Origin of the sequence: Ancylobacter amanitiformis (genome assembly GCF_030814815.1) — a bacterium.
Classification (GTDB): Bacteria; Pseudomonadota; Alphaproteobacteria; order Rhizobiales; family Xanthobacteraceae; genus Ancylobacter; species Ancylobacter amanitiformis.
Genome location: NZ_JAUSVR010000017.1, coordinates 1 through 55,772 on the forward strand (window position 1 = coordinate 1; position 55,772 = coordinate 55,772).

A 55,772-nucleotide genomic window follows, 5' to 3' on the forward strand; every position below is an offset into this window, starting at 1 on the left:
CTCAGGTGTTGGTGCCTCAGGTGTTGGTGCCTCAGGTGTTGGTGCCTCAGGTGTTGGTGCCTCAGGTGTTGGTGCCTCAGGTGTTGGTGCCTCAGTCATGGCGTGCTGGTCTCCGCGGCGGCGCTCGCTCGGCTGTGGCCAAGCGTGCCGGGTCGGTTGGCGCGATCGGTGGCGCGGTGTATCACATGCCCCGCGTCGCCCGCACCGTGTGCGGGCGATTCGTTGTATTTGTCCCGCAGGACGCTTGCGTCCCGAAGGTTCGGAAGGGGACCCGATGACGACCGCCGTCGATCTCGACAAGCTCGACCTTGCCGCGCTGCTGTGCTCGCGGGTGTGCCATGACGTGATCAGCCCGGTCGGGGCCATCGTCAACGGACTCGAAGTTCTGGAGGACGAGGACGACGCCAGCATGAAGGCGTTCGCGCTCGACCTCATCGCCAAAAGCGCGCGACAGGCGTCCGCCCGCCTGCAGTTCGCCCGCCTCGCCTTCGGCGCCGCCGGTTCCGCTGGCGCGCAGATCGACACGGGCGACGCCGAGAGCGTGGCGCGCGGCTTCATCCAGGATGACCGCACCAGCCTCGAATGGCAGGTGCCGCGCACCCTGTCGCCGAAGAACAAGGTCAAGCTGCTGCTGAACCTCATCATGGTGGCGGCCTCGACCATTCCGCGCGGCGGGCGCATTTCCGTCGTGGCGACGGGCGAGGGCGAGGAGGGCGGCTTCCGCCTCACCACACAGGGCAGCCATTCGCGCATTCCCCCCCATCTCGTCGACCTGCTCGCCGGCCATGCCTCCGAGGGCGGCTCGGTCGACGCCCACGCCATCCAGCCGCACTATACCGGCCTGCTGGCGCGCGCGACCGGCTATGGCATCTGTCTCGCCGTCGAGGGTGATGGCGTGGCGATCGTCGTCGAGCGGGATGGATCGGCTTTCGCAGCGTTACCTTCAGACGACATTAACGTGATCCGGTGAAACTCGCCCTGTGTCCCGAACGGGGCGCAGGTGCAGTTTCGAATCGCCGGTCATTCATGTTGTCTGCTGATATGTCTTCCGCCGCTCGCGGCGCTGTTCCGGCCGCCCCCCTCGCCTTGCCGGGGGCTCCGGGCGAAGAAGCGGCCGGACCGGTCGCGCTGCTGGCGTTTCAGCTTCACGGCATGCGTTTTACCCTGCCGGCGGAGCGCGTGCTGGAAGCGATGACGCTGTCCGGGGAGCGCTGGCGGCGCATGGTGGAGATGGCCAGGCTCGGCACGCTCGGGCAGAGCGGCCTGCCGCTCATCCGCCTTTCGGCACGGCTCGGCCTGGAGCCGCCGCGCACCGAGCGCGGCGCGCTGGTGCTGTTCGGCACCGCCGACAAGGTGCGGGCAACCCTGCTGATCGACGACCTTCCCGAGCGCACCCATGGACGCGTGACCGTGCTGCCCGACGCCTGGCGTGCGGCATTTGGCCCGTGCGAGGACATGATCGGCGGCGTGGCGCGACTTGCCGATGGCGCGCAGGCGGCGGTGATCGACCTTGCCATCGGCGTGGCGGAACGGCGGGCGCCGCCTGCCCGCGCTGACCGGCAGGATAGCGCCCATCTGCTGGTGCGGACGGGCCGCGCGGAACTGGAGGCGGTGCGCGTGGCCTCGCTCAGCGGCATCCGGGCGATTGCACAATCGCAGCCCGAGGCCGGCCCGCGCATGCTGCTTCTGCTCGGCGGCGCCGGCGAGGCGCTGGCGGTGGACGAAGTGGTGGGCCTGGCGCCCGAGGGGCGCATCGAGCGGCTGGGCGAGGCACGCATGCTGGTGACGCCGAGCGGGCGCTACCGGCTGCTGGAGCCCGACGCCACGGCGCCGGTGGCGATGGAAGGCGCGCGCATCCTGCTCACCGCCCCGGCCGGGGAGGCCCGCACGCGGCTGCGCGATCTCGTGCGGTCCATGGGCCACCGGGTGTCTCTGGCCGACGATCCCCGCGCGGCACGGCTGGTGGGCGGTCGGTTCGACATTCTGCTGTTCGATCTCGATGCGTATGACGCGGGCGCGGACCGGGGCATGCCAACCCGTGCGCGCCGCATCGGCGTGAGTTCCGCCGCGCTCGCCACGCTTCCTCCCGGCTTCGAGGCGGTGGTGCCGGCGCAGGATCCGGTGGCGCTGGTGGCGGCTCTCCTGCAGACGCCCGCGCGCGCCGCCTGAGGCGCGCGGATCACAGCTGCGGCATAGGCATTTGCCCGGCCTCAACGGCAAGAGGCGCGGCTGCTAGTCTGGCCCGCAGGCGAGGGATTCCCGCGGAGACGAAGGCCGGCGTGAGACGGGCATGAAACGGGCATGAGACGGGCATGAGACGGGCATGAGACGGGAATGGGCCATAGGGTTCGGCATGCGCGGACGGGACCGCATCGGTCTGGCCGCTGGCCTGCGGCTGCTGCTGGCCTTGTTCGCGCTCAGTGGCGTGCTGGCCGGCCCGGCGGCGGCGAGCATGGTGATCATCGGCGGCAGCGTGGCGCCAGCGGGCATGCCTTGCCATGAGACGGCGGGGGACGTGGCCGGCGCCGCCTCGACGTATTCTGCCTCCAGTCCCTCCGCCTACATGCCTTCCGTGCAACTGCCCGATCCGGCGCGCCGGCACCTGTGCTGCGTGATCGGCCAGATCGTCGCGCCGCCGCACGCCGCGCCGTCCTTTTCCCACCCCGAGGCGCGCCGCGTGCCGCCCGTGCTGCGGCCCGGCCAGCGCCTCGCGGGTCACGAGCCGCTGACGCCGGTACCGCCGCCCCGCGCCGTCTGATCGTCGATAGCTGCGCGCGGTGGGTCCCGCCGCGCCTTTTCACGATCTCACGGAGAAAACTCATGTCGAACCTGACCCGGGTGGCGCTCGTCGCGGCCACGCTCTCATGTGCCAGTTCATTTGCGGGTACCTTCGCGTTTGCCCAGAGCGCGGCGCCGAACTCGTCCATGCCTATGCAGAACATGCCTATGCAGAACATGCCGATGCCGCATGGCGCCACGCCGATGGACCACAGCGCCCATATGGCCTCACCCTCCGATGCCGCCTCGACCAAAGCCTTCGAGGAGGCCAATGCGCGCATGCACGAGGGCATGGCCATCCCCTTCACCGGCAACACCGATGTCGACTTCGCCAGCGGCATGATCCCCCATCACCAGGGCGCCATCGACATGGCGAAGATTGAACTGCGCTACGGCAAGGACCCCGAATTGCGGAAGCTGGCGGAGGCGATCATCGCCGCGCAGGAGAGCGAGATCGCCTTCCTGAAGGCATGGCTGGGCAAGAACGCGAAATAGTGGGGCGGGGGCGGTGCCGGTACCCGCCGGCATCGCTGCGCCCCGCGTGCCGGGCATGCCGGGCAGGGCTCGGCCGGCAAACAAAAACCCCGCCTTGCGGCGGGGTTGAAGTTCGGGAGGGCCCCGGTGTGCGGGGAGGGGCAGGGACGGCTCAGGCCGGGATGCGCTGCTCCTGGTCGCCGGTCTCGCGCAGCACATAGCCGCGGCCCCAGACGGTCTCGATGAAATTGTGGCCCTGGCTGGCATTCGCAAGCTTCTTGCGCAGCTTGCAGATGAACACGTCGATGATCTTCAACTCGGGCTCGTCCATGCCGCCATAGAGATGGTTGAGGAACATCTCCTTGGTGAGCGTGGTGCCCTTGCGCAGGGAGAGCAGCTCCAGCATCTGGTATTCCTTTCCGGTGAGGTGCACGCGGTTTCCCGCCACCTCGACCGTCTTGGTGTCCAGATTGACCACCAGATCGCCCGTCGTGATGACGGACTGGGCGTGCCCCTTGGAGCGGCGCACGATGGCGTGAATGCGGGCGACCAGCTCATCCTTGTGGAACGGCTTGGTCAGATAGTCGTCGGCGCCGAAGCCCAGGCCCTTCACCTTGTCCTCGATGCCGGCGAGGCCGGAGAGGATGAGGATGGGGGTCTTCACCTTCGCGACGCGCAGGCCCTTCAGCACATCATAGCCCGACATGTCGGGCAGGTTCAGATCGAGCAGGATGATGTCGTAATCATAGAGCTTGCCGAGATCCACGCCTTCTTCGCCGAGATCCGTCGTGTAGACGTTGAAACTCTCGGACTTGAGCATCAGCTCGATGCTCTGCGCGGTCGCGCGGTCATCCTCGATAAGCAAGACGCGCATGCCAATCCCCTTCCCTCGCCACGGCCCCGGGGGTTTCAGCGCTCGACTCGGAACAACTCCCGGCCCGAGCGTGACCCCTCCCGCGCCCGGCCCGGCACACCGATTCGTTTACTTGGTCCTTAGAGGTAGCAAGAGCGGATTCCGGAGCGCAAGCGAAGACGCGAAAATTCTTCGAGTCTCCACAAGCATCTGGCCGGAAATCAGAATTTGCCAGATCGTCAGTTCAAGTCGAATCTTAAGGTGTGCCCGTAAGTGAGTCCGGCGACTCTGCTTTTCGGCAGATGCCGCCGGTCCGCACCGGACGATGGACCGATCATTAACGAGGCCGGTAAACAAAACGTTTCGATCGCCTTGACGATTCACCGAATCGGTCGGCAAGTACCGTCAAAAGCCGCCGGAGTAAGGATCCGGCAACATCTGTTGGCGATCATGGGCGTGCCGCCGCGTAAAGGGCGGCTCGACCGGACGCGCGTCGGTGCCAGCCCTGGTGCCCCCTGTCGTGCGTCGGCCCGACAGAGTGGAGTAACGCCGGCCATGAAGTCGCTCGATACGCTCGTCCGCCTCAAGCGGTTCCAGGTGGACGAAAAGCGCCGTCATTTTACGCAGATCCAGACCATGATCGCGGATTTCGATCGGATGGCGCGTGACCTCGACCGCGAGATCGAAGCCGAGGAGCAGCGCTCCGGCATCACCGACACCCAGCATTTCGCCTATTCGACCTATGCGCGCGCCGCCGCCACCCGCCGCGACAATCTGCGTCGCTCGGCGGACGAACTGAAGCAGCAGCTCGACGAGGCCAGCGTCCAGCTGGAAGGGGCGCTGGACGACCTCAAGAAAGTCGAGGCGCTCAACGAGCGCGAGCGCGGCGTGGAAGCGCCGGTCGAGATCCCCGTGCGGGCCGGGCGCGCCGCGCGCCTTGCCGTCGGTGCCTGAGGATCCCGCGGCGCGTGACGATCACTCCGCGATCGGCGGGGCATGGCGGCCGGCGCCGCGGGCGATGAGCCCCGTCAGGCGCGGGTCGTCCGCAACCTCGATGGCGCGGGCATAGGGGCGGAAGCCGGCGCGCATGTAGAAGGCGACCGCGGCCTGATGATCCAGCGTGCATGTGTGCACATGCACCCGCGCCGGGCGGCTCGCCCAGGCCAGCGCCAGCGCGCGGTTCATCATGAAGCGCCCGGCGCCGCTGCCGACCAGTTCCGGCGCCACGCCGAAGAATGCCAGCTCGACCTCGCCGGGCACGCGGAAGTCCAGCTCCAGCAGCCCGATATCTTCCCCGCCACGCCGCAGCGCATGGATCGAGACATCCGGGCTGGCGAGCACCGCGGCCAGTTCCGCATCGTCCATCGCCAGCCGCGAGAACCACAGCCATTCCTCGCCGACGCGGCGGAACAGGGCGCGATACCAGCCCGGATCCGGCGCGGTGACATGGTGCAGCGTCAGCCCGCCGTCGCCGCGCTCCTCCAGGGGGCGGGGCGGGGCGGTCATGTCAAGGAAGGTCACCACGGCGGCGATCTTGCCGGGCGGCAGGCTCGTATAGCCGTTGAGGTTGAGGTGCGGGGCGGTAGTGGCGATGTCGTTCATGGCGGCTGGCCTACATGCTTCGCGGCACCGAGAAAAGCGCAAAGGCAGTGTCGGGCGGGCGTGAGCGCGAGCGCGGGCGCGGGTGTTTCGGGGGTTCACAGCCGCGAATTTTCAGATATCTTGCGGAGAATTGAATTTAATACATATAAAGAGAGTGAATTCATGACCGTCGCCGTCACGATCGACCAGGTGGGAAAGAGCTTCGGCACCGGCCCCGCCGCCCTCGATAACGTGTCGCTGGAGGTTCGCCCGAGCGAACTGGTGGCGTTGCTCGGTCCTTCCGGCTCCGGCAAGACGACGCTGCTGCGCATTGTCGCCGGCCTTGAGCAGCCCAGCCACGGCCGCGTGCTGTTTGACGGGCATGACGCGCTCTCGGTACCGGTGCGTCGGCGGGGCATCGGCTTCGTGTTCCAGAATTACGCGCTGTTCCGTCACATGACGGTGGCGGAGAACGTCGCGTTCGGCCTGCGCTCGCGCCCGCGCGCCGAGCTTCCCACCGAGACGGAAATCCGGTCGCGCGTCGCCGATCTCCTGGCTCTGGTGCAACTGGAGACTTATGGCGGGCGCTTCCCGGCGCAGCTTTCCGGTGGTCAGCGCCAGCGCGTGGCGCTTGCCCGCGCGCTGGCCATCGAGCCGAAGGTTCTGCTGCTCGACGAGCCGTTCGGCGCGCTCGATGCGCTGGTGCGCAAGGAACTGCGCAAATGGCTGCGCGAACTGCACGACCGCACCGGCCACACCACGCTGTTCGTCACCCATGACCAGGAGGAGGCGCTCGAACTCGCCGACCGCGTGGTGGTGATGGGCAAAGGCCGGATCGAGCAGGTGGGCACGCCCGACGATGTCTATGACCGGCCCGCCAGCGCCACGGTGTTCGGCTTCATGGGCGAATCCAGCCGGATCGAGGTCGAGGTGAAGGACGGCGTCGCCCATGCCGGCACGACCGCCATCGCCGCCGCCACCCAGCCGGTTCCCGACGGGCCGGGGCTGCTCTATGTGCGCCCGCACGACGTCTCGCTCGGCCTGCCGGGAACGCCGGGCCTCAAGGGCGAGGTGCGCGCCTTCCGGCGCCATGGCGCGATCCGCCGGGTGGAGATCGGTGTCGGCTCGGCGCTGTTCGAGGCCGATATCGCCCCGACCGTTCGCGTGCCGATCGGCGAGCCGGTGGCGGTGCGGCTGGACCGCGCCCGGCTGTTCGCCAGCGGCGGGCCCGGCGTCGACTGCCGCGCCCCCTCCGCGCAGCAGACCGGCGAATACGCGATCTGATTCCCCGCCCGATCGCGCTCCATCCGGCCGGCGCGTCAGCGCGCGGTGAGGAGAAAGGCGCTCTCGCGGACGGGATGGACACCCTTCAACCCCTGCGTCAGCGCGCGCGTCTCGATGCCGGCCACGTGATAGGCCGCGCCATAGAGGCGGCGCACCTCGTGCTCGTTCACCGCGAAGGGCGGGCCGATGGCGAGAGAGGGATCGTAATCGAGCGTGATGAGCAGTTGCGGCGCGTGGCGGCTGGCGGCCGCCAGATGCGCGGCATAGCGCGTGCGCACCGCCTCGGGCAGGGCGACCAGCGCGGCGCGGTCATAGACGGCATCCACATGGCCCAGCGTGGCGTGGTCCAGATCGAAGATGTCGCCGACGAAAACGGTGAGCCGCTCCGCCTCGAAGCGCTTCAGCGTGCCTTCATGGGTGATGCGCGGGGGGAGGGCCAACTCGGCGAAGAGCTGTTCCACCGCCAGCCGGCTGAGTTCGGCACCGACCACCTCATGTCCCTGCGCGAGCAGCCAGTGCAGATCGCGGCTCTTGCCGCAGAGCGGCACGAACACGCGCGCCCCCGCTGCGAGGCCGAGCGCGGAGACATGACGCAGCAGGAGCGGATTGGTCTCGGCCTGGTGAAAGGCAATCTCGTTCCTTTCCCATTTGCGGTGCCAGAACTCAGGTTCCATCGCGCGGCCCTCCTGCGAGCCAACATGGCGGTGCGGCCGGGTCGTCCCGGCCTTGCTTCTGCATAGGCCGATGGCGCGGCGGGTTCAAATGGCCGGTCTGCGTGGGGCGCGATCCGCGCTCAGCGCCCGGTGCGCCGGATGAAGGCGCCGAAGGCGCGCGGCCCGTCCGCCACCGCGATGTCGTCGACAACCTTCAGCGTCGCGGTGTCGATCACGCTCAGCGTATTGGCTTCCCAGTTGGCGACATAGACGAAGGCCCCGTCCTCGCTCGCCGCGATGCCTTCGGGATAGTCGCCGACCGGAAGGGTGGCGAGGGTCGCCAGCGTCGCCACATCGAACACGCTGACCGTGGAATCATACTGGTCGGTGACGAAGGCGCGGCCGCCGGCCAGCGCCACCGCATAGGGGCGCTGGCCCACCTTCACCGTGGCGATCACCTTGCGGGCGGCGATGTCGATCACGCTCACATCATTCGAGGCCACATTGGCGGAGTAGGCGCGCCGGCCCGCCGCATCGATGGTCACGCCGAACGGGCGCGCGCCGACAGGGATCGAGGCGAGGCGGGTGAGGGTCAATGTGTCGATGACGCTCACCGCATCGGAAACGCGGTCGGCGGAGAGCAGCAGCGCGCCGTCGGGCGTGACCGCGAGGCCCGAGGGGGAGTTGCCCACCTTCACCTCCCCGGTGACGGCGCCGCTCGCCGCGTCCACGGCGACGATGCGGTGCTGGTACCAGTCCGCGACATAGGCGGGGCTGCCGGACGGGTGCACCGCGACGCCGAGCGGCCCGCCGCCGACCTCGACGCGGTGGGTAATGGTGCGGCTGGCGGCATCCACGATGGTGAGCGCCTTGCCATCCGGCGAGGTGACGAAGGCGCGGGCGCCATCCGGCGACACGGCGATGCCCGCCGGCTTGCCGGGAATGGGCAGTGTGGCGACGACCTTCCGGCTCGCGAGATCGACAATGGAGAGCATTTCCGCTGGCTGCGAGGTGATGAAGGCCTCGTCCGCCCGGGCGGGGAGGGTACCAGAAAGGGCAAGCGTCGCCATGAGCACGACCAGAAGCCCTCTTCCCGAGGGCGTGGGCCGGGTGAGGGGGCCGGCGCCATCCATGGCCCTGCGGCGGATCGGCGGACGGCGTTCCCCCTCACCCCAACCCTCTCCCCGCCGGGGAGAGGGAGCGAGGGCCGGCATGCGCACCGCTCAGTTTCCGCCTTCGATCTGCTTCTTCAGGCCGTCGAGCCCGGCCTTGTAGAGCCCGGTCACGGCCGCGATGGCGGCGTCGTCGTTCAGTTCCGGCGGCGGATCGTTATTGGGGAAGCCTCGGTAGAACGCGCCCCGCCATTCGACCTCGGACTTGGTGCCGTCGCCGGTCGGCGTCACGATCAGCCAGGAGGAGTAATTGGTGACGGGCAGAACCTTCACGTCCACCTTGTCGATGCGGTACATGAGCGTCATCTTTTCCGGGTCGAGCTTGGCGACTTCCTCGTCCACGGTCGCGCCGTTCTTCAGCGTGAGCGTGCGCTTGGCGCCGGGCGCATTGCCGCCCGTGCCCTCGGTCTTGGCGACCACGGGAATCCACCCGCCGTCCTGGAAATTGGAGACGACCGCCCACACCTTTTCCGGCGTGGCGTTGATCTCGATTTTCTCGGAGACCTTCTGCCGCGTCGGGCCATGCGCGGAGGCGGCGCCGACGGCGGCAATCATCGAGGTGGCGGCCAGCGCCGCGGCAAACAGCTGAAGTTTCATCGTTTCCATCCCGGACAGGGTTCGTTGCGGACTTTTCTCGTCCGTTGGGAACTAATCTAGGGACAGAATCGACGTTCGTGAACTCTCCACGCGGCGAAAAATAGCGACCGTGAATTCTTAGAGAATCTTAAGAGAATTCTTTCAGTATTTTCAGGAATGCCGTGCCGAACGCCTCCAGCTTGGCGGCGCCGACACCCTTGATGCCGGCCAGTTCGGTGCGGTTGCGCGGGTGCTCCACCGCCATTTCCTCCAGCGTCTTGTCGGCAAACACCACATAGGCCGGCACGCCGCGATCGGCGGCGAGTTCGCGGCGCAGCGCCTTGAGCTTGCCGAGCAGCGCGCTCTCCGCCGGGGCAAGTTCGGCCCCGCGCTCGGAGCGGGCGAAGCGGTTGCGCTCGCGCTTGGCGGGCGCGCGCAGGGTGAAGGCCTTGGTGCCGGCGAGCACGGCGAGGCCGGCCTCGGTGAGGGTGAGGGCGCCATAGCGCTGCGGGTCGGCGTGGAGCGCGTTGGTGGCCACCAGCTGGCGCAGCAGCGCGCGCCACTCGGTCGCCGGCTTGTCCGCCCCCGTGCCGAAATCGGCCAGCCGGTCATGGCCCCGCGCCGTCACCGGATCGGTGCGCTGGCCGGTGACGATGCCCGCGACATAGGCCGCACCATAGCGCTCGCCCGTCGCGCGGACGATGCGCAGCACGAGCTGGGCGTCGCGGCTGGCATCCACCACCTTCGGGGGATCGCGGCACACGTCGCAGGCGCCGCAGGGCTTGGCCCGCTCGCCGAAATAGCCGAGCAGCACCGCGCGCCGGCAGGTCACGGCCTCGCAGAAGCCGACCATGGCGTCGAGCCGGCGGGCCTCCACCATCTTGCGCTCGGGCGCGGAGGGTTCCTCATCGAGGAAGCGGCGGCGGGTGGCGATGTCGCCGGCCGAATAGAGCAGCAGCGCCTCGGCCGGCTGGCCATCGCGCCCGGCACGGCCGATCTCCTGGTAATAGGCCTCCAGCGTGCCGGGGGAATCGGCGTGCAGCACATAGCGCACATCGGACTTGTCGATGCCCATGCCGAAGGCGACGGTGGCGACCATCACCACCCCGTCCTCGGCGAGGAAGACTTCCTGGTTGGCCCCGCGCACCTCGGGCGTCAGGCCGGCATGATAGGGCAGGGCGCGGATGCCGGCGGCGGAAAGGCGCTCGGCGGTCTCGTCCACCTTCTTGCGCGAGATGCGGTAGACGATGCCCGACAGCCCCTCGCGGGCCCGCACGAAGCTCTCGATCTGCCGGGCCGGATCCTTCTTGTCCTCGACGCCGATGAAGATGTTCGGCCGGTCGAAGCCGGAAACGAAGACACGCGCCTGTCCGCCGAACAGCCGCTCCACGATGTCGTCGCGCGTCGCCTTGTCGGCGGTGGCGGTGAGCGCGACCAGCGGCACGTCCGGGAAGATTTCGCGCAGCCGGCCGAGGCCGAGATATTCGTTGCGGAAGGAATGGCCCCATTGCGAGATGCAATGCGCCTCGTCCACCGCCACCAGGCCGAGCGTGAGGCGGGAGAGCGCGGCGAGCATGCGCTCGGTCATCAGCCGCTCAGGCGCGAGATAGAGAAGGCTTATCTCGCCCGCCGCGACACGGCGCCAGATGGCGACATTGTCGTCACGGGATTTGCCGGAGTGAATGGCCTCGGCGGCGACGCCCTGAAGCTTGAGCGCGTTGACCTGATCGTCCATCAGCGCGATCAGCGGCGAGATGACGATGGAGAGCCCGCCAAAGACCAGGGCGGGCAGCTGGTAGCACAGCGACTTGCCCGCGCCGGTGGGCATCACCGCCAGCGTCGGCACGCCGGCCAGCACCGCGTCCACCACATCCTGCTGGCCCGGCCGGAATCGATCGAAGCCGAACACCTCCGCCAGCCGGGTGCGCTTCATCGCCTCGATTTCCGGCGGCAGCAAACCTGGGGGATGCAGACCTGGGGTGTGCAAACCTGGGGTGTGCTGGCCCGGCGTGGGGGGAACGGAAATGTTCATCGCGTGGATGCGTGCCCCTTGGTGGCGTTCGGACCCTTGAAGGTTGGCGTGCAGACGGAAATGGTGGGGCCGCTCGCCGACCGGATTCGCGAGCCCGCCAGAGAATCACTCGCCATGGCCCTCGAACTGACCCTTGGTTTAACCCTCGTCGCGCTGCTGTTCGAGGCCGCTTTAGGCTATCCGCCGCTTTTGCTCAAGGCGATCGGCCATCCCGTCATGTGGGCGGGCCGGCTGATCGGCGGGCTCGACGCCACGATCAACCGTGACAGCGACAGCCCCCGCACGCGCCGGCTTGCCGGCGTGGCGGCGCTGGCGATCCTCCTGCTGGTGGCGCTGGCGGCGGGTGCCGGCGTGCAGAACCTGTTGCTGCGACTGCCGTTCGGCCTACTGCTCGTGGCTTTGGTGGCCTCCTCGCTCTTCGCCCAGCGCAGCCTTTATGATCACGTGGCGCGCGTGGCGGACGGGCTCGACGCCAGCCTGGAAGCGGGGCGCGCGGCGGTGTCGCATATTGTCGGGCGCGACCCGGAGCGGCTGGACGAGGCGGGTGTGGCGCGTGCCGCCATCGAGAGCCTGGCGGAGAATTTCTCCGACGGCATCGTCGCGCCTGCCCTGTGGATGGTGGTCGGCGGGCTGCCGGGCGGGGTCGCCTACAAGATGGTGAACACCGCCGACAGCATGATCGGCCATCGCGACAGCCGCCACCTTCACTTCGGCTGGGCGGCGGCGCGGTTCGATGATCTGGTCAACCTGCCGGCCTCGCGCCTCGCGGGGGTGCTGATGGTGGCCGGGGCGGTATTCGTACGCGGCGCCTCGCCCCTCCGTGCGTGGCGGGCCATGCTGCGCGACGCCGCCAAGCACCGTTCGCCCAATGCCGGCTGGCCGGAGGCGGCGCTGGCCGGCGCGCTCGGCATCGGCATTGCCGGCCCGCGCTATTATGGCGGCAAGCTTTCCACCGATGGGGTGATGGGCGAGGGCGGCCGGCGCGACTGCACCGCCGACGATATCCGCCGCTCGCTCGCGCTCTATCGCGCGGCCGATGGCGTGATGCTCGCCCTGCTGGCGGCCGGCGCGCTGGCGATGGCGCTGTGAGAGAGCGGGGAATCCCCCTCTCCCCCACGGGGAGAGGGCTGGGGTGAGGGGATCACCAACACTCGGCCATCGCGTCGCCCCTCACCGACCCGCGTCGCGGGCCCCCTCTCCCCGATGGCGAGAGGGAAGGAAAGATGCCCGCTGCGCGCCTCTTCTGGCTTTATCCGCTCCGGGATCGCGCGCAAACCGGAGAGCGATCTCGGCTCATCTCGGCGCTCGGCTGCGATGACGGTCGCGGAGGGCGATCAACGCGCCAATTCCAGCAGCCGGTCGAGGTCGACATGCCGCTCCAGATGCGCAGCCAGCGCGTCGAGCGTCTCCTCCACGCCGGTTTCATAGGCGAGCGGGCTCGGCGCCGCGCCAAGTCGCGCCAGCCAATGGGCACGCTGGCGATCGTCGGCGAACAGGCCATGCGCATAGGTGCCGATCACCCGCCCGTCGGCGGAGACGGCGCCCTCCGGCATCGGGCCGTCCGGCCCGTCGATCTGCGCGAAGGGGCGGGTCCGGCCCGGCCCCTGCGTCACGCCCATATGCATTTCATACCCCGCGAAGGGGATGTCAGCGGCGGTGCCGGTGATGGCGACCAGCCGCTTGTCGCCGGAGAGCACCGTTTCCACATCGAGCAGGCCAAGGCCGGCCACGCTGCCGGGCTGGCCCTCGATGCCATCCGGGTCGGCGATGGTGCGGCCCAGCATCTGGTAGCCGCCGCACAGCCCGAGAACCTGACCGCCGCGCCGCACATGGGCGAGGAGGTCGATATCCCAGCCGTGGCGGCGGAAATCTTCCAGATCGGCGATGGTGGATTTCGAGCCGGGCAGGATGACGAGGTCGGCATCGCCCGGCAGCGCGCCGCCGGGGCGGATGCGCATCACCTCCACCGCCGGCTCGGCCTCCAGCGGGTCGAGATCGTCGAAATTGGCGATGCGCGGCAGGATCGGCACGGCGATTCGCAGCGTCGCATCCGGCTTGGGCCGGGCGGGGGCGTCGAGGGCGAGAGCGTCCTCGGCCGGCAGGCGCCGGGCGTCGGGAAAGAAGGGAATGAGGCCGAGCGGCTCCCAGCCGGTTCGCCGCGCGATCTCCGCCATGCCGGGGGCAAACAATGCGGGGTCGCCGCGGAAACGGTTGACGAGGAATCCGCGGATCATCGAAGCGTCATCCTCGGGCAGCACGGCGCCGGTGCCGACCAGACTGGCGATCACGCCGCCGCGGTCGATATCGCCGATCAGCACCACGGGCACGTTGGCGGCGCGGGCGAAGCCCATATTGGCGATGTCGCCGGCACGCAGATTGATCTCGGAGGCCGAGCCCGCGCCTTCCACCAGCACAAGGTCGGCCTGCGCCCGCAGCGTCTCAAAGCTCTCCAGCACCGCCGCCATCAGGGCGGGCTTGAGCGCCTGATACTCGCTCGCCCGCGCGTTGCCGCGCGCGCGACCCTGCACCACGACCTGCGCGCCGATCTCGCTCTGCGGCTTCAGCAGAACGGGGTTCATGTGGACGGAAGGCGGCACGCCTGCCGCGCGGGCCTGCAGCGCCTGGGCGCGGCCGATCTCGCCACCATCCGGCGTGACGGCGGCATTGTTCGACATGTTCTGCGGCTTGAACGGGCGGACTCGGAGCCCGCGCTGCGTGAAGGCGCGGGCAAGGCCGGCGACGATGAGCGACTTGCCGACATCCGAGCCGGTGCCCTGGAACATGAGGGCGCGCGTTGTCACCGCCCGCCCTCATTCCGCAACGACATCAGCCTCTGCGCGCTTCGAGATAATCGATGCGGCGTTCCAGATTGGCTTCGCGCACCATGCCGGGAATGAGGAACAGGTCGACCAGCTGGCCGATGCCGAGCAGGCCGAGCGTCAGCAGCCACAGCGCGCCGGTCCAGTAGCGCCCGGCATAGAAGCGATGAATGCCGCAAACGCCGATCAGGCAGAAGAACCAGAACAGGTAGGCGACAGGGGTGGAACGCATCGAGGCGTTTCTCCGTAGATGGGTCACGCCGCGAGTTTCGGCGTCTCTCATCACATAGGAATGTCATCGGCAAATTGTGAGAGCGCACGGTTCAATTCCTCACCGGAAAGGCATCGGGACGGCGTCAGAACTCGATGCCTGGCTGCGCCTTCACCCCGGCTTTGAAGTGGTGCTTCACCAGGCTCATCTCGGTGACGAGATCGGCGGCTTCCACCAGCGCCGACTTGGCGTTGCGTCCGGTCACGACGACATGCAGCCCCGACCGGCGCGCGGCGAGCGCACCGATCACCTCCTCCAGCGGGAGATAGTCGTAGCGCAGCGCGATGTTGAGCTCGTCGAGAATGACGAGGCCGATGGTCGGATCCGCCATCAATTCCCGGGCCTTTTCCCAGGCCCGGCGCGCGGCCGCGATGTCGCGGGCGAGGTCCTGCGTCTCCCAGGTGAAGCCCTCGCCCATGGCGTGCCAGTCGACCCGGTCGCCGAAGCTCGCCAGCGCGTCGCGCTCGCCGGACTGCCAGGCGCCCTTGATGAACTGCACGACGCCGACCCTCCAGCCGTGGCCCAGCGTGCGCAGCGCGAGGCCGAAGGCGGCGGTGGACTTGCCCTTGCCGGCGCCGGTATGGACGATGAGAAGACCCTTCTCCACCGTCTTGCCCGCCACTTCGGCGTCCTGCACCGCCTTGCGCTTTTCCATCTTGGCGCGATGGCGGGCGGCATCCTCATCGGAAATGTCGGTCATCATTTCACTTTCATCGGCAGCCCGGCGACCATGAAGATCACCGTGTCGGCGTGGGCCGCCACCATCTGGTTGAGCCGGCCCTGCGCGTCGCGGAAGCGGCGGGCCAGCGCGTTGTCGGGCACGATGCCGAGGCCGGTCTCGTTGGAGACCACCACGACCGGGCCGTCATGGGCGCCCAGCGCGTCGACCAGCGCCGCGCATTCGGCCGCAAGGTCCGCCTCGGCGAGAAGGCGGTTGGTGAGCCACAATGTCAGGCAGTCGACCAGCACCGGCTGGCCGGGGGTGAGCCCGGCCAGTGTGCCCGGGAGATCGTGCGGGGCATCCAGCGTCTGCCAGCCCTCGCCCCGGCGGGCGCGATGCAGGCCGATGCGCTCGGTCATCTCGGCATCATAGGCCTCAGCCGTGGCGATATAGATCCACGGCGGCGGCAGGCGCTCGACGATTTCCTCGGCATGGCGGCTCTTGCCGGAGCGGGCGCCGCCGAGAACGAAGATGAGGCTCATCGCCCGTCAGGCCGCGGGCGCTGCGAGGCGCGGGCGCAGCCAGCCGGCGAGGCCGCCGAGCAGCGTCCAGAACACGAAGCTCACCGCCACGCTCGCCACCACGAAATTGTGGTGCAGAGCCTCCGGAATCGCCGTCTCGAAGCTCTCGGGTTGCGGCGCGCCGATCAGCTGGGGCGCGACGATGAGCGCGACGCCGGTCAATGCGAGCAGGGGCGAGCGGCCGAAGGCGAGGAGCGCGAGACCGCCGGCGGTCGCGGCTGCCGTGCCCACCCACCAGATCTGGCGGGCGGCGAGGTCGCCGGCGGGCATGGCGGGCAACTCGGGAGGCAGGCCGAGCCCCGGCGCCAGAGTGAAGACGGCAAAGCCCGCCAGCCCCCAGATCACGCCCTGATGCCAGTTCTGCAACCCGCCGGCGATCTCGCTCGCCGCCACCAGCAGCAGCGCGAAGCCGAAGCCGGTGAGCACGGTGAACAGCAGCGTGAGGCCGTTGCGCTCCAGCCCGTCGGCCGGTGCCCAGGCCTCGTCGTCATGCTCGTGCGCAGCCGATTCCTGCGCGCCGGCCGTATGCGCGGCGGCATCCGCATGGGAATGCGCGGGCGCGGCGGCTTCCGCCTGCTCGAAGGTCTCGGCCTTGAGGATCAGCGGGACGGTGGTGAGGAGATGGAGGGCGGCGCCCACCAGCCCGGTGCCGATACCGGCAAGCGCGGCGACGAACAGAATCGTCCTGAAAAGCGACATGGAGGTTCCCCCGGCACGGTCAGTGGCAGGGGAAGGCGTTGGCGTGCCGCACGTCATGCGTCGCGTTGTGCATGGCGCTGACATGGGAGAACCCCACGCCGCCGAGCACGACCACGCCGATGAGGGCCGCGAAGGTGATGGCCACCGCGCGGGCGGCGAGCGAATCGTGAGCAGCGGCCAGATTCTGGCCGTTCCGGGTCGTCATGACAGTCTCCTTTGGCCCTCCACCCGAGGGCCGTTGCGGTTTCCGTCGCCGGCCGGTCTCCTGGCTCGCGGGTCGCGGCCCGGCCTCCGCCTTCCCGGCGCGGGCGCCAGTGGCTGATGGAGGAGGGCTCGCCGCTCACAGTTGCGGGGGCAGCCGCGGATTCGGCGGATCTCTCCGCCCCACCGCGTTCCCGTCTTGCGTCCCGTGCGTCTCACGGGAACCGACGACGCTCGCGACTATAGCCGCCAATCGCCTCGCCGCAATGGTCCGGCAAAGCGGGATGGGGGCGGGCGTGCGGTTTGACATTCCCTGCGGACGCTCCTTAAGTGGCCTCGACCATCGGTTCTCTCTTTCCGGAGAGGGACGAAAAGGGAATGCGGTGCGGAGCGGGCCTTCAGGCGGCGTGTTCCAATTCCGCGGCTGCCCCCGCAACTGTAAGCGGCGAGCCCGTCTCCATCAGCCACTGGCCTCGTGCCGGGAAGGCGGAGACCGGGCCGTGACCCGCGAGCCAGGAGACCTGCCGACGGTTCGGTCTTGTCCGCCGGCGGGGTGCCCGGCAGCAGGCAGAGCGGCGCTCCACCGGCGCGGCTTCGCGCGGAATTCCGTTCCGCGACCGGCGCATCCCATGAACCTCTTGGGCTTTCGTGGAGACGCCGCATGTCCGCCGCCGCAACCAGTTCGACCGTTCTTTCGCGAGTGCCGTGCACCATCGTCACCGGTTTTCTCGGATCGGGTAAGACCACGCTCATCCGCCATGTGCTGGAAAATGCGCGGGGCAAGCGCCTCGCGGTCATCGTCAACGAGTTCGGCGATGTCGGCATCGACGGCGAGATCCTGAAGGGCTGCGGCATCGATACCTGCCCGGAGGAGAACATCGTCGAGCTGGCCAATGGCTGCATCTGCTGCACCGTGGCGGATGATTTCGTGCCCGCGCTCGATGCCATTCTCGCGCTGGAGCCGAAGGTCGACCATATCCTCATCGAGACCTCGGGCCTTGCCCTGCCCAAGCCGCTGGTGCAGGCCTTCCACTGGCCGGCGATCCGGAGCCGCGTGACGGTGGACGGCGTCGTCGCCGTGGTGGACGGGGAGGCGCTGGCCTCGGGCCGGGTTGCCCACGATCATGACGCGCTGGCCGAACAGCGTGCGGCCGATGCCTCGCTCGACCATGACGACCCGATCGAGGAAGTGTTCGACGACCAGATCGCCTGCGCCGATCTCGTCATCCTCACCAAGGGCGACCTCATCGACGCAGCCGGCGAGGCCCGCGCCCGCGCCGCGCTCGACGCCGAGCTGCCGCGGGGCGTGCGCGTGGTGCCGGTGACGGGCGGGGTGATCGATCCGGCGATCCTCATGGGCCTCGGGGTGGGCACCGAGGACGATATCGAGAACCGCCGCACCCATCACGACGATGAGGCCGACCACGACCACGACGACTTCGACAGCTTCATCGTCGAGGTGCCGGAAATCGCCGACCCCGCCGAATTCGCCACCCGCATCGCCCGCGCGGCCGAGGAGGCGGACGTGCTGCGGGTGAAGGGCTTCCTGCCGGTTGCCGACAAGCCGATGCGGCTTCTGGTGCAGGCGGTCGGCCCGCGCGTGGCGCATCATTATGACCGGGCATGGGGCGCGGAGCCGCGCCGCGGCCGGCTGGTGGCGATCGGTCTCAAGGGGCTGGACCGCGCGAAGGTGGAGGCGATCCTCGCCGGAGCCTTGGCGGCCGCATGAGCCAACCCGTGATCCCGAACGGCCGACAGGCCGATCCGGGATCGCCCGCCCGATCGCGAATGGCAGCGGTTCCCGACTCTGCCCGCCGCTTCGGCCGGGATGACGATTACAGGAGCGCCGACGCCGCATGCACATTCTCACCACCACTTCCTCCAGCCTCGACGACCTCGTCGAGCCGGTCGATCTCGGCCAGACGCCGGGCGAGGTGGTGGTGCTGTCCTTCACCGACAGCGATCTGGTGGGGCTGGCCTCGGCGCGGGCACATGCGGAGGCGGAGCAACGGGCGGAGGGCACTGGCCGCGAGGGACTGCCGAGCCTGCGTCTCGTGAACCTGCGGGATCTACGGCACCCGATGTCGGTCGATCTGTGGATCGACCGCAGCGCGGTGCAGGCGCGCGTCATCGTTGTCCGCCTGCTCGGCGGGCTCGACTGGTGGCGCTACGGCGTGGAGCGGCTGGCGGATGTGGCGCGCGCGCGGGGCATCCGCCTCGCCTTGCTGCCGGGCGAGGACCGCGACGACCCGCGCCTTGCCGCCGCCTCGACCCTGCCGGGCGAGGAACTGGACGCGCTGCTCGGCTATTTCCGCGCCGGTGGCCCGGCGAACCTGCGCGCGCTGCTGCGACGGCTGGCCCGGCATGCGGGGCACGCCCTCGACGCCCCCCCGCCGCAGCCGGTGCCGTTGGCGGGATTTTATGAATGGGCGGGTGAAGCCCCTTCGCGGCCGTTTCGCACCGCTTCCCCCTCACCCCGTCCTCTCCCCGAGGCGGAGAGGGCTTTCGCGAATCGGGCCGCCTTCTCCACTCCCTCTCCCTTGGGAAAGAGGATGGAATATTCCGGCGCTGGCTCTGCCGAAGCCCTCTCCCCAGCGGGGCGAGGGGTGGGTGAGGGCGAACCCGCTCGCCCCGCCATTCCCGTCATCTTTTACCGCTCCATGTGGCTGGCGGGGGATACCGCGCCGGTCGAGGCGCTGTGCGCCGCGCTGGCCGCGCGCGGGCTCGCGCCGCACCCGATCTTCGTCGCCTCGCTGCGTGAGCCGGCCTCCGTCGCCTTCCTGCGCGCCGCGCTGGTGGAGATGAACCCGGCGGCCATCGTCACGCTCACCGCCTTCGCCGCCGCCGATCCGGGCGAGGAGACCGTGCTCGACGCGCCCGGCGTGCCGGTGCTGCAGGCCATCCTTGCCACCACGCCGCGCGCGGCCTGGGCGGAGGGCGTGCGCGGGCTGGTGAGCGCGGATCTCGCCATGCATGTGGTGCTGCCCGAGCTTGACGGGCGTGTGCTGGCCGGCGCGCTCTCCTTCAAGGCGCCGGCCGACGTCGCCGTTGTGCCGGGCTTCACCGCGCTGGTCAACCGGCCCGAGCCCGACCGGGTGGAGCAGGTGGCCGACCGGGTGGCCGCGCTGGTCCGGCTGCAGGCCATGCCGCGTGGCGCCCGTCGCATCGCCGTGCTCATGCCGGAATATGCTGGCGCGCCCGGCCGCACCGGCTGGGCGGTGGGGCTCGACGTGCCGGCGAGCGTTCTGGCGCTGATGGCGGACCTCAGCACGGCGGGCTATCGCGTGGAGGGCGCCCCGGGGAATGAGCGGGCGCTGCTGGACGCGGTGCAGGGAAGGCTCTCTCTCCCCGGCGGGGAGAGGGATGGGGTGAGGGGCGCTCTCCGCACCACACCGGCCATCCCCGTCACCCAGCCCTCTCCCTACGGAGGAGAGGGCTTTGCCGACGATCAGGCTCTCTCCCTCACCGATTACCGCGCCCATCTGGCGACGCTGCCGCTCGCTTCCGTTGCGGCTGTTCATGCGGCGTGGGGGGAGCCGGAGGACGATCCGGACCTCTTCGCGGACGCCTTCCGCTTCCGCGCGGCCCGCTTCGGCCACCTCACCGTTGCCATCGCGCCCGATCGCGGCGCACGCGCCGAGCGGCGGGCGCAATATCATGACCCGGCGCTGCCGCCGCGCCATGGGCTGCTCGCCTTCGGCCTGTGGCTGCGGCGCGAGGCGGAGGCGCTGGTGCATATGGGCGCGCATGGCACGCTGGAATGGCTGCCGGGAAAGCATGTGGCGCTTGCACGCGGCTGTTTCCCCGAACTGGTGCTGGGCAGCCTGCCGGTGGCCTATCCCTTCATCGTCTCCAATCCCGGCGAGGCGGCGCAGGCCAAGCGCCGCATCGCCGCCGTCACGCTCGGCCACCTGCCGCCGCCCACGCTGGAGGCCGGGCTGACTGGCGAGGGGCGCGAGCTGGAGCGGCTGGTCGATGAATATGCGCAGGCCGACGGGCTCGACCGCCGCCGCCGCGAGCGGCTGGCGCGGCTGATCGTGGAGGAGACCACCCGCACCGGCTTTGCCCGTGACGCCGGGCTCTCCACGGATGCGACGGCGGACGAGGCGCTGAAGCAGATCGACGCCTTTCTGTGCGACATCAAGGAGATGCGCCTCAAGGACGGCTTCCATGTCTATGGTCGCGGCCCGTGCGGAGCGGCGGAACGGGGCGGGCTGCTCGCCGCGCTGGACGGGCGACGCGTGGCGGCGGGCCCGGCCGGGGCGCCGGGGCGCGGGCGTACCGATGTGATGCCGACCGGGCGCAACCTGTTCGCCAGCGATCCGCGCGCCCTGCCGACGGCGACCGCGATGGATCTCGGCCGGCTGGCGGCCGAGGAAGTGCTGCGCGCCTATGCGCAGGCGCATGGCGACTGGCCGCGCGCACTGGTGCTGGATCTGTGGGGCAGCGCCACGCTGCGCACCGGCGGCGAGGAGATGGCGCAAGGGCTGGCGCTGATCGGCGCGCGCCCGCTCTGGGACCCCGCCACCGGCCGGGTGACGGGGGTCGAGGTGCTGCCGACCGCTGTGCTGGGGCGCCCGCGTGTCGACGTCACGTTCCGCATTTCCGGGCTGTTCCGCGACCTGTTCCCCGCGCAGATCGCGCTGCTCGACGCCGCGCTGCGGGCGGTGGCGCGGCGCGAGGAGACGGCGGACGAGAACCCCTTGCGCGCGCATGGCGAGGGCGCGCCGCGCATCTTCGGCAGTGCGCCGGGCGCCTATGGCGCGGGGCTCGACCGGGCCGGCGAGGGCATCGCGCCCGAGGCTCTGGGCGAGGCCTATCTCGCCAGCGCCTCGCACGCCTATGGCGGTGCGGAAGGTTCGGCGTTTGAGGCCGGCGCGGCCTTCGCGGCGCGGGTGGCGGCGGCGGACCTGCTGGTGCACGGCGCCGATGATCCCGGCCGCGACCTGCTGGAAGGCGATGCCGACCTCGCCTTCATCGGCGGTTTCGCGGCGGCGGCCGAACGGTTGGGGCGCATGCCCGATCTGGTCGTGCTCGATACGTCCGATCCCGCCCGCCCCATCGCCCGCCCGCTCGGCCAGGCCATCGCCCGCCTCGTGCGCGGGCGCACCAACCCGCACTATATCGCGGGGCTGATGCGGCACGGTCCGCGCGGGGCGGCCGAGATCGCCGAGACCGTGGACCGGCTGATCGGCTTCGCGGAAGCCACCCGCGTGGTGCCCGGCGCACTCATCGACGCGCTGCATGAAGCCTATGTCGGCGACGAGAGCGTGCGCGATTTCCTGCGCGCCGCCTCGCCGGAGGCCGCGCGCTTCGTTGCCGCCCGTTTCGAGCGGGCGCGGCTGAACGGCCTCTGGCATCCCCGCCGCAACGATATCGGCGCGGATCTCGCCACCCTTTCCGGGGAGGCGGCGGAATGAGCGCGGCACATCTTCGGCGCGGGGCCTGCCCGACGCTGCCCCGGCCGATGCCGACCGGCGACGGGTTGCTGGCGCGGATCCCGCCGGTGGAACCAGTGTCGGTGGACCAGTTGGAAGGGCTGGCGCGCCTCGCCGCCACGCTCGGCAACGGCATCCTTGAGGTGACGGCGCGCGGAAAATTGCAGCTGCGTGGTTTGACCGAGGCGAGCGCGCAGAGGCTTCCGGCGGCAGTGGCGGGGCTGGGCATCGAGGTGCCCACCGGCTTTCCCGTCGAGACGAGCGCGCTGGCCGGGCTCGATCCCGCCGAGCGGGCCGATCCGCGCCCGCTCGCCCGCGCCCTCACGGAGCGGGCGGCGGGGCTGGTGGCGCGCCTCGCGCCCAAGGTCTCGCTGGTGGTCGACGGCGGCGGGGCGCTCCACGCGGGCGCGCTCACGGCGGATATCGCGCTGGCGGCCGACGCGAATCAGCTCTGGCGTGTGGTTCTGGCGGGGCGGACGGTCGGGCGCGTTGCGCAGGCGGATGCCGGGCGGCTGGTGATGCATCTCATGGAGCGCCTCGCCGCGCACGGGCCCGCCGCCCGCATGGGCGACCTGATGGCGGGGGAGGTCGGCGGCTCGGGTGTTTTCAGTCTCGATTTCGGCCTCGATTTCGGCCTCGAGGCCCTGCCGGCCCCGCCGGGCGAGGAGGCGACACGGCCGGGTGCCGAGCCGGTGGGGCGACATGTATTGACGGACGGCACCGTGGCGCTGGGCCTCGGCCTCGCCTTCGGGCAGGTGCGCGCGGAGACGCTGGCGGCGCTGGCGGCGCTGGCGCGGGGCGCCCGAGTGCGCCATGTCGAGCCGGCGGCGGGGCGGGCGCTGCTGCTGGTCGGGCTCGCGCCCGAGGCGGCGGAGCGGCTGGAACGCGGCGCGGCGGCGCTGGGCTTCATCACCGATCCGGCCGATCCGCGCCGGCGCGTCTTCGCCTGCGCCGGGCGGCCCGCCTGCGCCTCCGCCCGGCTGGAAACGCATGTGCTGGCAGCGCAGATGGCCCCGCTCCTGGCGCGCGGCACGCTGCATGTGTCGGGCTGCGTCAAGGGCTGCGCGCATCCCCGTGTGGCGACGCTCACCATCGTGGGGCTGGACGAAGGGGCGGGTCTCGTGGTCGAAGGCACGCCGCGCGACATTCTCGCGGCGACCTTGCCGGTGCGCATCGTGCCCGTGGCGCAGCTGCGGGACGCGGTGCCGGACGGCCTGCGGAAGGCGAATACGTGAGGAAGGCGGCTGCACGATGAAGGATCTGGCCTGAGTGTCCATCCCGTTCGACTATGTGCGCGACGGCACGGCGATTTATGAGCGCTCCTTCGCCATCATCCGCGCGGAGGCCGATCTCGGCCGCTTCACGCCCGATGAGGCGGATGTGGCGGTGCGGATGATCCATGCCTGCGGGCTGGTGGAAGCCGCCTTCGCCATCGATTTCGCGCCCGATCTGGTGCGCGCGGCGCGCGGCGCGCTCAAGGCCGGCGCGCCGATCCTGTGCGATGCGCAGATGGTGGCGCACGGCATCACCCGCGCGCGGCTGCCGGCGGGCAACGAGGTGATCTGCACCCTGCGCGACCCTTCCGTGCCGGGCCTTGCCGAACGGCTCGGCACCACGCGCTCGGCCGCGGCGCTGGAATTGTGGCGCGAGACCATGGGCGGCGCGGTCATTGCCATCGGCAACGCGCCGACCGCGCTGTTCCGGCTTCTGGAAATGATCGATGCCGGCGCGCCGAGGCCGGCGGCGATCCTGGGCATTCCGGTCGGCTTCGTCGGCGCGGCGGAATCCAAGGATGCGCTCGCCGCCGGCGACCATGGCGTGCCATGGCTGGTGGTGCGCGGGCGGCTCGGCGGCTCGGCCATGACGGCGGCGGCGGTGAACGCGCTGGCGAGGCCGGGCCTATGACGGGACCCTCCTGCGGCCGGCTGATCGGCGTCGGCGTCGGGCCGGGCGATCCGGAACTCCTGACGCTGAAGGCGGTGCGCGCGCTCGGCGCGGCGGATGTCGTCGCCTATTTCTCCAAGCTCGGCAATGGCAGCCATGCCCGGGCCATAGCCCATGCCCATTTCCGTCCCGGCATTCACGAATTGCCGCTCGGCTATCCCGTGACCACGGAAATGCCGAAGGACGAGGCGCCCTATCGCACGGCGATCGCCGCGTTCTACGATGCCTCGGCGGCCCGTGTCGCCGCCCATCTCGATGCCGGGCGCACGGTGGCGGTGCTGTCGGAGGGCGACCCGCTCTTCTATGGTTCCTACATGCATCTGCATGTGCGCCTCGCCGAGCGCTACCCCACGCAGGTCATTGCCGGCGTCACCGGCATGTCGGGCTGCTGGTCGCAGGCCGGCGCGCCGATCGCGCAGGGCGACGATGTGCTGAGCGTGCTGCCGGGCACGCTGCCCGAGGCCGAGCTGGCGCGCCGGCTGGCGGAGGCGGATGCGGCGGTCATCATGAAGGTCGGGCGCAACCTGCCGAAGATCCGGCGGGCGCTCGAAGCCTCCGGCCGGCTGGAACGCGCGCTCTATGTGGAGCGCGGCACGATGACGGGCAGCCTGTGCGAGCGGCTGGCGACGCGGGGCGAGGCACCAGCGCCCTATTTCGCCATCGTGCTGGTGCCGGGATGGAGAGAGCGGGCATGATCGGCAACCTGACGGGCGGCAATCCCACGGACGGGAAACCGATGGCCGGAAAGATCGCCCCCGGAAAAATCGCCGTCGTCGGCCTCGGCCCGGGCGAGGCGCGCTTCCTGACCCCGCAGGCCAGCGCCGCTCTGGAGGAGGCCGAGGCGCTCTATGGCTACATGCCCTATCTGGAGCGTGTACCGGTGCGCGAAGGCCAGCAGCGTTTCGCCTCGGATAATCGCGAGGAACTGGCGCGGGCCGGCGCCGCGCTCGCCCACGCCGCCGCCGGCGCCCGGGTGGCGATGGTCTCGGGCGGCGATCCCGGCGTGTTCGCCATGGCGGCGGCGGTGATCGAGGCGATCGAGACGGGGCCGGCCGAATGGCGCGCGCTCGACCTCACCATCGTGCCGGGCATCACCGCGATGCTGGCGGTGGCGGCGCGGGCGGGGGCGCCGCTCGGGCATGATTTCTGCGCCGTCTCGCTCTCCGACAATCTGAAGCCGTGGGAGGTCATCGAGACGCGGCTGCGCCTCGCCGCGCAGGCGGGCTTCGCCATGGCCTTCTACAATCCGGTGTCGAAGGCTCGCCCGCACCAGCTCGACCGGGCGTTCGACGTCCTGCGCGAGGAACTCGCCGGCACCGTGCCGGTGATCTTCGGCCGTGCGGTGGGGCGGCCGGACGAGCGCATGCGGCTGGTGCCGCTGGCCAATGCGCGCGGCCACATGGCGGACATGGCGACCTGCATCATCGTCGGCTCGCCGGAGACACGCATGGTCGAGCGCCCCGGCCTGCCGGCGCTGGTCTACACGCCGCGCCGGGCCGGGGATGCGTGATGGGGCCGCCGCTCGCGTCAGGCGTTCTCCCGCGCGATCCGCGCCAGCCACGCCATGGCCGCCGCGATGCTCGCCACCGTCGCGACGTCGGGGCGGGCGGGCCGGGCGACCATGATCACCTCGATGCCCAGCGCGCGGGCGGCGGCGATCTTGCCATAGGTCGCCGCGCCGCCGCTATTCTTGGAGAGGATGGCGTCGATACGGTTGTCCACCAGCAGGGCCCGTTCCCCGGCTTCCTCGAACGGGCCTCGCGCCTCGATATAGCGGGCAAACGCCAGCGCCAGCGGCGGCTCGATGGCATCGATGCTGCGCACGAGATAATCATGTTGCGGCGCGGCTTCCAGCGCGTGCACCTCATTGCGCCCGAGCGTCACCAGCACGCGGCGGGGACGCGCGCCCAGCTTGCCGACAGCCTCGGGAATATCGCTCGCCGCGGTCCAGATGTCGCCGGCGCGGCGCTCCCATGCCGGGCGCACCAGGGCGAGCAGCGGCACGCCGGCGCGGCGGGCGGCCTCCGCGGCATTGCGCGAGATGATGGCGGCGAAGGGATGGGTGGCGTCGACCAGCGCGTCGATGCGTTCTGCCTTCAGGTGCTCGACAAGCCCCTCGACACCGCCGAATCCGCCCGAGCGCAGCGGCAGGGGCTGACCGTGCGGGTTGCGCGTGCGCCCGGCAAGCGACAGGCTGGCGTCATAGCCTCCCTGCGCGGCAATCGTCGCCGCCAGTTCGCGGGCTTCCAACGTGCCGCCGAGGATGAGCAGGCGCGGGGCGCCGGCCTCCCGGCCGGGAGAAGGCGGGTTCATGTCGCAGGCTGAATCCATCGCGCCGGAATCGGCGACACCACAGGGCGCGTCCCTGGATACTTCTTCGGTGGCCCCGTTGGGAACGCGCCGCGACGATGCCCCGGAAGCGCGCTGGTTGTCCATTGTCGGCATCGGCGAAGACGGTCTCGCCGGTCTCTCCCCTGCCGCGCGTGCCGCCATCGAGGCGGCCGATATCGTGTTCGGCGGCGCGCGTCATCTGGCGCTGGCGGGCGCGGCGGTGAGGGGGCGGGGCGAGCCGTGGCCGACGCCGTTCGAGCGCGGGCTGCATTCGGTGCTGGCGCGGCGCGGTCAACGCGTCTGCGTGCTCGCCTCCGGCGATCCGTTCCTTCATGGCGTCGGCGCCACGCTGGCGCGGCACGTATCGGCGCAGGAGATGCGGGTATTTCCCGCGCCGTCCTCGTTCAGTCTCGCGGCCGCCCGGCTCGGCTGGGCGCTGGGGGAGGTGGCGTGCCTCACCGTGCATGGGCGGGACCTCGCCCTGATTCGCGCGCATCTCCATCCCGGCCGCCGCCTTCTGGTGCTGACCTCCGATGCCGATGGGCCCGGCGCCATCGCGCGCCTGCTGGTGGAGGGCGGCTTCGGCGGCTCAACGCTGCATGTGGGCGAAGCGCTGGGCGGGCCGCGCGAGCGGCTGCGCAGCACCGTCGCCGGCGACTTCGCGCTCGCCGATGTCGATCCGCTCAACCTCGTCGGCATCGCGGTGGAGGCGGACGACGGCGCGTGCGTCATTCCCCGCGCGCCAGGCCTGCCGGACGCCTGGTTCGAGAATGACGGCCAGCTGACCAAGCGCGAGATCCGCGCGGTCACGCTGTCCGCGCTCGCCCCGCGCCGGGGCGAGCTCTTGTGGGATATCGGCGCGGGGGCGGGGTCGGTCGCCATCGAATGGATGCTGGCGGATCCCTCGCTCGCCGCCATCGCCATCGAGGAGCGGGCGGACCGCGCGGCGCGCATCCGTCGCAATGCCCATGCGCTCGGCGTGCCGGGGCTCCAGCTGGTGGAAGGGCGCGCGCCCGCGTCGCTGGCCGGCCTGCCGGCGCCGGATGCGATCTTCATCGGTGGCGGGGCGGGCGACGCCGGTGTCATGGAAGCGGCGCTCGCGTGCCTGAAGCCCGGCGGGCGGCTGGTGGTCAACGCGGTGACGCTGGAGACCGAGGCCGTGCTGCTGGCGCAGCATGCCGCGCGCGGGGGCGACCTCGTTCGCCTGTCGCTCGCCCGCGCCGCGCCGGTGGGCGGGCTCTCCGGCTGGCGTGCCGCCATGCCGGTAACGCAATGGAGCTGGGTGAAGCCCCGGAGCTGGGTGAAGCCCGGGAGCTGGGTGAAGCCCGGTGTGCCGGGTGAAGCCGTGAAGGGAACGCCCGCATGATCGTCGCCGGGGTCGGCAGCCGTCGCGGCGTGACGGCGGAGGAAGTCTGCGCCGCCGTGCGCGGGGCGCTGGCGCGCCATCAGGTGAAGCTGAGCGAGGTTTCGCTGATGGCGACGCCGGCGATGAAGGGCAGCGAGGCCGGCATCCTGAAGGCGGCGCTCGATCTCGGCCTTTTGCTGGTCATGGTGCCGCAGGCGCAGCTGGAGGCGGCCGGCGCGCGCGCGGTCACCCGCTCCGAGCGGGTGGTGGCGCTGATGGGCCTGCCCTCGGTGGCGGAGGCCGCGGCGCTGGCGGTGGCCGGGCGACGCTCCACGCTGATCGGCCCGCGCTTCGTGCTGGGGCCGGTGACCTGCGCGCTGGCACGGGAAGCGCAGCCGGGAGGCGAGGTGGCGTGACGGTTCATTTCATCGGCGCGGGACCCGGCGCGGCGGACCTGATGACGCTGCGCGGGCGCGACCTCATCAGCCGTTGTCCCGTCTGCCTCTATGCCGGTTCCATCGTGCCGCCGGAGGTGCTCGCCTGGTGCCCGCCGGGTGCGCGCATCGTCGATACGGCGCCGCTGTCGCTGGACGAGATCGAGGCGGAATATGTGGCGGCCGATGCCGCCGGGCAGGACGTGGCGCGGCTGCACTCGGGCGACCTGTCCATCTATTCCGCGGTGGCCGAGCAGGTCCGCCGGCTGGAGCGGGCCGGCATTGCCTATACGCTCACCCCCGGCGTTCCGGCCTTCGCCGCCGCCAGCGCGGTGCTGGGGCGCGAATTGACCGTGCCGGGGCTGGCGCAGAGCGTGGTGCTCACGCGCGTTTCGGGCCGCGCCTCCGCCATGCCGGAGGGCGAGACGCTCAGGGCTTTCGGGGCGACGGGGGCGACGCTCGCGATCCATCTCGCCATCCATGCGCTGGATCAGGTGGTGGCCGATCTCACCCCGCTCTACGGTGCCGATTGCCCCGTGGCGGTGGTGGTGGAGGCGACGCGCCCGAGCGAGCGTGTGATGCGCGGAACGCTCGGGGAAATCCTCGCTCTGGTCGCGGCCGAGCCGGTGGAGCGCACCGCGCTCATTCTGGTGGGGCGGGCACTGGCGGCCGCGCAGTTTCGCGAGAGCGCGCTGTACGATGCCGCCTATCAGCGCCGCTTCCGGGGGCGGGAATGAGCGCGCGCGGCCTCATCATCGCCGCCCCGCGCTCCGGCTCGGGCAAGACCACGCTGACGCTGGGCGTGACCGCGGCGCTGGCGCGGCGCGGGCTCCGGGTGCGGGCGGCCAAGTCCGGGCCGGATTATATCGACCCCGCCTTCCACGCCGCCGCGACGGGCCGGCCGGGGCTCAACCTTGACAGTTTCGCCATGCCGCCCGCCCTCGTCGACGCGCTGGCGGGGGAGGCGGCGGCGGGCGCCGATCTCGTCATCATCGAAGCCTCGATGGGCCTGTTCGACGGCATATCCGGCGAGCCCGGGCGCAGCGGCGCGGCGGCCGACCTCGCCGCCCGGCTCGCGCTGCCGGTGGTGCTGGTATTGGACATTTCCGGCCAGTCGCAATCGGCGGCGGCTGTGGTGCGGGGGTTTGCCACGCATGACCCGGCCGTGCGCATCGCCGGCGTGGTGCTCAACAAGGTGGCGAGCGAGCGCCACCGGCTGCAGGCGAGCGAGGCGATCGCGGCGCTGGGTATCCAGATATTGGGCAGCCTGCCGCGCGATGCCTCGACCAGCCTGCCCGAGCGACATCTCGGCCTCGTGCAGGCCGGCGAACATGCCGAACTGAAGGCGCATCTGGCACGCCTCGCCGCGCTTGCCGAGGCGCATGTCGATCTCGACGCGCTGGTCGCGCTGGCCGCGCCGTTCGCAGCGCAGGACGACGTTTTCCCGCCCATCGCCCCGCCATCCATCGCCCTGCCGCCGCCGGGCCAGCGCATCGCGCTGGCGCAGGACGTGGCGTTTTCCTTCGCCTATGAGCATCTCATCGCGGGCTGGCGGCGGGCGGGGGCGCAGATCCTGCCCTTCTCGCCGCTGACCGATGAAGCGCCGGATCCGAGCTGCGATGCGTGCTGGCTGCCGGGCGGCTATCCCGAGCTTCACGGCGGTCGGCTGGCGGCGGCCACGACCTTTCTCGCCGGCGTGCGGTGTGTCGCGCAAACCCGCCCGGTGCATGGCGAATGCGGGGGCTTCATGGTGCTGGGCCAGTCGATCGAGGATGCCGAGGGGGTGCGCCACCCGATGCTCGGCCTGCTCGGCCACGCCACCAGCTTTGCCCGGCGCCGGCTCAATCTGGGCTACCGCCGGGCGGTGACGCTGGCGGCTTCCCCGCTCGGCCCGGAAGGTATGCGGCTGCGCGGCCACGAGTTCCATTATGCCAGCGTCACATCGCCGGGCGAAGATGCGCCGCTTGTCGCGCTGAGCGACGGGCAGGGCAGGGAGATGGGGCCGGCGGGCGCGCGTCGCGGCCTGGTCTCGGGTACCTTCTTTCACGCCATTGCCCGCGAGTGAGCGGGCGGGGCGCGAGTGTGAGCGTGAGCGTGAGTGTGAACTGGAGTGGGTCATGAATGGGTTGCGGCGTCTCCTTATTCTGGGTGCCGGGCTGATCGGGGCGGTCGGTGTCGCCGCCGCGGCGGCCGGCGCGCATGTGAACGCCGACCCCAACCTGACCACCGCGGCCTATTTCCTCATGCTCGGCGCTGCGGGCGCGACGGGCGCGGCGGCGCTGGCGGCCGCGCGGGGGCCGCACCTGTCCTTCGCCGATGCGGGCGGGTCGGTGATCGCGCTCGGGGCGGCGCTGTTCGGCGGCGCACTGGCGGCGCGAGCCCTTTGGGGCATCATCATTTTTCCTATGGCCGCCCCGATCGGTGGCACTATGCTGATCTTCGGGTGGCTGGTGCTGGGGCTTGCCGCCTTCGAGCGGGGCGGCCGTTCGGCCTGAGTTGGCCAAAAGGTTGCATGACTACAGACGGCACCGCTTCTCCGGCAGGGACGGAGGCGGGAGGCCGCAACGGGAGCAGAGCTGGATGTCAGTCGAGGTCGAAGACAAGATGCTGGAAAAGCCGGAGGCCACCCCCCGCCCCGCCGTTGCTGCCATGGGGGACGACGTCGCCAAGTTTCGCGCGGCGGTGATCTCCAAGCTCACCTATGCCGTGGGCAAAAATCCGGCTGCCGCGAGCGACCGCGACTGGTTTCTCGCCACCGCCTTTGCCACGCGCGACCGGATCGTCGATCGCTGGATCACGTCCACCCGTCAGACCTATTCGGAAGGCCGCAAGCGGGTCTATTACCTCTCGCTGGAATTTCTCATCGGCCGCCTGCTGTTCGATGCGCTGACCAATATCGAGATGCTGGAAACCGCCCGCTCCGCGCTGGGCGATCTCGGCGTCGATCTCGATCGGCTGCGGCAGGTGGAGCCGGACGCGGCGCTGGGCAATGGCGGCCTCGGCCGTCTGGCCGCCTGTTTCATGGACAGCATGGCGACGCTCTCCGTCGCCGCCTACGGCTACGGCATCCGTTACGAGAACGGCCTGTTCCGCCAGCGGATCAAGAATGGCTGGCAGCAGGAATTTCCCGAGGACTGGCTGTCCTTCGGCAATCCGTGGGAGTTCGAGCGGCCCGAGGTCTATTACGATGTCGGCTTCGGCGGCTCGGTCGAGGCGGTCGCGGTCGGCAGCGACCGTAAGAAGCAGGTCTGGCACCCCAGCGAGACGGTCGAGGCGGTGGCGTATGATACGCCGATCGTCGGCTGGCGCGGGCGCCATGTGAATACGCTGCGCCTGTGGTCGGCGCGTGCCGCCGATCCGCTCCGGCTGGACACCTTCAACCAGGGCGACCATGTCGGCGCGCTGGTCGACCAGGTGAAGGCCGAGGCCATTTCCAAGGTGCTCTACCCGAGCGACGCGACCCCGGCGGGCCAGGAATTGCGGCTGCGGCAGGAATATTTCTTCACCGCCGCCTCGCTGCGCGACCTGATCCGCCGCCATGTCGACAGCTTCGGCGATATCCGCTCGCTGCCCGACAAGGTGGCCATCCAGCTCAACGACACGCACCCTTCCATCGCGGTCGCCGAGCTGATGCGCACCCTTGTCGACGAGAACGATATCGAGTGGGACGAGGCGTTCGACATCACGGTGCGCACCATCTCCTACACCAACCACACGCTGCTTCCGGAGGCGCTGGAGACCTGGCCGGTGCCGCTGATGGAGCGCGTGCTGCCCCGCCACATGCAGATCATCTATCTGCTCAACGCCAAGCATCTGGAGCGGGTTCGCGCCGAGTTCCCCGGCGACGACGCGTTGCTCTCCTCCGTCTCGCTGATCCAGGAGGATCACGGCCGGCGCGTGCGCATGGGCAACCTCGCCTTCCTCGGCTCGCATTCCATCAACGGCGTCGCCGCGCTGCATAGCGAGCTGATGAAGACCACGGTATTCAAGGACTTCTACCGGCTGTTCCCCGACCGGATGAACAACAAGACCAACGGCATCACCTTCCGCCGCTGGCTTTACCAGTCCAATCCCGGCCTCACCAACCTGCTGGTGGACGTGTGCGGCCCGGCCGTGCTGGACGACCCGGCCAATCTCCAGAAACTGGCTGAAAATGCCGGCGACAGCGCGCTGCACGACCGGCTGGCGGCGGTGCGGCGGCAGAACAAGGTCGCGCTGGCGCGCCTCATCCGCGACCGGCTGGACATCAAGGTCAATCCCGGCGCGCTGTTCGACGTGCAGATCAAGCGCATCCACGAATATAAGCGCCAGCTGCTCAACGTGCTGGAGACCATTGCGCTCTACGAATCGATGCGCTCCAACCCGGCGAAGAACTGGGCGCCGCGGGTGAAGATCTTCTCCGGCAAGGCGGCGGCCAGCTATCATATGGCCAAGCTGATCATCAAGCTGGCCAATGACGTGGCGAAGATCGTGAACGACGACCCCACCGTGCGCGACCTGCTCAAGGTGGTGTTCCTGCCGAACTACAACGTCTCGCTGGCCGAGGTGATCATTCCCGCGGCGGATCTCTCCGAGCAGATCTCCACCGCCGGCATGGAAGCCTCGGGCACCGGCAATATGAAGATGGCGCTCAACGGCGCGCTCACCATCGGCACGCTGGACGGCGCCAATGTGGAGATCAAGGAGCATGTCGGCGACGACAACATCTTCATCTTCGGCCTGACCGCCCAGGAGGTGGAGGAGCGCCGCGCGGCGGGAATCGACGAATACGGCACCATCCAGCGCTCGCCGCTGCTCGCGGAAGTGCTGGACGCGGTCGAATCGGGCGTGTTCTCGCCCGACGAGCCGGACCGCTTCAAGCCGCTGGTCGATGCGCTGCGCCACCATGACTATTTCCTGGTGACGACCGACTTCGATGCCTACTGGGAGGCCCAGCGCAAGGTGGACCAGCGCTGGAACGCGCGCGCGCAGTGGTGGACGTCGAGCGCGATCAACACCGCCAACATGGGCTGGTTCTCGTCCGATCGCACCATCACCGAATACGCTACCGACATCTGGAACGTGCCGGTCCGGCCGGTCCGTTGAACCCGACGGGCCGCCCGGCATGCCCCCGGGCGGCCTTCCCGCGTTGCCTGACCGTGGTTGAGTGAACGCCGATTGTGGACTTCTGGTCGACGGTAAAGGAACCTTCACGGCGCGTGGGTTTTGATGGTGGCCACCTTGAAGGTGGCGGCTCGGCGCAGAGGGTTGGTGACATGTGTGAGTGGCAGGCGCCCGATCGTGAGGTCGAGCAACTGGTCGAAGGCCGTCATCCCGACCCGTTTGCGTTGCTGGGGCCGCATGAGGCGGCGGAGGGGCTGGTCATCCGCGCCTTCGTGCCGCATGCCGCCACGCTGGAGGCGATCGAGGCCGATGGCCGCGTGATCGTCGAGCTTGCGCGGCGCGACGATGCGGGCTTCTTCGAAGGGCTGGTGCCCGGCCGCCCGGCATGGGCGCGCTATCGGCTGCGCGCCGGCAATCTCGGCGGCACCTGGATACTGGACGATCCCTATTCCTTCGGCCCGGTGCTGGGGCCGATGGACGATTACCTTCTGGTCGAGGGCACGCACAGGGCGCTCTACGAGCGGCTCGGCGCGCATCCCTGCACGCATGAGGGCGTGGAGGGCGTGCGCTTCGCGGTGTGGGCGCCGAATGCCTCGCGCGTCTCGGTGGTGGGTGATTTCAACCAGTGGGACGGGCGCCGCCACCAGATGCGCAAGCGCATCGACAGTGGCCTGTGGGAGATCTTCGCGCCGGCCGTGGGCGAGGGGAGCATCTACAAATACGAGATCGTCGCTGCCGACGGCCGACTGCTGCCGCTGAAGGCGGATCCGTTCGGCTTTCGCGGCGAGTTCCGCCCGGCCACCGGCTCCGTGGTGGCGCGGACCGACACCTTCGAATGGAACGACGCCGCGCATATCGCCGTGCGCAGCCAGGGCGCGGCGCGCGAGAAGCCGATGTCCATCTACGAGGTGCATCTGGGCTCATGGCGGCGCGGGGAGGGCAACCGCTTCCTCACCTATGACGAACTTGCCGATCAACTCATCGGCTATGTCGCGTGGATGGGCTTCACCCATATCGAACTGCTGCCCATCTCCGAACATCCGCTCGACGCTTCCTGGGGCTACCAGCCGATCGGCCTGTTCGCGCCGACCAGCCGGTTCGGCGAGCCCGCCGGTTTCGCCCGCTTCGTCGATCGCGCGCATCAGGCCGGCCTGTCGGTGATCCTCGACTGGGTGCCGGCGCATTTCCCCACCGACATTCACGGTCTCGCGCATTTCGATGGCGGCCCGCTCTATGAGCATGCCGACCCGCGGCGCGGTTTTCATCCGGACTGGAATACGGCGATCTACGACTTCGGCCGGCGCGAAGTGGCGAATATGCTGATCGCCAACGCGCTCTTTTGGCTCGACCGATTCCACATTGATGGGCTGAGGGTCGATGCGGTGGCCTCGATGCTCTATCTCGACTATTCGCGCCGCGATGGCGAGTGGGCGCCGAACCCGGACGGCTCGAACGACAACAAGGACGCGGTCGCCTTCCTGCAGCGCGCAAACGAGACCATCTATGCCGAGCATCCCGGCACGGTGGTGATCGCCGAGGAATCCACCTCCTGGGCCGGGGTGTCGCAGCCCGTCTATGCCGGCGGCCTCGGCTTCGGCTTCAAGTGGAACATGGGCTGGATGCACGACACGCTCGACTATCTCTCGGTCTCGTCCGTGTACCGGCGCTGGCACCACGACCGCATCACCTTCGGGCTGGTCTATGCCTTCTCGGAGAACTTCGTGCTGCCGATCTCCCATGACGAGGTGGTGCACGGCAAGGGCACGGTGCTGACCCGCATGCCCGGCGACGACTGGCAGCGCTTCGCCACGGTGCGTGCCTATTACGCGATGATGTGGGCCTATCCCGGCAAGAAGCTCTTGTTCATGGGCCAGGAATTCGCCCAGCGCGGCGAGTGGAGCGAGGAGCGCTCGCTCGACTGGCATCTCATTGACATGGGCCCGCACCATCGCGGCACGCAGCTTCTGGTGCGCGAGATCAACCAGCTCTATCGCGACACCGTCGCGCTGCATGCCCGCGACTGCGACCCGGAAGGGTTCCGCTGGATCGTGGTGGACGACCGGGAGCAGTCGATCTTCGCCTGGCTGCGCACCGGCCGGGAGGGCGATGCGCCGGTGGTGATGATCGCCAATTTCACCCCGGTTCCGCGCCCGAACTACCGTCTCGGCCTGCCTCTGGCCGGCCGCTGGCGGGAAATGCTCAATACTGACGCCGAAATCTATGGCGGCTCGGGGATGGGCAATCTCGGGTCGGTGACGGCCGCCAACGCGCCTGCGCACGGCCTGCCGGCGAGTGCGGAGGTGACTTTGCCCCCGCTGGCAACGCTTTACTTCACATGGGAACCGGGCCCTGCAGAGCCGCCGCTCGCCAAGGCGCGCCGCACGGTCCGCAAGCAGACAAACTAGGGAGAGACGCCACATGGCACGGCCGACGGTCCAGAACGCCCCCCTCGCGCGAACGGCTATGGCCTATGTGCTGGCCGGTGGCCGCGGTAGCCGCCTCATGGAGCTGACGGATCGTCGCGCCAAGCCGGCGGTCTATTTCGGCGGCAAGTCGCGCATCATCGATTTCGCGCTCTCCAACGCCCTCAATTCCGGCATCCGCCGCATCGGGGTGGCGACGCAGTACCAGGCGCACAGCCTCATCCGCCATATGCAGCGCGGCTGGAACTTCTTCCGGCACGAGCGCAACGAGAGCTTCGACGTGCTGCCGGCCAGCCAGCGCGTCTCGGAAACCATGTGGTATCTTGGCACGGCCGACGCGGTGTTCCAGAACCTCGACATCGTGGAGGCCTATGACACCCGGCACATCATCATCCTGGCCGGAGACCACATCTACAAGCAAGACTACGAGATCATGCTGCAGGAGCATGTCGACAAGGGCGCCGACGTCACGGTCGGCTGCCTCGAAGTGCCGCGTCTGGAGGCCAGCGCCTTCGGCGTGATGCATGTCGACGCCAGCGACCGCATCATCTCCTTCCTCGAAAAGCCGAAGGACCCGCCCGCCATGCCCGGCCAGCCGGACAAGGCGCTGGCCTCGATGGGCATCTATATTTTCGAGACCAAGTTCCTGATCGACCAGCTGCGGCGCGACGCGGCGGACCCGCTCTCGACGCATGATTTCGGCAAGGACATCATTCCCTACCTCGTCAAGCACGGGAAGGCGCACGCGCATCACTTCGCCCGCTCCTGCGTGCGCTCCGACATGGAAACCGCGCCCTACTGGCGCGATGTCGGCACGGTGGACGCCTATTGGGAGGCGAATATCGACCTCACCGGCGTGGTGCCGGAGCTTGACCTGTATGATCGCGACTGGCCGATCTGGACCTATGCCGAGATCACCCCGCCGGCGAAATTCGTGCATGACGACGAGGGCCGGCGCGGGCAGGCCATTTCCTCGCTGGTCTCCGGCGGCTGCATCGTTTCCGGCTCCTCGCTGCGCCGCGCCCTGCTGTTCACCGGCGTGCGGGTGAATTCCTACGGGGCGATCGAGAACGGCGTCATCCTGCCCTATGTCGAGGTCGGTCGCGGGGCGCGGCTGAAGAACGTGGTGATCGATGCGCATGTGCGCATTCCCGAGGGGCTCGTGGTGGGCGAGGATCCCGAGGAGGATGCGCGGCGCTTTCGTCGGACTGACAAGGGAATCTGTCTCATTACGCAATCGATGATCAACCGGCTCGAACTCTAGCCCGACGCAGGTTTCAGGGGCACGTCCGAATGGCGCGTCCGGACGGGGCAGGTTGCTTCCGGCTGGCAGGGGCCATGCCGGTCGGCTTGGGCCAGGCGGGCGCGCGGGTGGGCTGGGTCGAGGCAAGGCAACAGGGGCAACGGGGCTGGTGACGGATCTGAAGGTACTATCGGTCGCTTCCGAGATTTATCCGCTGGTGAAGACCGGCGGCCTGGCCGATGTGGTCGGCGCGCTGCCGGCGGCGCTGGTGCCGCACGGCATCGAGATGCGCACGCTGGTGCCGGGCTATCCCGCCGTGATGGGGGGGCTGGAGAAGGCCGAGCCGGTCCACCATTTCGATCATCTGTTCGGCGGCCCGGCGCGCCTGCTGGCGGCGGAGGCGGCGGGTCTGAAGCTGTTCGTCATCGAGGCCGGCCATCTCTACGACCGGCCGGGCGGGCCCTATGTCGGGCCGAACGGGCTCGACTGGGAGGACAACGCCGTGCGCTTCGCGGCGCTGGGGGCGGTGGGCTCGGGCCTCGGGCTGGGCCTGGTGCCGGCCTTCGTGCCCGACACGGTGCATGCGCATGACTGGCAGGCGGGCCTCACGCCGGCCTATCTGCATTATTCCGGCGGGCGTCGGCCCGGCTCCGTGATGACGATCCACAACATCGCCTTCCAGGGCAAGTTCGACGCCGAACTCGCGCCGGTGCTGGGTTTCCCGGCCGATGCCTTCTCGATCCACGGCATCGAGTATTATGGCACGGTCGGCTATCTCAAGGCCGGGCTGAAATTCGCCGACCGCATCACCACCGTCTCGCCCGGCTATGCCGGGGAAATTCTGCTGCCGGAGGGCGGCATGGGGCTGGAGGGGCTGCTGAACGACCGCAGTTCCGTCGTCTCCGGCATTCTCAACGGGCTCGACACGGCGGCGTGGAACCCGGCGACCGATCCGCTCATCGCCGCCCGCTTCGACACGCGGCGGATGAAGGCGCGCGCCGCCAACAAGGTGGAACTGCAGCGGCGCTTCGGCCTCGATCCCGACCCGGACGCGCTGCTGTTCGGCGTGGTCAGCCGGCTGTCCTGGCAGAAGGGGCTCGATCTCATCGCCGACAATATCGGCACGCTGCTCGGCCTCGGCGCGCAGATGGCGCTGCTCGGCACCGGCGATCCCGATCTTGCCGGCCGCTTCGCCGGCGCGGCGCAGGCCCATCCCGGGCGGATCGGCGTGTGGCTCGGCTATGACGAGGCGGTGGCCCATCTTGTGCAGGCGGGGGCGGACGCGCTGCTCGTGCCTTCGCGATTCGAGCCCTGCGGCCTCACCCAGCTTTCCGCCCTGCGCTACGGCGCATTGCCGGTGGTGGCGCGGGTGGGCGGGCTGGCCGACACGGTCATCGATGTCAACGAGATGGCTCGCTCGGTCGGGGTCGGCACGGGCGTGCAGTTTTCGCCCGTGACGCCCTCGGCGCTGCACCTCGCCCTCAATCGCACGCATCGGCTTTGGCAGGACAAGGTGCTGTGGAAGAAGCTGCAGCGCAACGCGATGGCGACGGACGTGTCCTGGGAGCGCGCCGCCCGCGACTATGACCGGCTGTTCCGCGATCTGGTCGCGGAGCGTGGCGCGTGAGCGAGTGGCGGGTCTCGGACGGCGCGCCCGAGCCGCTCGGCGTTACAGCGGATGCACGCGGCGTCAATGTCGCGGTGTTCTCCGCCCATGCCACTCGCATCGAGTTCTGCCTGTTCGACGCGGCGGGTGCGCGCGAACTGGCCCGGTTCGCCCTGCCGGCGCGGCTCGGCGACGTTTTCCACGGCCATATTGCCGGCGTGCCGCCCGGCGCGCGCTATGGCCTGCGCGCCGGCGGCCCGTGGGCGCCGGGGGAGGGGCACCGCTTCAACCCCTGCAAGCTGCTGGTCGATCCCTATGCCAGCCGGCTCGATCGGCCGTTTCGGCTCGATGGCTCGATGTTCGACGCGCGCGCCCGTGGGCTTGAGCGCGACGAGACCGACAGCGCGGCCGCGGTGCCCAAGGCCATCGTCACCCCGGCGATCGTGCCCCATGTCGAGAGGAGCAGAGTCGCATCCGGTGCGGCGGGGCCGGCCTTCCGCTGGGATGACGAGGTGTTCTACGAGCTGCATGTGCGCGGCTTCACCATGCTCAATCCGGGCATTCCCGTTGCGCTGCGCGGCACGTTCGCGGCGCTGGCCGAGCCGGCGGCGCTCGATCATCTCGTCAATCTCGGCATCACCACGGTCGAACTGATGCCGGCCATGGCCTGGATCGACGAGCGGCACCTGCCGCCGCTGGGGCTGAGCAATTACTGGGGCTACAACCCGGTCGTGTTCGGCGCTCCCGATCCGCGCCTCGCGCCCGGCGGCTTCGAGGAGGTGGCGCGCGCGGTGGCGGCGCTGCACGGTGCGGGCATCAAGGTCGTGCTGGACGTGGTGCTGAACCATAGCGGCGAGAGCGATGCGCTGGGGCCGACGCTCAGTCTGCGCGGCCTCGACAACGCGACCTATTACCGGCACGCGCGGGACGATGCCGGCCGTCTGCTCAACGATGCCGGCACCGGCAACACGCTGGCGCTGGAGCGCCCGCCAGTGCTGCGGCTCGGCATGGACATGCTGCGGCGCTGGGCGGCCACCGGTCTGGATGGGTTCCGCTTCGATCTCGCGGCCACGCTCGGCCGGCGCGTCGACGGCTTCGATCCCGAGGCGCCCTTCCTCGCGGCGCTGCAGCAGGACCCGTTGCTGCGCGATCTCGCCCTCATCGCCGAACCCTGGGATATCGGCCCGGGCGGCTATCAGGTCGGCCAGTTTCCCTCCGGCTGGGGCGAGTGGAACGACAAGTTCCGCGATGCCGTGCGGCGCTTCTGGCGCGGCGATGCGGGCCTGACGGGCGAACTCGCCACGCGGCTCGCCGGCTCGGCGGATGTCTTCGCGCGGCGCACGCGGCCACTCTCGCGCGCCATCAATTTCGTCACCGCCCATGACGGCTTCACGCTCGCCGATCTCGTCTCCTATGCGGGCAAGCATAATGAGGCGAATGGCGAGGATAATCGCGACGGCACGGGCGAGAACCACAGCTGGAATCATGGCGTCGAGGGACCCAGCGACAACCCGGCGCTGATCGCGGCGCGACGGGGGGATGCCCGCGCCCTGCTGGCAACGCTGCTGACGGCGCGCGGCACGCCGATGCTCACCATGGGCGACGAATGCGGGCGCTCGCAGGCCGGCAACAACAATGCCTATGCGCAGGACAACGAACTCACCTGGCTGGACTGGTCGAAGCTGGACGGCGCTCTCACCGCCTTCACGGCGCGGCTGGTCAAGCTCCGCCGCGCGCATCGTGCCTTGCGGCTGGAAGCGCCGCTGACCGGCCTGCCGCTCGACGCCAGCGGCATTGCCGATGTGGAATGGCGGGCGCCCTCGGGCGGCTCTCCGGCCTGGGATGATCCTTCCGCCCCCTGCCTGGTGGCGGTGTTCTATGCGCCGGCGCGGGATGACGCGGTGGCGGACCGGGTGGCGGTGGCGCTCAACGCCTCGGCGAGGCCCATGGAACTGGTGCTGCCCGAGCCGCGCGACGGCTTTGCCTGGCGGCTCGCGGCCGACACGGGCCAGCCGGAGCGCGAGGGCGATGCCGGCGGCACGCTGCCGGCGCGCACCGCGTTCATCCTTGCCGAGGTGGCGGCACCGGGTGCCTTGCGCCGGCCGGCGGATCCGGCGCTGCTGGAGACGCTCGCTGCCGCCGCCGGCATCACTCACGAATGGTGGGATGTCGAAGGCACGCATCACCTTGTGAGCGACGACACCAAGCGCGCCCTGCTCGGGGCCTTGCGGCTGCCGGCCGCCAGCAGGGGCGAAGTGCGCGACAGCCTGGCGACGCTCTCCGAACAGCGTTTCGGCCGCGCGGTTCCCTTCGCCCGCGTGCTGCGGCAGGGGCTGCCGGGCGGACAGGCGCAGACCCTGGCGCTCTCGGCCGACGCGGCCGATGCGGTGCGCCGGCTCGATCTGGTTATCCGGCTGGAGGATGGCGGCGAGATCGATTTCGCCGTGCGACCGGAGGACGGGCATCGCACGCACGTCATGCGTCCGGACGGGCGGCGGGGGCTGACCCGCACGATCGACCTGCCCGAACTGCCGGTGGGGCGTCATACGCTGGTGCTGGGCGCGGATGAATGCCGCCTCACCGTGGCGCCGCACGCGTGCTACGTGCCGCCCGAACTGGCGGAGGGCGGACGCCGCTTCGGTGTCGGTGCCCATCTCTACATGCTACGGCGGCAGCACGAGGACCAGGGCATCGGCGACTTCACGGCGCTCGGCGAACTGGCGGCACTCGCCGCCGCGCGCGGCGCGGATGTGATCGGGCTCAATCCGCTGCACGCGCTGTTCGCGCAGGATCGCGAGCGGGCGAGCCCCTATTCGCCCTCCGACCGGCGCTTCCTCGACCCGATCTATATTGATGTCGCGGCGCTGGGTGCCGATGTCTCCGGCTTCGCGGCGCTCGCGGCCCGCCCGGCGGTGGACTATCGCGCCGTGTGGGACATGAAGGAGGCGGCGCTGCGCGCGGCCTTCGCCGCTTTCGAGCAGCAGCCCGATGCCGGTTTCGCCCGCTTCGTCACGGAGGGCGGGCCGACGCTGCGCCGCTTCGCCATTTTCCAGGCCATCGCGGCGGCGCATCCGCAACAGGGCTGGCGCCAGTGGCCGGAGGGCTTGAGTGATGCGACAGGCGCGGCGGTGGAGAGCTTTGCGAGCGCCCATGCCGGCGAGGTGCGCTTCGCCCTGTGGCAGCAATGGGTGGCGGACACGCAGCTGGCGGCGGCATCGCGCTTTGCCCGCCAGTCGGGACTGTCGCTCGGTTTCTATCGCGACCTCGCGGTGGGCACCGCGCCGGACGGGGCGGAGGCGTGGTCCGAGGCGGCGCAGCTCATGTCGGGCGTGAACATTGGCGCGCCGCCCGACCCGCTGGGGCCGGAAGGGCAGAACTGGTGCCTGCCGCCGTTCGATCCGCTGGCCTGGCAACGCGAGGGCTATGAGGGCTTCGCCCGGCTGGTCGCGGCCAATATGCGCCATGCCGGCGCGCTCAGGATTGACCATGTGATGGGGCTGCGCCGGCTGTTCCTCATCCCCGAGGGCGCCAGCGGGACGGAGGGGACCTATCTCGCCATGCCGTTCGACGACCTCGCCGGGCAGGTGGCGCTGGAGAGCCATCGCGCCCGCTGCCTCGTGGTGGGCGAGGATCTCGGCACAGTGCCGGCGGGCATGCGCGAGCAGTTGAGTGACGAGCGCATGCTGTCCTACCGGGTGCTGTGGTTCGAGCGGCTGGGATCGCGTTTCCTGCCGCCGGAGGACTATCCCGTGCTGGCGGCGGCGTGCGTGTCCACTCATGACCTGCCGACGCTGGCCGGCTGGTGGGATGGCGTCGACCTCGCCGAGCGTCACGTGCTGGGACTGGAGAATGACGCCTCTCTGGCCACGGCGCTTGCCGCGCGGGCGGTGGAAAAGGCCGAGCTTGCCGCGGCGCTGCTGGGCGAGGGGCTCATCGCCGCCGCGCCGGAGCCGGGGGCGGCTTTGTCGGATGCCTTCGTCGCGGCGCTGCACGCCTATGTGGCGCGCACCCGATCCGCGCTGGCGCTGGCGCAGCTCGACGATCTCGCCGGCGAGACGGTGGCCGTCAACCTGCCGGGGACGGACCGCGAACGGCCCAACTGGCGGCGGCGGATTGGCCACAGCCTTCAGAGCGTGATGAGCGAACCGCGGGCGGTCGCGGCGCTCAACGCCATGGCACGGGAACGCGGCGCGAATAGCTGAATCGCGCGGGGTCATCCAGCGGCTCGCGGTCCGGCTCGTCAATGCCGGTAGGACCGGCGGTGTCGCTCTCCGTGACGCCGCCCGTATCCGCCTCGACGATCGGCGGCGGGTGCGTGTCGGCAGCCATGTGCAGGGAACTGCCCCCCATGCCCTGCATGAGCACGAAGGCGCCGAGGGCAAACGCGGCGGTGGCGATGACAAGTGTTGTCGTGCGGCTCATGGTGCATCTCCTGCCTGCCGCTGCTGCGGAGATCGGCTGGACGGTGCGAGGCTGCGCGGTGCCGGTATCGTTGCGGTCCTGCGCCGGATATCCGGCGGCGATTGCGGACCTGCCGTGTCGTGTTGGACTGGCTCCAAATGTCGCCGCTGCGCCCATTCCGGACAGATTTCCGTTGTCTCAACGCCGCAATTGAACGAAAGTTCCATTTGTCATTCCGCACGCCACATTCGCGGGGCGGCAATCAACGCCGGGGCTGTTTCGCCCGGCAGCTTCCGGCGGCGAACGCCGGGACAACACAGGGAGGATGGTCATGCCGCACGCCGATTTTGACGTGGTCACGCTTTCGCCTTCCACCGTGCGTGTCATGCATCGAACCGCGTATCACATCTACGAATTCGCCGTCGTCGATGACGGCTGCGGGCGGCGCGTCGTCTCCGGCGGCCCGTCCATCGTGTTCGGCTGCGGCGATCCTGTGCCGGCCTGGGATCTGGTCGCGGCGGCCGAGCGCGTCGCGGCCGACACGGCCCGCCAGACCGGCGTCATCGACTGAGCATCGCGCAGATACGGCCATAACCGGCAGAGCATCGAGACAGGCGGGGCTGAGCGACCGGAAGGACGGTCGCGCGGCCCCGTCTGCCTTTGCCGTGCCCGATCAAGGCCGGGCTGCCGATCCTCGACCGGCCCGTGGTGGGGTTTTGGGCTGGCATTACCTATCTCTTCCTGTATATGAATGGATACATGTATATGGGTGGATATACGTAAAGGGAGCCCCGCCGTGTTCTTGCGCCTCACGTCCCTGCGCCTCACGTCCCTGCGATTGCCGACATCACGCGGTCTCTTCCTTCGCTGTGCGGCGGCGGCAGTCGCGTTCGCCGCGCTGGTCGCCGCGCCCTCCGCCGGCGCGCGCGCGCAGGAGGCGCCGACGGTGTTCGCCGCCGCGAGCCTGACCAATGCCTTGCAGGACATCGGCAAGCTCTACAAGGTGCAGGCGGGCGGGGATGTGACGTTCTCCTTTGCCGCCTCCTCGGCGCTGGCCAAGCAACTGGAAGCGGGCGCGCCGGCGGCGATCTTCGCCTCCGCCGACACCAAGTGGATGGACTATGCCGAGAGCCGGGACCTGACGCTCAAGGCCACACGCGTCACGCCGATCGGCAACAGCCTCGTGCTCATCATGCCGGCGGACGAGGCGAAGGCCGTGACGATCGACAGGACGTTCGACTGGCTCGCCTTCCTCGGCACGGACGGCAAGATCGCCACCGGCCTGACCGACAGCGTGCCGATCGGCATCTATGCCAAGGCGGCGCTCACCAGTCTCGGCCAGTGGGACACGGTGAAGGAGCGCATCGTCGGCGCGGAAAGCGTGCGCGCGGCGCTGGCGCTGGTGGAGCGCGGCGAGGCGACTGCCGGCATCGTCTATTCCACCGACGCAGCCATCGCGAAGAACGTGAAGATCGTCGCCACCTTCCCGGCCGACAGCCACCCGCCGGTGGAATATCCGTTCGAACTGGTGAAGGGGCAGGACACGCTGGCGGCGAAGGCGCTGCTCGCCTTCCTCGTCGGCCCGCAGGCGAAAGCCGTCTATGCCCGGTACGGCTTCGTCGTGAAGTGAACCAAGCACTCGGTTGTCAAGCACTCGGTTGTCAAGCGCTTGGTTGTCAAGCGCTTGGCCTGCACCCTCGCGGGCAGCCGAGCGGCGGCATCTCGCGAGGGTGTAGGCCGCATTCGAGATCGCGTGCACAATGATGGCCCGTGTCCCGGCTCTCGCCTGGCTCGGTCGGGGGATGACGGCAACAGTTTCCAGGCGGGGATGACGACGTTTCGATGGATGTGCTGCTCACCCCGGACGAATGGACCGCCGTCTATCTCAGCCTCAAGGTCGCCTTCTGGGCGACCTTCTGGAGCCTGCCCTTCGCCATTCTCACCGCCTGGCTGCTGGCGCGCACGCGCTTTCCCGGCAGGGGGCTGTTCGACGGGCTCATCTACCTGCCGCTGGTTCTGCCCAAGGTCGTGGTGGGCTACATATTGCTGCTCACCCTCGGCGCGCGGGGCTTCATCGGCCAATATCTGGACGCGTGGTTCGGCATCAAGCTGATCTTCTCCACCGCCGGTGCCACGGTGGCGGCGGCGGTGGTCAGCTTTCCGCTGACGGTGAACGCCATCCGGCTGGCGCTGGAGGCGGTGGATCGCGGGCTGGAGACGGCGGCGCGCACGCTCGGGGCGTCGCGGCTGGACGTGTTCGTCTCCATCACGCTGCCGCTGATGCTGCCGGGCGTGCTCTCCGGCGCGCTGCTCGCCATTGCCTCGGCGCTGGGCGAATTCGGCGCGACCATTACCTTCGTCTCCAATGTCGAGGGCAAGACCCGCACAATTCCGCTCGCCATCTACAGCGCTACCCACATGCCGGACGGCGACGCCATGGCCCTGAGGCTGACACTGGTGTCGATCGTGCTGGCCTTCGGCGCGCTGCTGCTGGCCAGCCTGGTGGACCGGCGCATCCGGGCGATGATCGGGCGCGCATGATCGAGATCGACATTCGCCTGCGCCGTCCGGGCTTCACGCTGGAGGCGGCCTTCGCCGCGCCGGATGCCGGCATCACCGCGCTGTTCGGCCGCTCGGGCGCGGGCAAGACGACCATCATCCAGGCGGTGGCCGGGGTGGTGCGCCCCGATGGCGGGCGAATCGTGGTGAAGGGCGAGGTATATTTCGATGCCGCCGCGCGGATCGACCTGCCCATCGAGCGGCGGCGGGTCGGCTATGTCTTCCAGGATTCGCGGCTGTTTCCTCATCTGTCGGTCGAGGGCAACCTGCGCTATGGCGAGCGCCGCAGCCGGCTGGCGCTCAAGCCGATCGGCTTTGCCGCCGTGGTCGACCTGCTCGGCATCGGCCATCTGCTCGGCCGCCGGCCGCATTCGCTGTCGGGGGGCGAGCGACAGCGTGTGGCGATCGGCCGGGCGCTGCTCTCGCAGCCGCGCCTGCTGCTGATGGACGAGCCGCTCGCCGCGCTGGACGAGGCGCGCAAGGCGGAGATCCTGCCCTATCTGGAGCGGCTGCGCGACGCGATGGGCCTGCCCATTCTCTATGTCAGCCATGCCGTCGACGAAGTCCTGCGCCTTGCCGACGTGGTTGTGGCGCTGCGGGACGGGCGCCCGCTCGCCATCGGCCCGGTGGCGGATGTGATGTCGCGCCCCGAGATCCTGCCGGTCATCGGACGTTTCGATGTCGGCACATTGCTGGAATGCGTGGTCAGCCGGCACGATGGGGACTACGCGCTGTCCACGCTGAGCTTTGCCGGCGGCGAGTTGCGCGTGCCGCAGGTGGCGATGCCGATCGGCAGCGCGGTGCGGGCGCGGGTGCGCGCGCGGGATGTCGCTCTCGCGCTGGCAAGGCCTGAAGGCGTTTCAGTCTCGAACCTGCTGGCGGCGCGGATCGAAGCCGTGCGGCAGCAGGAAGGGCCCTATGCCGACATCGAACTCGTGGTCGGAGAGGTGCGTCTGGCCGCTACCGTGACCCGCGAGAGCGTGGATCGGCTCACACTCCGCCCCGGCCTTGCGGTGTGGGCCATGGTCAAATCGGTGGCGGTGGAGAGCCGCAGCCCGGATTTCGGGGAGCCCGGCTGATTATTTCGGCGCTTCCATGATGGGGGCGACGCCGGGGCCGATGGCGAACTCGTCGCTGAAGAAGCCGACCACGGCGAGGACCAGCAGGGCGATCACCAGCGCGATGATCACGCCGCGCACACCATTGGCGCGATGGCCGAAATAGCCGGTCGCGGTGAGCAGCACGAGAATGAGGATGATGATGATGAGGGTCTGCATGGTGCCTCCGATGCTACCCCAGAACCGTCGAGCCCGGCGAAAGGTTCCTTCCTACCCCTCGTTCGTCGCCACTTCCGCCTCCGCCGCGACCGGGAGGGGGGCAAGGCCCGCGCGCAGTTCCTCCATCGCCGCACGGCTGGCGGCGGCGCTGCTCTGCTCGATGCCGCGATAGAGCGCGATCAGCCGCTCGCCGAAGGCGGTGAGATTGGTGCCCGCCCCGCGCCGGCCGGGATGGGTCTCGACGACAGGCTCGCGAAAGGTGCGGGCCATGGCATCCACCAGCAGCCAGGCGCGGCGATAGCTCATGCCCATGTGACGCGCGGCCGAAAGGATCGAGCGCTCGCGGCGGATGGTCTCCAGCAGATCGATCATGCCGGGGCCGATATGGCGCCCGTCGCCGAAATAGACCCGGATGAACAGGCCGTCGCGCGCCCGCGCGGGCCGGCCCGGTATGTCGTCGATATCTGTCGGAGCCATCGTGCCGCCAATCCTGCGCATCCCGTGCGGGGCGCGCCTCCCGCCCGTGATGTTAGGGCAAGAGGCGCGCAGCAGGAACGGGGAAGGCTGCTCGCGCGGCGCGGGCCGTTAGGCGACGCGGGCGCTTGACCGGCGGCGGTAGGCGAAGGCGAGGTCGAGCAGCACCATCACGAGCAGCGACGCGCCGACCAGCGGGAAGATCAGCCCCACCACCGCCATGATGGCGATCAGCCCGCGCATCACCGAGCGATCGGCCGGCGCGGGGGGAATGCCGAGCGAGCCCTTCGGCCGGCGCTTCCACCACATGATGCCGGCCGAGACCGACATCAGGATCGTGGCGAGGCACAGCGCCAGCATGAAGAGCTGGTTGGCGAGGCCGAATTCCTGGCCCATATGCACGTTGATGCCGAATTCCATCGCCTTGGCGACAGGCCCGTAATCGGCATAGCTCATGTCGATCAGGGGCTTGCCGCTATACTGGTCGAGGTGAATCACCCGCTGCTTCGACAGGTCGTCGGGATAGACGGCGGCCGAATAGACGCCGGTGGGCTTGCCCGGCAGGCTCAGCGTGTAGCCGGGGGAGATGCCGAGCCGCTCGACGGTCGCGGCGGCGGCATCGAGGCCGATGGGCGGCGGCAGGGCGGTTGCGGCGGTGCCGGAGGCGGGGATCGATTCCGGCATTTTCGCCTGTTCCAGCGACCAGGCGGTCGGCCCGTTGGCATGGGCGAGATGCTCGTCCGACATCGGCACGTCGGTATAGACGCCGGCGGGGTAGCCGTAATTCGAGCTGTTGGCGAACTCGTTGACCTTCTCGCCCCACAGGATGGACCACGGCATGCCCGACAGCGCCATGAAGCCGATGGCGACGCCGGCAAAGGCGCCGGTGACGGCGTGCAGGTCGCGCCAGAACAGGCGCTGGCGCGGCGCGCCGCGCACGCTCACCACGCCGCCGGTCTGCCGACGCGGCCACCAGAGATAGAAGCCGGTGCCGACCAGCAGGATGGCCCAGCCACCGACAATCTCGATGATGCCATTGGCGATCGCCCCGAATTCGGCGAGGCTGTGCAGCCGGCGCACCAGCCACATCACGGTGCCGCGATCGGCGAGATCGCCGAGCACGCGCGAATCATAGGGGTCGACATAGACCGAGCGGCGCGCGCCGTCCGCGGTCTTGATCACCACTTCGGCCGAGGCCGCCGGTGTCGCGGGGGTGATGATCTTCAGCGCGGTGCCGGGATGGGCCTTGAGCGCGGCATCGAGCCACGCGCTCGGCACTTCAACCGGCGTCGCCCGCACCTCGACCTGCTTGAGGTCGCGGTGCCACAGCCCGTCCAGTTCGTCGCGGAAGAGGTAGAGCCCGCCGGTTACCGCAAGCAGGATCATGAAGGGCAGCACCAGCAGGCCGGCATAGAAGTGCCAGCGCCAGACGGCGCGGTAGAGATTGGCCGCGTGCTCGGCCGTGTCGGCGGCAGGCAAAGGGGTAGCGCTCATCGGAAAGGGCATCCGGAAAAGAGGGTTTGGGCGCACGCTGTCGCGGCACCCGGAGAGGCTCCGGGCGGCGGTGCTGGCGCGTCGGGATGGGGTTAGGAGATGGGGCTAGGAGATAGGGCTAGTTGGCCGGCATCGGCATGGTGTGGTCGCCATGCGCGGGCTCTGTGCCCTTCGGCCCGCCCATGCCCTCGATCTTGAACACCACGTTCACCGTGCCGGCCTTGGCGAAGGTGAGGGTGCCCTTGAAGCTGTCGCCTTCCTTCAGCGGCTGCTTGAGGTCCATCAGCATGAGATGGTAGCCGCCGGGCGCCAGCTTCACCTCGCCGCCAGCCGGAATGGCGATGCCATCGGGCAGCAGGCGCATCGTCATGATGCCGTCCTTGACCGCCATTTCGTGGATCTCGACATGGCCGGCGGCCTCGGCGGTGACGGAGACCAGCGTGTCGGCCTCCTTGCCCTCGTTCTCGATGGAGAGGTAGCCGCCGCCGACCTTGGCCCCGGCCGGCGTCATCCGCGCCCAGGGATGGCCGATTTCCAGCTCGCCGATCTTGAAGCCATGGGCGAAGGCCGGCTGGATGGCGAACAAAGCGAGGGCGGTGGCGAGGATGAGGAAGCCGATGCGGTCCTCGGCGTGGCGCAGCACGCGCGTGAAGGCGAAGCGAATCATGGAGAGCACTCCCAGAGTGCCGGCATGCCTATCGCGGCAGCGGCCGGCGCGGTTCGACTGACAGGATGAAAGGACCGCCTGCAGGCGGCGTGTCAGGCGAGGGGAGGCGCTCGGGCGTTTTTCGGCGAGCGCTGGAGCCCGGCGGCGACGGCGGCATCCGCCGGCAGCAGCGCGCGCTCCGCGACCACCGGGCGAGGAGCGGCAATACCCGCCGCTGCCGGCGGCAGGGCGGCCAGCGCCGATATCTGGCAGCCGGTGGTGCAGCAATCGGGCGCGTGGTGGGCGGGGGCGGAGGGCGAGTCGGGGGGCGAGGCGGGGGTCTGGTGCCCCGTGAGGCACAGCACCTGCCCGAAGGCATCGACCGTGGCGAGGTTGCCCGCGTGCGCGCCGGAAGCCGCGCCGCCGAGCAGCGACTGCAACACGAGCAGATAGGCGACGGCGAGAGCCATCACTATCCGGCGCAGCGTGTGGCGGTCGGTGGTCTTCATTGTCGCGGCTTTCCCCTGACCAGCCTGTAGCACGGGCCTGAAGGGCGGGGAACAGCGGCGCGGTGCCGCTGCCCCCCGGAGGTCTCTCGACGTCCTGCCGTCAGTTGGAGGCGCCGGGCCCGGCCACGGCGCCGGGCGGGCTCTTGCCGAGGATGATCATGCCCAGCACCTCGTCCTTGGTCACGTCGGCAGTCGAGGCGGTGCCCACCAGCTTGCCGTTCTTCATCACGCTCACGCGATCCGCGAGGTCGAAGACGTCGTGAATGTCGTGGCTGATGAGGAAGATGCCGATGCCCTCGGCCTTGAGGTGCTTGATCAGCTCGGCCACCTGCGCTGTTTCCTGCGGCCCGAGCGCGGCGGTGGGCTCGTCCATGATCAGGATCTTGGCGTTGAAGTGGATGGCGCGGGCGATGGCGACCGACTGGCGCTGGCCGCCGGAGAGGCCGCGCACGGGCTCCTTGAACTTGCGGAAGTTCGGATTGAGCCGGCCCATCACCTCGCGGGTCGCCGCCTCCATCGCCACGTCGTCGAGCGTGCCCCAGGGCGTCATCAACTCGCGGCCGAGGAACAGGTTGGCGGCGGCGTCGACATTGTCGGCGAGCGCGAGGGTCTGGTAGATCGTCTCAATACCGTAACGCTTCGCATCGCGCGGGTTGCCGATATCGGCCTTGGCGCCATTGATGCGGATCTCGCCGGAATCGGGCCGGTAGGCGCCGGCGAGGATCTTGATGAGCGTCGACTTGCCGGCGCCGTTATGGCCGAGCAGGCCGACGACCTCCCCGGGATACAGATCGACGGAGACGCCGTCGACGGCGTGGACGCCGCCAAAGGCGATGCGGATGTCGCGCATTTCCACCAGCGGGGTGCCCGTGCGGGCGGAGGGCGTGGCGACGGGGGACGAGGCGAGGTTGTTCATCTGCCGGCCCTCACTTGAAGCGCTTGCGGTAGACGGTATCGATCCACACCGCGAAAACGAGCACGATGCCGACGACGATGTTTTGGTAGGGCGTGTCGACCCGCATCAGCACCATGCCCGACTGCAGGCTCTGCATCACCAGCGCGCCGATCATCGCGCCCGCGATGGTGCCCGAGCCGCCGGCCAGCGAGGTGCCGCCGATGACCGCCGCGGCGATCACATAGAGCTCGTCGAGCGTGCCCTGCGCGTTGGTCGCCGAGTTGAGCCGCGCAGTGGAAATGGCGGCGCCGATGGCGGCGAGCGCGCCCATCAGCGCGAAGACGGTGAGCGTGACGCGCTTGGTGTTGATGCCGGCCAGTTCAGCCGCCTCCGGGTTGCCGCCAATGGCGAACACGTAGCGGCCGAAGCGGGTGCGGGTGGTGATGAAGGTCATGACGATGCCGACCGCGACCGCCACCAGCACCGGCACGGCATAGCCGAAGCTGATGGAGATGCCTTCGGGGGGAATGGTCAGGCCGGCGGATTCGGCATAGCGGCGGGCGAGGTTGGCGGGCAGCGTGTAGGCGTTCACCACCAGCGTGGCGGCGACCACCGCGAGACAGCCGACCGAGATGGTGACGACTTCGGCCCAGAGCGGCTTCAGCGGGAAGTGGAAGCGCTGGCGCTGGCGGCGCGCCTGAATCGCGGCGAACACGATGGCGAGGCAGGCAATGGCGGCGACGACCCAACTCCAGGTGGCGCCGATCGAGCCGTCGGCACCGCCGCCGAGCAGCTTGAAATTGTCGTCGGTGAGGGGAATGGTCTTGCCCTGCGCGACAGCCCAGGCCGCGCCGCGCCACACCAGCAGCCCGCCCAGCGTGACGATGAAGGCCGGCACGCCGAGATAGGCGATGACGAAGCCGTGCAGCGCGCCGATGGCGGCACCCGCCGCGATGCCGGCGACAAGCGTCAGCGCCATCACCGCCGGATTGTTGAAGCCGAAGGTTGGCATGAGGTAGCTGGCCTGGAACACCGCCATGATCATGCCGGTGACGCCGAGGATCGAGCCCACCGACAGGTCGATGTGGCGCATCACGATCACCAGCACCATGCCGGTGGACATCACCGCGATCGACGAGCTCTGGACCGAGAGGTTCCAGAGATTGCGGGGCGTCAGGAAGGTGCCGTCCGCGAGGAAATCGAACACGATCCAGATGGCGGCGAGCGCCCCGATCATGCCGAGAAAGCGGATGTCGATCTCCAGCGCCCCGACGAATGTCGTCGGCGCCGTGGCCGGCGCGCCCTTTGGCGCCGAAGTCGGGGCCGGGGGGGCCGTCGTGGTGTCGCTCATGAGCGTCCTCCTTCTGCCCGCGCTTTGCCGCGCGGTGCGCTCACAGGGCGGACGGCGGGACGATGCCCGCCGCCGCGCGTTGCGTCGTTCAGTTGCAGGCCTTCACGGTGCCGGGCTTCACGCCCTGGCAGACGGTGGCCTTCGGCACCCAGCCGGCCTCGATGATCACGTCGAGATTGTCCTTGGTGATCGGCAGCGGCTTGAGGAAGGTGGAGTTCATCGCCTGCTTCTTCGGGCCGCCGGTGAAGGTGGCGGTGCCGGGGATCGCCTTGGCGTCGGTGCCCTTGGCGAGGGCGAGGGCGATCTCGGCGGCCTTCTTGCCGAGTTCGCGGCTGTCCTTCCACACCGAAACCGTCTGCGTGCCGAGCGCCACGCGGTTGAGCGCGGCGAAGTCGGCGTCCTGGCCGGAAACCGGCACCGAGCCGGCAAGGCCCTGCGCCGCGAGCGCCGCGATGGCGCCGCCGGCCGTACCGTCATTCGAGGCGACGACGGCGTCGACCTTGTTGTTGTTCGCGGTCAGCAGCTGCTCGGTGTTGCGCTGGGCATTGGCCGGCAGCCAGCTGTCGGTATAGGCCTCGCCGACATTCTTGATGTCGCCCTTGTCCATCGCGGCCTTCAGCTGTTCCATCTGGCCGGAGAACAGGAAGTCGGCATTGGGGTCGGAGGCCGAGCCCTTGATGAAGAGGTAGTTGCCCTTCGGCTTCAGCTTCTGCACCTCGGCGGCCTGGAGGCGGCCGACTTCCTTGTTGTCGAAGGTGATGTAGTAGGCGTACGGGATCTCGATCAGCCGGTCATAGCCGACCACCGGAATGCCCTCGGCCTGCGCCTTGGCGATCGCCGGGGCGATGGCGTCGGAATCCTGCGCCAGGATGATGAGGGCGTTGGCGCCCTGCGCGATCAGCGCCTCGACATCGGAAAGCTGCTTGGAGGCGGACGACTGCGCGTCGGCCGAGATGTACTTGGCACCGGCCGCGGCGAGCGCCTTCTTGATGGCGGCCTCGTCGGTCTTCCAGCGTTCTTCCTGGAAGTTCGACCAGCTCACGCCGACCACGGTGTCGGCCGCGCGGGCCACGCCGATGGTGGCGACCGTCGCCAGCGCGGCGAGGGTAAGGGTCAGTTTCGACGTCATGCTTTTCCTCCCAAGGGATGCCACGGGTTGTTGCGCCCGGCCTGCGCCAGGTGAGGCGCTGCCGTGATCCGTTTTCTGATGTCCGAACCTCAGAATGAAGCCGGAACATCGACTTGTTGGCCGATCCTCACAGATCGACAGGCCTTTTGAAAACCCCGAAAAATCGGTAAGCGGGCGAGAATTAACAGATATGCCGCGCCTTGACCCTTCGCTTTTGGTTGTAAACAGGCGCTTCATGTCTTGAGTTGCGTACCTCAGATTTTGAGGGCATCCTTGCCGTATGTCCAGAGGTGTTTCGCGCATCACATTGCAGGATGTCGCCCGCGAGGCCGGTGTCTCGCTGGCCACGGCCGACCGTGTGCTCAACGGCCGGGCCGGCGTGCGCGGCGCTACCGCCGATCGGGTGAAGGATGCGGTGGCCCGGCTCGGCTACCGTCCGAACCTTGCCGCCGCACGGCTGGCGCGGGGCGAGACCTATCGTTTCTGCTTCGTGCTGCCGGCCGGCGCCAATGTCTTCATGCGCATGCTGGCCGAGCAGGTGGCGAACACCGCGAACTGGCTGGCCACCAACAACGCCTATATCGACACGTTGCGCGTCGACGTGTTCGCGCCCGAGACGCTGGCCTCGGCGCTGGAGGGGCTGATCGGGCGCTATGACGGCGTCGCCGTGGTGGCGCTCGACCATCCCCGCGTCCGGGCGGCGATCGACGACCTCACCGCCTCCGGCATCGCGGTGGTGACGCTGGTGTCGGACGTGCCGTCCTCGCACCGGCTGCACTATGTCGGCATAGACAACATCGCCGCCGGGCGGACCGCCGGCACGCTGATCGGCCGTTTCGCCGCCGGGCGGCGCGGCGCGGTCGGCCTCATCGTCGGCACGCCGGCGCTGCGCGACCATGCCGAGCGGCAATTCGGCTTCACCCAGGTTCTGGCCGGCGAATACCCGGCCCTCAAGGTGCTGGCGGCGCAGGAGAGCCTGGACGAGGACGAGCGCACCGAGGCGATCGCGTCCCGCCTGCTGCGCGAGGCGCCCGACCTTGTCGGCCTCTACAATGTCGGCGCCGGCAATCGCGGCATCGCGGCGGCGATCTCGGCGGCCAATCGCGCGTCCGACCTCATCTTCATCGGCCATGACCTCACCGAGGATACCAGCCGCTTCCTGCTGCGCGGCGTGATGGACGCGGTGATCAACCAGGATGCCGGCCACCAGTCGCGTTCGGCGGCCCGCGTGCTGCTGTCCCATTGCGCCGGCGAGCCGCTGCTCAGCGAGCAGGAGCGTATCCGCATCGACATCTTCCTGCGGGACAATCTGCCGTGACCCGCCCAAACCCGTACATAAAGCAAGGAATCTGAGGCATGTTTCTCGGCCTCGACATTGGTACATCCGCCGTCAAGGCGGTGCTGGTCGATGGCGACCAGAAGGTCGTCGCCACCACGGAGACGGCGCTCGCCATCTCCCGCCCGCAGCCGGGCTTCAGCGAACAGAATCCGGAGGACTGGTGGCAGGCCACGCTCACCAGCATCGATGCGCTGAAGCAGGAGGCGCCGGCCGCGCTCTCGGCGGTGCAGGGTATCGGCCTGTCCGGCCAGATGCACGGCGCGGTGCTGCTCGATGCCGCCGGCGCGGTGCTGCGGCCGGCCATCCTGTGGAATGACGGGCGTGCCTTCGCCGAGTGCCGCGAGCTGGAGGCGCGTTTTCCGGCGCTGCACGCCACCGCCGGCAATCTCGCCTTTCCCGGCTTCACCGCGCCCAAGCTGCTGTGGGTTCGCCACCATGAGCCGGACATCTTCGCCCGCACCGCGAAGGTGCTGCTGCCCAAGGCCTATGTCGGCTACCGCCTGACCGGCGAGATGGTCGAGGAAATGTCGGATGCCTCCGGCACGCTCTGGCTCGATGTCGGCGCGCGCGACTGGTCGGACGAGGCGCTGGCGGCGACGCATCTGACGCGCGCGCAAATGCCGCGCCTGGTCGAGGGCAGCGCGGCGGCCGGGCGCATCACGCCGGAACTGGCGGCGCGCTGGGGCATGGCGAGCCCGCCGGTGCTGGCGGGCGGGGCGGGCGACAATGCCGCCGGCGCCATCGGCCTTGGCGCCATCCAGGCGGGCGATGCCTTCGTCTCGCTGGGCACCTCGGGCGTGCTGTGGGCCACCACGGACCGCTACGCGCCCAACCCCGAATCCAGCGTGCACGCCTTCTGCCATGCCATTCCCGCCACCTGGCACCAGATGGGGGTGATCCTGTCCGCCGCCTCGGCGCTGGGCTGGTGGTCCGAGGTCTCCAAGGTGTCGCCCGGCGACCTGCTGGCGCCGCTGGGCGAGGCTCCCGCCGCGCCCTCGCGCGTCACCTTCCTGCCCTATCTCTCGGGCGAGCGGACCCCGCACAATGACACCGCCATTCGCGGCGCCTTCATCGGCCTCGATCACGACACCTCGCGCGAGACGCTGACGCAGGCGGTGCTGGAGGGCGTCGCCTTTGCCTTCAAGGACTGCCTCGACGCGCTCGGTGCCGCCGGCACCCGCCTGACGCAGGCCGAT

General features: G+C 69.7%; 51 protein-coding genes and 2 riboswitches (1 of these 53 running past the window's edge). Of the genes, 29 read left to right on the forward strand and 22 right to left on the reverse strand.

Going from position 1 to position 55,772, the window contains the following annotated elements; genetic code table 11:
- Positions 1–274: 274 nt before the first annotated feature.
- The 4 genes from chpT to copM all read left to right on the forward strand — a co-directional run bounded on the left by chpT (position 275) and on the right by copM (position 3,273).
- Positions 275–970 carry a histidine phosphotransferase ChpT gene (gene chpT, locus QOZ99_RS18495; RefSeq protein WP_306891477.1) on the forward strand — a complete coding sequence of 232 codons (696 nt, stop codon included), beginning with the start codon at positions 275–277 and terminating at the stop codon, positions 968–970.
- Positions 971–1,041: 71 nt separating this feature from the next.
- Positions 1,042–2,169, forward strand: coding sequence for a chemotaxis protein CheW (locus QOZ99_RS18500; protein ID WP_306891478.1), 1,128 nt, complete (start codon positions 1,042–1,044; stop codon positions 2,167–2,169).
- Between the two features lie 154 nt (positions 2,170–2,323).
- Positions 2,324–2,758, forward strand: a complete 435-nt coding sequence (locus tag QOZ99_RS18505; RefSeq protein ID WP_306891479.1) for a hypothetical protein — start codon at positions 2,324–2,326, stop codon at positions 2,756–2,758.
- A gap of 188 nt (positions 2,759–2,946) precedes the next feature.
- Positions 2,947–3,273: a CopM family metallochaperone gene (copM, locus tag QOZ99_RS18510; RefSeq protein ID WP_370876891.1), complete on the forward strand. Its 327-nt coding sequence runs from the start codon at positions 2,947–2,949 to the stop codon at positions 3,271–3,273.
- 151 nt (positions 3,274–3,424) lie between these two features.
- Here copM and ctrA read toward each other — a convergent pair whose 3' ends face one another.
- Positions 3,425–4,126: a response regulator transcription factor CtrA gene (gene ctrA, locus QOZ99_RS18515; RefSeq protein ID WP_183189923.1), complete on the reverse strand. Its 702-nt coding sequence runs from the start codon at positions 4,124–4,126 to the stop codon at positions 3,425–3,427.
- Positions 4,127–4,660: 534 nt separating this feature from the next.
- Between ctrA and QOZ99_RS18520 the strand changes: the two genes are divergently transcribed.
- Complete coding sequence (locus tag QOZ99_RS18520; protein WP_306891480.1) at positions 4,661–5,059, forward strand: flagellar export protein FliJ; 399 nt, start codon at positions 4,661–4,663, stop codon at positions 5,057–5,059.
- A gap of 21 nt (positions 5,060–5,080) precedes the next feature.
- On the opposite strand, the gene QOZ99_RS18525 is transcribed toward QOZ99_RS18520, so the two are convergent.
- Entirely contained in the window at positions 5,081–5,707 is a 627-nt protein-coding gene (locus QOZ99_RS18525) for a GNAT family N-acetyltransferase (RefSeq protein ID WP_306891481.1), read from the reverse strand.
- A 162-nt stretch (positions 5,708–5,869) separates the two neighbouring features.
- Between QOZ99_RS18525 and QOZ99_RS18530 the strand changes: the two genes are divergently transcribed.
- Positions 5,870–6,970, forward strand: coding sequence for a sulfate/molybdate ABC transporter ATP-binding protein (locus QOZ99_RS18530; RefSeq protein ID WP_306891482.1), 1,101 nt, complete (start codon positions 5,870–5,872; stop codon positions 6,968–6,970).
- A gap of 35 nt (positions 6,971–7,005) precedes the next feature.
- Here the strand turns inward: QOZ99_RS18530 and tmpT are convergent, their stop codons facing one another.
- The 4 genes from tmpT to recQ form a co-directional block, all read right to left on the reverse strand.
- Positions 7,006–7,644: a thiopurine S-methyltransferase gene (tmpT, locus tag QOZ99_RS18535; protein ID WP_306891483.1), complete on the reverse strand. Its 639-nt coding sequence runs from the start codon at positions 7,642–7,644 to the stop codon at positions 7,006–7,008.
- A 119-nt stretch (positions 7,645–7,763) separates the two neighbouring features.
- The gene (locus tag QOZ99_RS18540; protein ID WP_306891484.1) at positions 7,764–8,693 is read right to left on the reverse strand and encodes a YVTN family beta-propeller repeat protein; all 930 of its coding nucleotides are present in this window, start codon (positions 8,691–8,693) and stop codon (positions 7,764–7,766) included.
- 153 nt (positions 8,694–8,846) lie between these two features.
- On the reverse strand, positions 8,847–9,392 hold the full coding sequence (locus QOZ99_RS18545; RefSeq protein ID WP_306891485.1) for an SRPBCC family protein: 546 nt from the start codon (positions 9,390–9,392) through the stop codon (positions 8,847–8,849).
- 127 nt (positions 9,393–9,519) lie between these two features.
- A complete protein-coding gene (gene recQ, locus QOZ99_RS18550; RefSeq protein ID WP_306891486.1) occupies positions 9,520–11,304 on the reverse strand; it encodes a DNA helicase RecQ in 1,785 nt (594 codons plus the stop codon).
- A 213-nt stretch (positions 11,305–11,517) separates the two neighbouring features.
- Between recQ and cbiB the strand changes: the two genes are divergently transcribed.
- Positions 11,518–12,492 (forward strand): adenosylcobinamide-phosphate synthase CbiB, encoded by a 975-nt coding sequence (gene cbiB / locus QOZ99_RS18555; protein ID WP_306891487.1) that lies wholly within the window; start codon positions 11,518–11,520, stop codon positions 12,490–12,492.
- Positions 12,493–12,737: 245 nt separating this feature from the next.
- Here the strand turns inward: cbiB and QOZ99_RS18560 are convergent, their stop codons facing one another.
- The 6 genes from QOZ99_RS18560 to QOZ99_RS18585 all read right to left on the reverse strand — a co-directional run bounded on the left by QOZ99_RS18560 (position 12,738) and on the right by QOZ99_RS18585 (position 16,639).
- The gene (locus QOZ99_RS18560; protein ID WP_306891534.1) at positions 12,738–14,186 is read right to left on the reverse strand and encodes a cobyric acid synthase; all 1,449 of its coding nucleotides are present in this window, start codon (positions 14,184–14,186) and stop codon (positions 12,738–12,740) included.
- Positions 14,187–14,229: 43 nt separating this feature from the next.
- Complete coding sequence (locus QOZ99_RS18565) at positions 14,230–14,454, reverse strand: NINE protein (RefSeq protein WP_306891488.1); 225 nt, start codon at positions 14,452–14,454, stop codon at positions 14,230–14,232.
- Positions 14,455–14,578: 124 nt separating this feature from the next.
- Positions 14,579–15,193, reverse strand: coding sequence for a cob(I)yrinic acid a,c-diamide adenosyltransferase (gene cobO / locus QOZ99_RS18570; RefSeq protein WP_306891535.1), 615 nt, complete (start codon positions 15,191–15,193; stop codon positions 14,579–14,581).
- Positions 15,193–15,696 carry a bifunctional adenosylcobinamide kinase/adenosylcobinamide-phosphate guanylyltransferase gene (gene cobU / locus QOZ99_RS18575; protein WP_306891489.1) on the reverse strand — a complete coding sequence of 168 codons (504 nt, stop codon included), beginning with the start codon at positions 15,694–15,696 and terminating at the stop codon, positions 15,193–15,195. Before cobU ends, cobO begins: the two co-directional genes overlap by 1 nt.
- Positions 15,697–15,702: 6 nt before the next feature.
- Complete coding sequence (locus QOZ99_RS18580; protein ID WP_306891490.1) at positions 15,703–16,434, reverse strand: CbtA family protein; 732 nt, start codon at positions 16,432–16,434, stop codon at positions 15,703–15,705.
- Positions 16,435–16,453: 19 nt separating this feature from the next.
- Complete coding sequence (locus QOZ99_RS18585; protein WP_306891491.1) at positions 16,454–16,639, reverse strand: CbtB domain-containing protein; 186 nt, start codon at positions 16,637–16,639, stop codon at positions 16,454–16,456.
- A 33-nt stretch (positions 16,640–16,672) separates the two neighbouring features.
- Positions 16,673–16,879: riboswitch (cobalamin riboswitch) on the reverse strand.
- Between the two features lie 83 nt (positions 16,880–16,962).
- A riboswitch (cobalamin riboswitch) is annotated at positions 16,963–17,178 on the forward strand.
- 118 nt (positions 17,179–17,296) lie between these two features.
- On the opposite strand from QOZ99_RS18585, the gene cobW reads away from it, so the two are divergent.
- From cobW to QOZ99_RS18615, 6 genes are all read left to right on the forward strand, one after another.
- Positions 17,297–18,364: a cobalamin biosynthesis protein CobW gene (gene cobW / locus QOZ99_RS18590; protein ID WP_306891492.1), complete on the forward strand. Its 1,068-nt coding sequence runs from the start codon at positions 17,297–17,299 to the stop codon at positions 18,362–18,364.
- A gap of 127 nt (positions 18,365–18,491) precedes the next feature.
- On the forward strand, positions 18,492–22,055 hold the full coding sequence (gene cobN, locus QOZ99_RS18595) for a cobaltochelatase subunit CobN (RefSeq protein WP_306891493.1): 3,564 nt from the start codon (positions 18,492–18,494) through the stop codon (positions 22,053–22,055).
- Positions 22,052–23,308 carry a precorrin-3B synthase gene (gene cobG / locus QOZ99_RS18600; protein ID WP_306891494.1) on the forward strand — a complete coding sequence of 419 codons (1,257 nt, stop codon included), beginning with the start codon at positions 22,052–22,054 and terminating at the stop codon, positions 23,306–23,308. The genes cobN and cobG overlap by 4 nt, the downstream gene beginning before the upstream one ends.
- Before the next feature lie 34 nt (positions 23,309–23,342).
- Positions 23,343–23,978 carry a precorrin-8X methylmutase gene (locus tag QOZ99_RS18605; RefSeq protein ID WP_370876890.1) on the forward strand — a complete coding sequence of 212 codons (636 nt, stop codon included), beginning with the start codon at positions 23,343–23,345 and terminating at the stop codon, positions 23,976–23,978.
- Complete coding sequence (locus QOZ99_RS18610) at positions 23,975–24,712, forward strand: precorrin-2 C(20)-methyltransferase (protein ID WP_306891495.1); 738 nt, start codon at positions 23,975–23,977, stop codon at positions 24,710–24,712. Before QOZ99_RS18605 ends, QOZ99_RS18610 begins: the two co-directional genes overlap by 4 nt.
- Positions 24,713–24,753: 41 nt before the next feature.
- Positions 24,754–25,527: a precorrin-3B C(17)-methyltransferase gene (locus QOZ99_RS18615; protein ID WP_306891537.1), complete on the forward strand. Its 774-nt coding sequence runs from the start codon at positions 24,754–24,756 to the stop codon at positions 25,525–25,527.
- A 17-nt stretch (positions 25,528–25,544) separates the two neighbouring features.
- On the opposite strand, the gene QOZ99_RS18620 is transcribed toward QOZ99_RS18615, so the two are convergent.
- Positions 25,545–26,330, reverse strand: coding sequence for a cobalt-precorrin-6A reductase (locus QOZ99_RS18620; protein ID WP_306891496.1), 786 nt, complete (start codon positions 26,328–26,330; stop codon positions 25,545–25,547).
- Between QOZ99_RS18620 and cbiE the strand changes: the two genes are divergently transcribed.
- From cbiE to glgX, 10 genes are all read left to right on the forward strand, one after another.
- Positions 26,329–27,714, forward strand: coding sequence for a precorrin-6y C5,15-methyltransferase (decarboxylating) subunit CbiE (cbiE, locus tag QOZ99_RS18625; RefSeq protein ID WP_306891497.1), 1,386 nt, complete (start codon positions 26,329–26,331; stop codon positions 27,712–27,714). The genes QOZ99_RS18620 and cbiE overlap by 2 nt on opposite strands.
- Positions 27,711–28,109, forward strand: a complete 399-nt coding sequence (locus QOZ99_RS18630; RefSeq protein WP_306891498.1) for a cobalamin biosynthesis protein — start codon at positions 27,711–27,713, stop codon at positions 28,107–28,109. Before cbiE ends, QOZ99_RS18630 begins: the two co-directional genes overlap by 4 nt.
- Positions 28,106–28,864 carry a precorrin-4 C(11)-methyltransferase gene (cobM, locus tag QOZ99_RS18635; protein ID WP_306891499.1) on the forward strand — a complete coding sequence of 253 codons (759 nt, stop codon included), beginning with the start codon at positions 28,106–28,108 and terminating at the stop codon, positions 28,862–28,864. Before QOZ99_RS18630 ends, cobM begins: the two co-directional genes overlap by 4 nt.
- Positions 28,861–30,192, forward strand: coding sequence for a cobyrinic acid a,c-diamide synthase CobB (locus QOZ99_RS18640; RefSeq protein ID WP_306891500.1), 1,332 nt, complete (start codon positions 28,861–28,863; stop codon positions 30,190–30,192). The genes cobM and QOZ99_RS18640 overlap by 4 nt, the downstream gene beginning before the upstream one ends.
- Positions 30,193–30,244: 52 nt before the next feature.
- A complete protein-coding gene (locus QOZ99_RS18645; protein ID WP_306891501.1) occupies positions 30,245–30,622 on the forward strand; it encodes a DUF423 domain-containing protein in 378 nt (125 codons plus the stop codon).
- An 85-nt stretch (positions 30,623–30,707) separates the two neighbouring features.
- Positions 30,708–33,212, forward strand: a complete 2,505-nt coding sequence (locus tag QOZ99_RS18650; protein ID WP_306891502.1) for a glycogen/starch/alpha-glucan phosphorylase — start codon at positions 30,708–30,710, stop codon at positions 33,210–33,212.
- A gap of 170 nt (positions 33,213–33,382) precedes the next feature.
- The gene (gene glgB / locus QOZ99_RS18655) at positions 33,383–35,635 is read left to right on the forward strand and encodes a 1,4-alpha-glucan branching protein GlgB (RefSeq protein WP_306891503.1); all 2,253 of its coding nucleotides are present in this window, start codon (positions 33,383–33,385) and stop codon (positions 35,633–35,635) included.
- Positions 35,636–35,648: 13 nt separating this feature from the next.
- On the forward strand, positions 35,649–36,917 hold the full coding sequence (gene glgC / locus QOZ99_RS18660; RefSeq protein ID WP_306891504.1) for a glucose-1-phosphate adenylyltransferase: 1,269 nt from the start codon (positions 35,649–35,651) through the stop codon (positions 36,915–36,917).
- 148 nt (positions 36,918–37,065) lie between these two features.
- A complete protein-coding gene (gene glgA, locus QOZ99_RS18665; RefSeq protein WP_306891505.1) occupies positions 37,066–38,523 on the forward strand; it encodes a glycogen synthase GlgA in 1,458 nt (485 codons plus the stop codon).
- On the forward strand, positions 38,520–42,704 hold the full coding sequence (glgX, locus tag QOZ99_RS18670; protein ID WP_306891506.1) for a glycogen debranching protein GlgX: 4,185 nt from the start codon (positions 38,520–38,522) through the stop codon (positions 42,702–42,704). Before glgA ends, glgX begins: the two co-directional genes overlap by 4 nt.
- On the opposite strand, the gene QOZ99_RS18675 is transcribed toward glgX, so the two are convergent.
- The gene (locus QOZ99_RS18675) at positions 42,667–42,924 is read right to left on the reverse strand and encodes a hypothetical protein (RefSeq protein ID WP_306891507.1); all 258 of its coding nucleotides are present in this window, start codon (positions 42,922–42,924) and stop codon (positions 42,667–42,669) included. The genes glgX and QOZ99_RS18675 overlap by 38 nt on opposite strands.
- A 310-nt stretch (positions 42,925–43,234) precedes the next feature.
- Between QOZ99_RS18675 and QOZ99_RS18680 the strand changes: the two genes are divergently transcribed.
- The 4 genes from QOZ99_RS18680 to modC all read left to right on the forward strand — a co-directional run bounded on the left by QOZ99_RS18680 (position 43,235) and on the right by modC (position 46,541).
- Positions 43,235–43,474, forward strand: coding sequence for a hypothetical protein (locus QOZ99_RS18680; RefSeq protein WP_183189952.1), 240 nt, complete (start codon positions 43,235–43,237; stop codon positions 43,472–43,474).
- 225 nt (positions 43,475–43,699) lie between these two features.
- A complete protein-coding gene (gene modA, locus QOZ99_RS18685; protein ID WP_306891508.1) occupies positions 43,700–44,533 on the forward strand; it encodes a molybdate ABC transporter substrate-binding protein in 834 nt (277 codons plus the stop codon).
- Between the two features lie 212 nt (positions 44,534–44,745).
- Positions 44,746–45,444, forward strand: coding sequence for a molybdate ABC transporter permease subunit (gene modB / locus QOZ99_RS18690; RefSeq protein WP_306891509.1), 699 nt, complete (start codon positions 44,746–44,748; stop codon positions 45,442–45,444).
- Positions 45,441–46,541: a molybdenum ABC transporter ATP-binding protein gene (gene modC / locus QOZ99_RS18695; protein WP_306891510.1), complete on the forward strand. Its 1,101-nt coding sequence runs from the start codon at positions 45,441–45,443 to the stop codon at positions 46,539–46,541. Before modB ends, modC begins: the two co-directional genes overlap by 4 nt.
- Here modC and QOZ99_RS18700 read toward each other — a convergent pair whose 3' ends face one another.
- The 8 genes from QOZ99_RS18700 to xylF form a co-directional block, all read right to left on the reverse strand.
- Complete coding sequence (locus QOZ99_RS18700; protein WP_183189956.1) at positions 46,542–46,739, reverse strand: hypothetical protein; 198 nt, start codon at positions 46,737–46,739, stop codon at positions 46,542–46,544. It lies immediately after the preceding gene.
- Positions 46,740–46,790: 51 nt separating this feature from the next.
- A complete protein-coding gene (locus QOZ99_RS18705; protein WP_306891511.1) occupies positions 46,791–47,216 on the reverse strand; it encodes a winged helix-turn-helix domain-containing protein in 426 nt (141 codons plus the stop codon).
- 108 nt (positions 47,217–47,324) lie between these two features.
- Positions 47,325–48,707, reverse strand: coding sequence for a PepSY-associated TM helix domain-containing protein (locus QOZ99_RS18710; protein WP_306891512.1), 1,383 nt, complete (start codon positions 48,705–48,707; stop codon positions 47,325–47,327).
- 118 nt (positions 48,708–48,825) lie between these two features.
- Positions 48,826–49,374, reverse strand: a complete 549-nt coding sequence (locus QOZ99_RS18715; protein WP_306891513.1) for a copper chaperone PCu(A)C — start codon at positions 49,372–49,374, stop codon at positions 48,826–48,828.
- A gap of 92 nt (positions 49,375–49,466) precedes the next feature.
- Positions 49,467–49,862, reverse strand: a complete 396-nt coding sequence (locus QOZ99_RS18720) for a hypothetical protein (protein ID WP_306891514.1) — start codon at positions 49,860–49,862, stop codon at positions 49,467–49,469.
- Between the two features lie 100 nt (positions 49,863–49,962).
- On the reverse strand, positions 49,963–50,778 hold the full coding sequence (locus QOZ99_RS18725) for an ATP-binding cassette domain-containing protein (RefSeq protein ID WP_306891515.1): 816 nt from the start codon (positions 50,776–50,778) through the stop codon (positions 49,963–49,965).
- A 10-nt stretch (positions 50,779–50,788) separates the two neighbouring features.
- Entirely contained in the window at positions 50,789–52,108 is a 1,320-nt protein-coding gene (locus tag QOZ99_RS18730) for a sugar ABC transporter permease (RefSeq protein ID WP_306891516.1), read from the reverse strand.
- A gap of 88 nt (positions 52,109–52,196) precedes the next feature.
- Complete coding sequence (gene xylF / locus QOZ99_RS18735; protein ID WP_183189963.1) at positions 52,197–53,237, reverse strand: D-xylose ABC transporter substrate-binding protein; 1,041 nt, start codon at positions 53,235–53,237, stop codon at positions 52,197–52,199.
- 280 nt (positions 53,238–53,517) lie between these two features.
- Between xylF and QOZ99_RS18740 the strand changes: the two genes are divergently transcribed.
- Positions 53,518–54,555, forward strand: a complete 1,038-nt coding sequence (locus QOZ99_RS18740; RefSeq protein WP_306891517.1) for a LacI family DNA-binding transcriptional regulator — start codon at positions 53,518–53,520, stop codon at positions 54,553–54,555.
- Positions 54,556–54,593: 38 nt separating this feature from the next.
- A protein-coding gene (xylB, locus tag QOZ99_RS18745; RefSeq protein WP_306891518.1) for a xylulokinase crosses the window boundary here: on the forward strand, positions 54,594–55,772 show its 5' portion. The gene runs 279 nt beyond the window's last position; 1,179 of the gene's 1,458 nt are visible here — the first part of the coding sequence; its start codon is at positions 54,594–54,596; its stop codon lies beyond the right edge, outside the window.

Excerpts from the sequence above, each read along its gene's own strand:
- chpT (WP_306891477.1), top strand. The coding sequence starts at position 275 with ATGACGACCGCCGTCGATCTCGACAAGCTCGACCTTGCCGCGCTGCTG.
- QOZ99_RS18500 (WP_306891478.1), top strand. The coding sequence starts at position 1,042 with ATGTCTTCCGCCGCTCGCGGCGCTGTTCCGGCCGCCCCCCTCGCCTTG.
- QOZ99_RS18505 (WP_306891479.1), top strand. The coding sequence starts at position 2,324 with ATGAGACGGGAATGGGCCATAGGGTTCGGCATGCGCGGACGGGACCGC.
- copM (WP_370876891.1), top strand. The coding sequence starts at position 2,947 with ATGCAGAACATGCCGATGCCGCATGGCGCCACGCCGATGGACCACAGC.
- ctrA (WP_183189923.1), bottom strand. The coding sequence starts at position 4,126 with ATGCGCGTCTTGCTTATCGAGGATGACCGCGCGACCGCGCAGAGCATC.
- QOZ99_RS18520 (WP_306891480.1), top strand. The coding sequence starts at position 4,661 with ATGAAGTCGCTCGATACGCTCGTCCGCCTCAAGCGGTTCCAGGTGGAC.
- QOZ99_RS18525 (WP_306891481.1), bottom strand. The coding sequence starts at position 5,707 with ATGAACGACATCGCCACTACCGCCCCGCACCTCAACCTCAACGGCTAT.
- QOZ99_RS18530 (WP_306891482.1), top strand. The coding sequence starts at position 5,870 with ATGACCGTCGCCGTCACGATCGACCAGGTGGGAAAGAGCTTCGGCACC.
- tmpT (WP_306891483.1), bottom strand. The coding sequence starts at position 7,644 with ATGGAACCTGAGTTCTGGCACCGCAAATGGGAAAGGAACGAGATTGCC.
- QOZ99_RS18540 (WP_306891484.1), bottom strand. The coding sequence starts at position 8,693 with ATGGCGACGCTTGCCCTTTCTGGTACCCTCCCCGCCCGGGCGGACGAG.
- QOZ99_RS18545 (WP_306891485.1), bottom strand. The coding sequence starts at position 9,392 with ATGAAACTTCAGCTGTTTGCCGCGGCGCTGGCCGCCACCTCGATGATT.
- recQ (WP_306891486.1), bottom strand. The coding sequence starts at position 11,304 with ATGAAGCGCACCCGGCTGGCGGAGGTGTTCGGCTTCGATCGATTCCGG.
- cbiB (WP_306891487.1), top strand. The coding sequence starts at position 11,518 with ATGGCCCTCGAACTGACCCTTGGTTTAACCCTCGTCGCGCTGCTGTTC.
- QOZ99_RS18560 (WP_306891534.1), bottom strand. The coding sequence starts at position 14,186 with ATGTTCCAGGGCACCGGCTCGGATGTCGGCAAGTCGCTCATCGTCGCC.
- QOZ99_RS18565 (WP_306891488.1), bottom strand. The coding sequence starts at position 14,454 with ATGCGTTCCACCCCTGTCGCCTACCTGTTCTGGTTCTTCTGCCTGATC.
- cobO (WP_306891535.1), bottom strand. The coding sequence starts at position 15,193 with ATGACCGACATTTCCGATGAGGATGCCGCCCGCCATCGCGCCAAGATG.
- cobU (WP_306891489.1), bottom strand. The coding sequence starts at position 15,696 with ATGAGCCTCATCTTCGTTCTCGGCGGCGCCCGCTCCGGCAAGAGCCGC.
- QOZ99_RS18580 (WP_306891490.1), bottom strand. The coding sequence starts at position 16,434 with ATGTCGCTTTTCAGGACGATTCTGTTCGTCGCCGCGCTTGCCGGTATC.
- QOZ99_RS18585 (WP_306891491.1), bottom strand. The coding sequence starts at position 16,639 with ATGACGACCCGGAACGGCCAGAATCTGGCCGCTGCTCACGATTCGCTC.
- cobW (WP_306891492.1), top strand. The coding sequence starts at position 17,297 with ATGTCCGCCGCCGCAACCAGTTCGACCGTTCTTTCGCGAGTGCCGTGC.
- cobN (WP_306891493.1), top strand. The coding sequence starts at position 18,492 with ATGCACATTCTCACCACCACTTCCTCCAGCCTCGACGACCTCGTCGAG.
- cobG (WP_306891494.1), top strand. The coding sequence starts at position 22,052 with ATGAGCGCGGCACATCTTCGGCGCGGGGCCTGCCCGACGCTGCCCCGG.
- QOZ99_RS18610 (WP_306891495.1), top strand. The coding sequence starts at position 23,975 with ATGACGGGACCCTCCTGCGGCCGGCTGATCGGCGTCGGCGTCGGGCCG.
- QOZ99_RS18615 (WP_306891537.1), top strand. The coding sequence starts at position 24,754 with ATGGCCGGAAAGATCGCCCCCGGAAAAATCGCCGTCGTCGGCCTCGGC.
- cbiE (WP_306891497.1), top strand. The coding sequence starts at position 26,329 with ATGTCGCAGGCTGAATCCATCGCGCCGGAATCGGCGACACCACAGGGC.
- QOZ99_RS18620 (WP_306891496.1), bottom strand. The coding sequence starts at position 26,330 with ATGAACCCGCCTTCTCCCGGCCGGGAGGCCGGCGCCCCGCGCCTGCTC.
- QOZ99_RS18630 (WP_306891498.1), top strand. The coding sequence starts at position 27,711 with ATGATCGTCGCCGGGGTCGGCAGCCGTCGCGGCGTGACGGCGGAGGAA.
- QOZ99_RS18640 (WP_306891500.1), top strand. The coding sequence starts at position 28,861 with ATGAGCGCGCGCGGCCTCATCATCGCCGCCCCGCGCTCCGGCTCGGGC.
- QOZ99_RS18645 (WP_306891501.1), top strand. The coding sequence starts at position 30,245 with ATGAATGGGTTGCGGCGTCTCCTTATTCTGGGTGCCGGGCTGATCGGG.
- QOZ99_RS18650 (WP_306891502.1), top strand. The coding sequence starts at position 30,708 with ATGTCAGTCGAGGTCGAAGACAAGATGCTGGAAAAGCCGGAGGCCACC.
- glgB (WP_306891503.1), top strand. The coding sequence starts at position 33,383 with ATGTGTGAGTGGCAGGCGCCCGATCGTGAGGTCGAGCAACTGGTCGAA.
- glgC (WP_306891504.1), top strand. The coding sequence starts at position 35,649 with ATGGCACGGCCGACGGTCCAGAACGCCCCCCTCGCGCGAACGGCTATG.
- QOZ99_RS18675 (WP_306891507.1), bottom strand. The coding sequence starts at position 42,924 with ATGAGCCGCACGACAACACTTGTCATCGCCACCGCCGCGTTTGCCCTC.
- QOZ99_RS18680 (WP_183189952.1), top strand. The coding sequence starts at position 43,235 with ATGCCGCACGCCGATTTTGACGTGGTCACGCTTTCGCCTTCCACCGTG.
- modB (WP_306891509.1), top strand. The coding sequence starts at position 44,746 with ATGGATGTGCTGCTCACCCCGGACGAATGGACCGCCGTCTATCTCAGC.
- modC (WP_306891510.1), top strand. The coding sequence starts at position 45,441 with ATGATCGAGATCGACATTCGCCTGCGCCGTCCGGGCTTCACGCTGGAG.
- QOZ99_RS18700 (WP_183189956.1), bottom strand. The coding sequence starts at position 46,739 with ATGCAGACCCTCATCATCATCATCCTCATTCTCGTGCTGCTCACCGCG.
- QOZ99_RS18705 (WP_306891511.1), bottom strand. The coding sequence starts at position 47,216 with ATGGCTCCGACAGATATCGACGACATACCGGGCCGGCCCGCGCGGGCG.
- QOZ99_RS18710 (WP_306891512.1), bottom strand. The coding sequence starts at position 48,707 with ATGAGCGCTACCCCTTTGCCTGCCGCCGACACGGCCGAGCACGCGGCC.
- QOZ99_RS18715 (WP_306891513.1), bottom strand. The coding sequence starts at position 49,374 with ATGATTCGCTTCGCCTTCACGCGCGTGCTGCGCCACGCCGAGGACCGC.
- QOZ99_RS18720 (WP_306891514.1), bottom strand. The coding sequence starts at position 49,862 with ATGAAGACCACCGACCGCCACACGCTGCGCCGGATAGTGATGGCTCTC.
- QOZ99_RS18725 (WP_306891515.1), bottom strand. The coding sequence starts at position 50,778 with ATGAACAACCTCGCCTCGTCCCCCGTCGCCACGCCCTCCGCCCGCACG.
- QOZ99_RS18730 (WP_306891516.1), bottom strand. The coding sequence starts at position 52,108 with ATGAGCGACACCACGACGGCCCCCCCGGCCCCGACTTCGGCGCCAAAG.
- xylF (WP_183189963.1), bottom strand. The coding sequence starts at position 53,237 with ATGACGTCGAAACTGACCCTTACCCTCGCCGCGCTGGCGACGGTCGCC.
- QOZ99_RS18740 (WP_306891517.1), top strand. The coding sequence starts at position 53,518 with ATGTCCAGAGGTGTTTCGCGCATCACATTGCAGGATGTCGCCCGCGAG.